Annotated in this window: 50 protein-coding genes and 2 tRNA genes (2 of these 52 cut by a window edge); 23 read left to right on the forward strand and 29 right to left on the reverse strand. The window is 67.5% G+C overall.

Annotated elements, in window-relative coordinates; all coding sequences use genetic code 11:
• From cydB to pgaD, 9 genes are all read left to right on the forward strand, one after another.
• A protein-coding gene (cydB, locus tag ACZK29_RS14710) for a cytochrome d ubiquinol oxidase subunit II (protein ID WP_478446193.1) crosses the window boundary here: on the forward strand, window positions 1-932 show its 3' portion. The gene continues 220 nt to the left of window position 1, outside the view; only the last 932 of its 1,152 coding nucleotides appear in the window; the start codon falls outside the window, past its left edge; its stop codon occupies window positions 930-932.
• Between the two features lie 54 nt (window positions 933-986).
• Window positions 987-1,103, forward strand: coding sequence for a cytochrome bd-I oxidase subunit CydX (gene cydX, locus ACZK29_RS14715; RefSeq protein WP_005410354.1), 117 nt, complete (start codon window positions 987-989; stop codon window positions 1,101-1,103).
• Window positions 1,104-1,158: 55 nt separating this feature from the next.
• A tRNA-Pro gene (locus ACZK29_RS14720) sits at window positions 1,159-1,235 on the forward strand.
• Between the two features lie 140 nt (window positions 1,236-1,375).
• Window positions 1,376-1,452, forward strand: a tRNA-Pro gene (locus tag ACZK29_RS14725).
• Between the two features lie 220 nt (window positions 1,453-1,672).
• On the forward strand, window positions 1,673-2,878 hold the full coding sequence (locus ACZK29_RS14730) for a CynX/NimT family MFS transporter (RefSeq protein WP_111202856.1): 1,206 nt from the start codon (window positions 1,673-1,675) through the stop codon (window positions 2,876-2,878).
• 344 nt (window positions 2,879-3,222) lie between these two features.
• Window positions 3,223-5,250: a poly-beta-1,6 N-acetyl-D-glucosamine export porin PgaA gene (gene pgaA, locus ACZK29_RS14735; RefSeq protein WP_478446194.1), complete on the forward strand. Its 2,028-nt coding sequence runs from the start codon at window positions 3,223-3,225 to the stop codon at window positions 5,248-5,250.
• A gap of 1 nt (window position 5,251) precedes the next feature.
• Complete coding sequence (gene pgaB, locus ACZK29_RS14740) at window positions 5,252-7,138, forward strand: poly-beta-1,6-N-acetyl-D-glucosamine N-deacetylase PgaB (RefSeq protein WP_478446195.1); 1,887 nt, start codon at window positions 5,252-5,254, stop codon at window positions 7,136-7,138.
• 1 nt (window position 7,139) lies between these two features.
• Window positions 7,140-8,396 carry a poly-beta-1,6-N-acetyl-D-glucosamine synthase gene (pgaC, locus tag ACZK29_RS14745; RefSeq protein ID WP_111202860.1) on the forward strand — a complete coding sequence of 419 codons (1,257 nt, stop codon included), beginning with the start codon at window positions 7,140-7,142 and terminating at the stop codon, window positions 8,394-8,396.
• Window positions 8,393-8,863: a poly-beta-1,6-N-acetyl-D-glucosamine biosynthesis protein PgaD gene (gene pgaD, locus ACZK29_RS14750; protein ID WP_106550061.1), complete on the forward strand. Its 471-nt coding sequence runs from the start codon at window positions 8,393-8,395 to the stop codon at window positions 8,861-8,863. Before pgaC ends, pgaD begins: the two co-directional genes overlap by 4 nt.
• Window positions 8,864-9,031: 168 nt before the next feature.
• Here the strand turns inward: pgaD and ACZK29_RS14755 are convergent, their stop codons facing one another.
• The 11 genes from ACZK29_RS14755 to ACZK29_RS14805 form a co-directional block, all read right to left on the reverse strand.
• Complete coding sequence (locus tag ACZK29_RS14755) at window positions 9,032-10,303, reverse strand: glutamate-5-semialdehyde dehydrogenase (RefSeq protein ID WP_111202862.1); 1,272 nt, start codon at window positions 10,301-10,303, stop codon at window positions 9,032-9,034.
• The gene (proB, locus tag ACZK29_RS14760) at window positions 10,300-11,457 is read right to left on the reverse strand and encodes a glutamate 5-kinase (protein WP_111202863.1); all 1,158 of its coding nucleotides are present in this window, start codon (window positions 11,455-11,457) and stop codon (window positions 10,300-10,302) included. Before proB ends, ACZK29_RS14755 begins: the two co-directional genes overlap by 4 nt.
• Before the next feature lie 11 nt (window positions 11,458-11,468).
• The gene (locus ACZK29_RS14765; RefSeq protein WP_111202865.1) at window positions 11,469-11,732 is read right to left on the reverse strand and encodes a YciI family protein; all 264 of its coding nucleotides are present in this window, start codon (window positions 11,730-11,732) and stop codon (window positions 11,469-11,471) included.
• Window positions 11,732-13,027 carry an argininosuccinate lyase gene (argH, locus tag ACZK29_RS14770; RefSeq protein ID WP_111202867.1) on the reverse strand — a complete coding sequence of 432 codons (1,296 nt, stop codon included), beginning with the start codon at window positions 13,025-13,027 and terminating at the stop codon, window positions 11,732-11,734. Before argH ends, ACZK29_RS14765 begins: the two co-directional genes overlap by 1 nt.
• A gap of 20 nt (window positions 13,028-13,047) precedes the next feature.
• A complete protein-coding gene (gene argC, locus ACZK29_RS14775; protein ID WP_014647783.1) occupies window positions 13,048-14,001 on the reverse strand; it encodes an N-acetyl-gamma-glutamyl-phosphate reductase in 954 nt (317 codons plus the stop codon).
• A complete protein-coding gene (locus ACZK29_RS14780) occupies window positions 13,998-14,600 on the reverse strand; it encodes a GNAT family N-acetyltransferase (protein WP_478446196.1) in 603 nt (200 codons plus the stop codon). Before ACZK29_RS14780 ends, argC begins: the two co-directional genes overlap by 4 nt.
• 3 nt (window positions 14,601-14,603) lie before the next feature.
• Window positions 14,604-15,932, reverse strand: coding sequence for an acetylglutamate kinase (locus tag ACZK29_RS14785; RefSeq protein ID WP_478446197.1), 1,329 nt, complete (start codon window positions 15,930-15,932; stop codon window positions 14,604-14,606).
• 25 nt (window positions 15,933-15,957) lie between these two features.
• Window positions 15,958-17,046, reverse strand: a complete 1,089-nt coding sequence (locus tag ACZK29_RS14790) for an acetylornithine deacetylase (RefSeq protein ID WP_049404648.1) — start codon at window positions 17,044-17,046, stop codon at window positions 15,958-15,960.
• A gap of 109 nt (window positions 17,047-17,155) precedes the next feature.
• Window positions 17,156-18,352 (reverse strand): argininosuccinate synthase, encoded by a 1,197-nt coding sequence (locus ACZK29_RS14795; protein WP_111202877.1) that lies wholly within the window; start codon window positions 18,350-18,352, stop codon window positions 17,156-17,158.
• A 63-nt stretch (window positions 18,353-18,415) separates the two neighbouring features.
• Entirely contained in the window at window positions 18,416-19,426 is a 1,011-nt protein-coding gene (locus tag ACZK29_RS14800; protein WP_111202879.1) for an N-acetylornithine carbamoyltransferase, read from the reverse strand.
• 319 nt (window positions 19,427-19,745) lie between these two features.
• Window positions 19,746-20,309 carry a glycine zipper 2TM domain-containing protein gene (locus ACZK29_RS14805; protein ID WP_181358215.1) on the reverse strand — a complete coding sequence of 188 codons (564 nt, stop codon included), beginning with the start codon at window positions 20,307-20,309 and terminating at the stop codon, window positions 19,746-19,748.
• A gap of 188 nt (window positions 20,310-20,497) precedes the next feature.
• Between ACZK29_RS14805 and cysS the strand changes: the two genes are divergently transcribed.
• Genes cysS through ACZK29_RS14820 form a run of 3 tightly spaced genes read left to right on the forward strand, consistent with a single transcriptional unit; the run spans window position 20,498 to window position 23,625 of the window.
• Window positions 20,498-21,874, forward strand: a complete 1,377-nt coding sequence (gene cysS / locus ACZK29_RS14810; protein WP_478446198.1) for a cysteine--tRNA ligase — start codon at window positions 20,498-20,500, stop codon at window positions 21,872-21,874.
• A 54-nt stretch (window positions 21,875-21,928) separates the two neighbouring features.
• Entirely contained in the window at window positions 21,929-22,381 is a 453-nt protein-coding gene (locus ACZK29_RS14815) for a SufE family protein (RefSeq protein ID WP_049435092.1), read from the forward strand.
• A complete protein-coding gene (locus ACZK29_RS14820; RefSeq protein ID WP_049429619.1) occupies window positions 22,378-23,625 on the forward strand; it encodes an MFS transporter in 1,248 nt (415 codons plus the stop codon). The genes ACZK29_RS14815 and ACZK29_RS14820 overlap by 4 nt, the downstream gene beginning before the upstream one ends.
• Before the next feature lie 641 nt (window positions 23,626-24,266).
• On the opposite strand, the gene dksA is transcribed toward ACZK29_RS14820, so the two are convergent.
• Window positions 24,267-25,472, reverse strand: a complete 1,206-nt coding sequence (gene dksA, locus ACZK29_RS14825) for an RNA polymerase-binding protein DksA (RefSeq protein WP_478446199.1) — start codon at window positions 25,470-25,472, stop codon at window positions 24,267-24,269.
• Window positions 25,473-25,743: 271 nt separating this feature from the next.
• On the opposite strand from dksA, the gene yidD reads away from it, so the two are divergent.
• From yidD to ACZK29_RS14840, 3 genes are read left to right on the forward strand one after another with little or no spacing between them, the layout of a single operon-like run.
• Complete coding sequence (gene yidD, locus ACZK29_RS14830; RefSeq protein WP_005417723.1) at window positions 25,744-25,998, forward strand: membrane protein insertion efficiency factor YidD; 255 nt, start codon at window positions 25,744-25,746, stop codon at window positions 25,996-25,998.
• Between the two features lies 1 nt (window position 25,999).
• Complete coding sequence (locus ACZK29_RS14835; RefSeq protein ID WP_111202884.1) at window positions 26,000-27,346, forward strand: dihydroorotase; 1,347 nt, start codon at window positions 26,000-26,002, stop codon at window positions 27,344-27,346.
• Window positions 27,346-28,191: a M23 family metallopeptidase gene (locus ACZK29_RS14840; RefSeq protein ID WP_164146672.1), complete on the forward strand. Its 846-nt coding sequence runs from the start codon at window positions 27,346-27,348 to the stop codon at window positions 28,189-28,191. Before ACZK29_RS14835 ends, ACZK29_RS14840 begins: the two co-directional genes overlap by 1 nt.
• Window positions 28,192-28,365: 174 nt before the next feature.
• On the opposite strand, the gene ACZK29_RS14845 is transcribed toward ACZK29_RS14840, so the two are convergent.
• The 5 genes from ACZK29_RS14845 to efp form a co-directional block, all read right to left on the reverse strand.
• Complete coding sequence (locus tag ACZK29_RS14845; RefSeq protein WP_478446200.1) at window positions 28,366-29,070, reverse strand: phytoene/squalene synthase family protein; 705 nt, start codon at window positions 29,068-29,070, stop codon at window positions 28,366-28,368.
• Window positions 29,071-29,081: 11 nt separating this feature from the next.
• Complete coding sequence (locus ACZK29_RS14850; RefSeq protein ID WP_478446201.1) at window positions 29,082-29,777, reverse strand: phosphoglycolate phosphatase; 696 nt, start codon at window positions 29,775-29,777, stop codon at window positions 29,082-29,084.
• Window positions 29,774-30,490 (reverse strand): bifunctional 2-polyprenyl-6-hydroxyphenol methylase/3-demethylubiquinol 3-O-methyltransferase UbiG, encoded by a 717-nt coding sequence (gene ubiG, locus ACZK29_RS14855; protein WP_049429626.1) that lies wholly within the window; start codon window positions 30,488-30,490, stop codon window positions 29,774-29,776. Before ubiG ends, ACZK29_RS14850 begins: the two co-directional genes overlap by 4 nt.
• Before the next feature lie 25 nt (window positions 30,491-30,515).
• On the reverse strand, window positions 30,516-31,859 hold the full coding sequence (locus ACZK29_RS14860) for a TRZ/ATZ family hydrolase (protein ID WP_111202889.1): 1,344 nt from the start codon (window positions 31,857-31,859) through the stop codon (window positions 30,516-30,518).
• 168 nt (window positions 31,860-32,027) lie between these two features.
• Window positions 32,028-32,594 carry an elongation factor P gene (efp, locus tag ACZK29_RS14865; RefSeq protein WP_005410381.1) on the reverse strand — a complete coding sequence of 189 codons (567 nt, stop codon included), beginning with the start codon at window positions 32,592-32,594 and terminating at the stop codon, window positions 32,028-32,030.
• A gap of 96 nt (window positions 32,595-32,690) precedes the next feature.
• Here efp and epmB point away from each other — a divergent pair, with 96 nt between their 5' ends.
• Entirely contained in the window at window positions 32,691-33,731 is a 1,041-nt protein-coding gene (epmB, locus tag ACZK29_RS14870; protein ID WP_478446202.1) for an EF-P beta-lysylation protein EpmB, read from the forward strand.
• A 13-nt stretch (window positions 33,732-33,744) separates the two neighbouring features.
• On the opposite strand, the gene ACZK29_RS14875 is transcribed toward epmB, so the two are convergent.
• From ACZK29_RS14875 to ACZK29_RS14885, 3 genes are read right to left on the reverse strand one after another with little or no spacing between them, the layout of a single operon-like run.
• Window positions 33,745-35,871 (reverse strand): putative bifunctional diguanylate cyclase/phosphodiesterase, encoded by a 2,127-nt coding sequence (locus tag ACZK29_RS14875; protein ID WP_459047108.1) that lies wholly within the window; start codon window positions 35,869-35,871, stop codon window positions 33,745-33,747.
• Complete coding sequence (locus tag ACZK29_RS14880; protein ID WP_111202894.1) at window positions 35,868-36,800, reverse strand: phosphate/phosphite/phosphonate ABC transporter substrate-binding protein; 933 nt, start codon at window positions 36,798-36,800, stop codon at window positions 35,868-35,870. Before ACZK29_RS14880 ends, ACZK29_RS14875 begins: the two co-directional genes overlap by 4 nt.
• Before the next feature lie 46 nt (window positions 36,801-36,846).
• The gene (locus ACZK29_RS14885; RefSeq protein WP_478446203.1) at window positions 36,847-37,617 is read right to left on the reverse strand and encodes an RNA methyltransferase; all 771 of its coding nucleotides are present in this window, start codon (window positions 37,615-37,617) and stop codon (window positions 36,847-36,849) included.
• A 120-nt stretch (window positions 37,618-37,737) separates the two neighbouring features.
• Between ACZK29_RS14885 and ACZK29_RS14890 the strand changes: the two genes are divergently transcribed.
• Window positions 37,738-38,565 (forward strand): inositol monophosphatase family protein, encoded by an 828-nt coding sequence (locus ACZK29_RS14890; RefSeq protein WP_005417749.1) that lies wholly within the window; start codon window positions 37,738-37,740, stop codon window positions 38,563-38,565.
• A gap of 692 nt (window positions 38,566-39,257) precedes the next feature.
• Here the strand turns inward: ACZK29_RS14890 and htpX are convergent.
• Window positions 39,258-40,124 (reverse strand): protease HtpX, encoded by an 867-nt coding sequence (htpX, locus tag ACZK29_RS14895; RefSeq protein ID WP_478446204.1) that lies wholly within the window; start codon window positions 40,122-40,124, stop codon window positions 39,258-39,260.
• Window positions 40,125-40,217: 93 nt separating this feature from the next.
• On the opposite strand from htpX, the gene gluQRS reads away from it, so the two are divergent.
• The 3 genes from gluQRS (at window position 40,218) to phaR (ending at window position 42,621) form a co-directional block, all read left to right on the forward strand.
• Window positions 40,218-41,138 (forward strand): tRNA glutamyl-Q(34) synthetase GluQRS, encoded by a 921-nt coding sequence (gene gluQRS / locus ACZK29_RS14900; RefSeq protein WP_478446205.1) that lies wholly within the window; start codon window positions 40,218-40,220, stop codon window positions 41,136-41,138.
• A gap of 17 nt (window positions 41,139-41,155) precedes the next feature.
• Window positions 41,156-41,896: an acetoacetyl-CoA reductase gene (phbB, locus tag ACZK29_RS14905; protein WP_111112357.1), complete on the forward strand. Its 741-nt coding sequence runs from the start codon at window positions 41,156-41,158 to the stop codon at window positions 41,894-41,896.
• A 185-nt stretch (window positions 41,897-42,081) separates the two neighbouring features.
• Complete coding sequence (gene phaR / locus ACZK29_RS14910) at window positions 42,082-42,621, forward strand: polyhydroxyalkanoate synthesis repressor PhaR (protein WP_049428593.1); 540 nt, start codon at window positions 42,082-42,084, stop codon at window positions 42,619-42,621.
• A 73-nt stretch (window positions 42,622-42,694) separates the two neighbouring features.
• Here the strand turns inward: phaR and ACZK29_RS14915 are convergent, their stop codons facing one another.
• The 6 genes from ACZK29_RS14915 to ACZK29_RS14940 all read right to left on the reverse strand — a co-directional run bounded on the left by ACZK29_RS14915 (window position 42,695) and on the right by ACZK29_RS14940 (window position 50,317).
• Complete coding sequence (locus tag ACZK29_RS14915; protein ID WP_106551378.1) at window positions 42,695-43,651, reverse strand: TraB/GumN family protein; 957 nt, start codon at window positions 43,649-43,651, stop codon at window positions 42,695-42,697.
• A gap of 1 nt (window position 43,652) precedes the next feature.
• Window positions 43,653-44,582, reverse strand: coding sequence for a DUF1684 domain-containing protein (locus tag ACZK29_RS14920; protein WP_459047109.1), 930 nt, complete (start codon window positions 44,580-44,582; stop codon window positions 43,653-43,655).
• 11 nt (window positions 44,583-44,593) lie between these two features.
• Entirely contained in the window at window positions 44,594-46,498 is a 1,905-nt protein-coding gene (mutL, locus tag ACZK29_RS14925) for a DNA mismatch repair endonuclease MutL (protein WP_478446206.1), read from the reverse strand.
• Window positions 46,499-46,714: 216 nt separating this feature from the next.
• Window positions 46,715-48,271: an N-acetylmuramoyl-L-alanine amidase gene (locus ACZK29_RS14930; RefSeq protein WP_164146664.1), complete on the reverse strand. Its 1,557-nt coding sequence runs from the start codon at window positions 48,269-48,271 to the stop codon at window positions 46,715-46,717.
• A gap of 82 nt (window positions 48,272-48,353) precedes the next feature.
• Window positions 48,354-48,836, reverse strand: a complete 483-nt coding sequence (gene tsaE / locus ACZK29_RS14935) for a tRNA (adenosine(37)-N6)-threonylcarbamoyltransferase complex ATPase subunit type 1 TsaE (protein ID WP_099497572.1) — start codon at window positions 48,834-48,836, stop codon at window positions 48,354-48,356.
• Window positions 48,833-50,317, reverse strand: coding sequence for an NAD(P)H-hydrate dehydratase (locus ACZK29_RS14940; protein ID WP_164146663.1), 1,485 nt, complete (start codon window positions 50,315-50,317; stop codon window positions 48,833-48,835). Before ACZK29_RS14940 ends, tsaE begins: the two co-directional genes overlap by 4 nt.
• A 23-nt stretch (window positions 50,318-50,340) precedes the next feature.
• Between ACZK29_RS14940 and queG the strand changes: the two genes are divergently transcribed.
• Window positions 50,341-51,411: a tRNA epoxyqueuosine(34) reductase QueG gene (gene queG / locus ACZK29_RS14945; protein WP_099497570.1), complete on the forward strand. Its 1,071-nt coding sequence runs from the start codon at window positions 50,341-50,343 to the stop codon at window positions 51,409-51,411.
• Between the two features lie 44 nt (window positions 51,412-51,455).
• Complete coding sequence (gene xseA, locus ACZK29_RS14950; RefSeq protein WP_478446207.1) at window positions 51,456-52,787, forward strand: exodeoxyribonuclease VII large subunit; 1,332 nt, start codon at window positions 51,456-51,458, stop codon at window positions 52,785-52,787.
• 551 nt (window positions 52,788-53,338) lie between these two features.
• On the opposite strand, the gene ACZK29_RS14955 is transcribed toward xseA, so the two are convergent.
• Together ACZK29_RS14955 and ACZK29_RS14960 are read right to left on the reverse strand one after the other, a co-directional pair.
• The gene (locus tag ACZK29_RS14955; protein ID WP_100443791.1) at window positions 53,339-54,235 is read right to left on the reverse strand and encodes a M48 family metallopeptidase; all 897 of its coding nucleotides are present in this window, start codon (window positions 54,233-54,235) and stop codon (window positions 53,339-53,341) included.
• A gap of 89 nt (window positions 54,236-54,324) precedes the next feature.
• The gene (locus ACZK29_RS14960; protein WP_164146819.1) at window positions 54,325-56,217 is read right to left on the reverse strand and encodes a formylglycine-generating enzyme family protein; all 1,893 of its coding nucleotides are present in this window, start codon (window positions 56,215-56,217) and stop codon (window positions 54,325-54,327) included.
• An 84-nt stretch (window positions 56,218-56,301) separates the two neighbouring features.
• Here ACZK29_RS14960 and rnd point away from each other — a divergent pair, with 84 nt between their 5' ends.
• Window positions 56,302-56,963, forward strand: partial view of a ribonuclease D gene (gene rnd / locus ACZK29_RS14965; protein ID WP_049429329.1) — the 5' portion only. It continues 418 nt past the right edge of the window; only the first 662 of its 1,080 coding nucleotides appear in the window; the start codon lies at window positions 56,302-56,304; its stop codon lies beyond the right edge, outside the window.

The following is a 56,963-nucleotide window of genomic DNA, read 5'->3' on the forward strand; positions in this document are numbered from 1 at the left end:
CGATCTTCGCCGCCTGGCCGCCGCTCTATGCGGTCAGTTTCTCCGGGTTCTACCTGGCGATGTTCGTGATCCTGTTCGCGCTGATCCTGCGTCCGGTCGGTTTCAAGTTCCGCAGCAAGATGCCCAGCGAACGCTGGCGCAACACCTGGGACTGGGCGCTGTTCATCGGTGGCTTCATCCCGGCGCTGATCATGGGCGTGGCGGTGGGCAACGTGCTGCTGGGCGTGCCGTTCCACTTCGATGACAGCATGCGCATCTTCTACACCGGCTCGTTCTTCGGCCTGCTGATGCCCTTCGCGCTGCTGGCCGGCCTGCTCAGCGTGTCGATGCTGGTCGCCCACGGTGCCGCCATGCTGGTACTGAAGACCGACGGCCCGGTGGCCGAACGTGCAGCCCGTTTCGGCAGCATCGCCGCGATCATCGCCTTCGTGCTGTTCGCCGTGGGCGGTGCCTGGGTGGCCTTTGGCCTGCCGGGTTACCAGATCACCTCGCAGGTGGTTACCGATGGCGCCACCAATCCGCTGCTGAAGACCGCCGAACTCGGCGCCGCCGGTGGCTGGATGCGCAACTACAGCGCGATGCCAGCCACGATCCTGGCACCGCTGCTGGGTCTGGCCGGCCTGCTGGCCAGTGCGGTGCTGCTGCGTGCCCGTCGCGGCGGGCTGGCCTTCATCGCTTCCGGTGCGGCCATCGCCGGCATCATCCTGACCGTCGGTTTCGCCATCTTCCCGTTCCTGCTGCCGTCCTCGAGCCAGCCCACCTCCAGCCTGACCGTGTGGGACGCCTCGTCCAGCCACCTGACCCTGTGGATCATGCTGCTGGCCACGGCGGTGTTCCTGCCGATCATCCTCGCCTACACCACCTGGGTGTACCGCGTGCTGAAGGGCAAGACCACCACCGAAGAGATGGGCAACAACCCGAACGCTTACTGATTGACGGTGTGCCGGCCCACGGCCGGCACATCCCTTGAACAAAGGAGATCGACCATGTGGTATTTCGCCTGGATTCTCGGTGCCGGCCTCGCCTCGACGGTGGCCATCCTCAACGGCATGTGGTTCGAAGCCCGCGAGCAGAACCGCATCGAGAAGGAAAATCGTCGCTGAGCTGTAAAAAAACCTTGCCGCCTTGGCCTTCACACGGTATCTTAGGCGGCTCCTTCGGGGTGTAGCTCAGTCTGGTAGAGCGCTACGTTCGGGACGTAGAGGTCGCAGGTTCGAATCCTGTCTCCCCGACCACTCAAGTGGTCGCATTGAAGCCTGGTGAAGTCGTCCAGGCTTTTTTGTTCCCTGAAGTGGCACTGCTTCGGCAGTGTGAAGAAAACAGCATTTACCCCTTGCCGCCATCGGGGTGAATCGCTAGAATAGGCGGCTCCCTTCGGGGTGTAGCTCAGTCTGGTAGAGCGCTACGTTCGGGACGTAGAGGTCGCAGGTTCGAATCCTGTCTCCCCGACCACTTCGGTGGTCACCAAGAAGCCTGGAAGACGACAGTCCTCCGGGTTTTTTTGTATCCAGCGCCCGGCGCGCCCGCATGACGGGACCTTGCCGGACCGCACACGTACAATGGCCGCGCTGCCGGCCCGCCTGCAGCCACTCCCCCACCTGCCGCTTCGGCGTAGACCGATGCCGGCGCTGCATGCCATTGCTCCGGCGTGCGACACCTGCAAGGACCACCGATGAGTTCCTCCACTTCCGATTCGCCGTCGCTGCTGCACGGTCGTGTCCTCGCTTTCGCCGCCATCCTGCTGGCGGCGATCAACCTGCGCACCGCCGTCACCTCGATCACCCCGCTGCTCGACGTCCTTGGCCAGCAGTTCGGCTTCGGCACCACCATGACCGGTGTGCTGGGCATGTTGCCGACCGCCTCGTTCGCGCTGTTCGGCGTGGCCACGCCGGCACTGGCACGGCGCCTCGGCCTGGAGCGCACCACCCTGCTGGCGATGGTGATGGCGATGGCCGGCCTGCTGCTGCGCTCCAGCGCCGGCAATGTCGGCACGCTGCTGCTGGGGTCGGTGCTGGCGCTGGCCGGCATGGGCATCGGCAACGTGGTGGTACCGCCGCTGGTGAAGCGCTACTTCGCCAACAAGGTCGGCACCATGAGCACGCTCTACATCAGCGTGCTGCAGCTGGGCACGATGCTGCCGGCGCTGCTGGCGGTGCCAGTGGCCAACGCCGCTGGCTGGCGCGTCTCGCTGGGCATGTGGGCGCTGCTCGCGCTGGCCGCGGCACTGCCGTGGCTGGTGCTGGCCAAGCGCGCACCGAAGCCGCAGGCGGACGCCACCGATCCGACCGCGCAGCCGCATGGGAAAGTCTGGCGCACGTCGCTGGGCTGGAGCATGACGCTGATGTTCGGCATGACCTCGCTGATGACCTATTCGATGTTCACCTGGCTGCCACGCATCGTGGTCGAGGCCGGTGGCACGCCGGCCTTCGGTGGCGTGATGGTGGCGGTGTTCTCGGCATTGGGGCTGCTGCCTTCACTGGTCATCCCATCGATGGCGGTTCGCATGCAGAACCCGTTCCCGCTGGTGCTGATCGGTTTCTTCTCGTTCGTGATCGCCTTCACCGGCCTGCTGCTGGCGCCGATGAAGGCCCCGCTGCTGTGGGCCTGCCTGCTCGGCGTCGGTCCGTCCACCTTTCCGCTGGCGCTGACCCTGATCAACCTGCGCACGCGCACTCCCACCGGCTCGGCGGCGCTGTCCGGCTTCATGCAGGGCGTGGGCTACAGCTTCAGCTGCCTGGGGCCGTTCCTGGTCGGCTGGCTGCATACGGTCAGCAACGGCTGGACGCTCCCGTTCAGCTTCCTGTTCGGCTGCGCCACCCTGATGCTGTGCGCCTCCTGGGTGGCCTGCAAGCCACGCAAGCTGGAAGACCTCTGGTAACCCGTTGAGGGGCCGCACGCCGGCCCCGCCTGCCGCTCGTCAGCCATTCCAGGAAAATTGACGCCGGACTGACAATTCCGGGCGGATAGTGCCCACGAATGCCCTTCCTTGCCGCGTGCCGGCATTGGGCATGGGGCCGGCCTGGCCGCCCAGGCCACCACTCGGTGTGCGGGGGATTCTCGCTTCAGACAAGACATTGCAGGTCGCTGTCCGGGTTGTACCCGTCCTTGCTGGGCGGGAGTGCACGAAGGGAGTGACGCAGGGCACGGCCACCCCAAAAGCTGGCATGTGATGTGCGTCACATTTTTCACGATTGTCTGGTCAGGAAGCCAAGGGGGTCCCCAATGGTTGTCCACCGCCGGCTGGCGCTTTGCGTCGGCCTCGCCTGCACTGCCCTGGCCTGGGCCAGCGGCGCTGCCCCGCCCGATCGCGAGGCGGCCCTGGCCGAGATCGGCCGCTACCGCGACCAGGCCCGATGGTTGGATGCGCTGGGCGCCATCGAGCGTGCCAGCCAGCAACAGCCCAACGACGATCTGCTGTTCAAGCTGCGCGTGCTGACCCTGGGCGACATCGGCAATGCATGGCGCGCATGGGAGCTGTACCAGCAGCGTCCACAACTGTTCGACACTGCCCAGAAGCAACGCCTGGAAGGCGACTACCTGGCCAAGCTGGTGGTGTGGAGCCTGGCCTACAGCAGCAGCGAGGACAGCCGCCTGGAAGAGGCCGAATCGACCCTGGCACGCATGCAGCGCTACCTCGGCAGCGAAGGCACGCCGTCCGCCCAGGCCCCGCTGCGGATCCGCATGGACCGGCTGATCCTGCTCAACCGCCTGGGCCGCCATGCGCAGGTGCGCGAGGAAGCGCGGGCCCTGCAGGCCGAAGGCCACACTCTGCCCGACTACGTGCTGCCCGCAGTAGGCGATTCGTTGATGGGCACCCTGCACCCGGAGGAAGCGATTCCGGTGCTGCAGGCAGCCGTCGCTGGCGATCCCTCGCGCGATGCCTCGCACTCGGAGCTGGCGTATGCCTATCTGGAAAGCGAACAGCAGGAAAAGGCCATCGACCTGCTGCAGGCATGGCGCGACAAGGAACCCGCGTGGCGCTGGAGCAACGGCAAGTCGCCGTATGCGAACTGGTCGCGCTACGAGGCCGACCTGAACCTGGCAATGGTGCGCGCCTACAGCGGCGACCTGCGCACCGCACAGCACGACCTGGAATCGATGGTCGACATCGCACCGGGCAACGGCGGCCTGCAGAGCGCACTGGGCAGCGTCTACATGATGCGCGGCTGGCCACGCACGGCCCTGCAGCGCCAGCAGATGGCGCATGCACTGGACCCACGCGACATCGAGCCCCGGCTCGGCATGGAAGAGGCGTACGTTGCCCTGCAACGCGATGATCTGGCGCGACCGCTGCACGACGATCTGGTGGCACGCTACCCCACCCAGCCCGCCGTCGAACGCATGGACCAGGCATGGCGCGCGCATCGCGGTTGGCAGCTGAAGGCATGGACCGACATTGGCCGCAGCTCCGGCGGTGGCGGCACATCGCCACTGGGCAACAACGACCGTCACTACGGCATGGAAGTGCAGACGCCGGTGCTCGACGACCGCTGGCGGTTGTTCGCCTTCGCCGACAGGCGCTCGGTCGATTTCCAGGACCAGCGCATCGACCCGCTGTGGCTGGGTGCAGGCGTGCGCTATCGCTTCGGCCGACTGGATGCCGAAGCCGCCGCGCTGCGTGCCAACGACCACGTCGGCGATACCGGCCTGCGTCTCGGTGTCGGCTGGCAGTTCAACGATTACTGGCATGCCGGGCTGGTGGCTGTACGCAACGATCCGGAAGCCTCGATGCAGGCGCGCGTGGCCGGCATCACCGCTGACAGCGTGAGCGCGCAGGTCGACTACCGGCGCAGCGAGCTGACCCACTGGGTGTTCGGCGCCAGCCGCTTCCGCTACGACGACGGCAACCACCGCGAACTGTTCAGCACCAGCGTTGAACAGCGCCTGCTGACTCGGCCGCGCTGGCTGATCGATGGCCTCGCCAGTGCCTACACCAGCCGCGGCAGCCGCGACGACGCGCCCTACTTCAACCCGAAGCGCGACCGCATGGTCGAGATCGGAATGCGCATCGACCAGCAGTTGTGGCGGCACTACGAGCGCCACTTCCGGCACCGGCTGACGGTCTCGCTGGGTGACTACTGGCAGGACGGCTTCGGCAGCGCGCTGGTCCCTTCGGTGTCCTACATGCACGAATGGCAGCTGGGCCAGGGCCGCGTGTTCGAGTACGGCGTGCGCTGGTCGCGGCCGGTCTACGACGGCCACCGCGAGCGTCATATCGGCTTCGAAGCCGCACTGCGCTGGGGAGAGTGACATGGCCCGCATCCTGCGACTGATCGTGCTCCTGCTGCTGTCCGCCGCACCGCCGGCGTTCGCGCAGCAGGCCCTGCATCTCGATGCCATTGACAACGGCCTGCTGATCCTCAGCTACCACGACATCCGCGACCAGGTCGCGGCCAAGGGCGACGCCGATACCTACGCGGTGAGCACGCAGAACTTCGCCGCGCACCTGGACTGGCTGGGTGCGCACGGCTATCACCCGGTGTCGTTGTCGCAGGTGATCGACGCCTCACAGGGGCGCGCCACGCTGCCGCCAAAGCCCGTGCTGCTGACCTTCGATGACGGCCTGCGCAGCGTCTACGACAAGGCGTTCCCGCTGCTGCAGGCCTACCGCTACCCGGCGCTGGTGGCAGTGATCACCGATTACGTGGACATGGCGCCCGGGCGCACGATCGACTATGGCTACCGGCCGTTCGGCCACGATGACTTCGTTACCTGGGCGCAGCTGAAGCAGATGCACGACAGCGGCCTGATCGAAGTGGCCAGCCATACCGACGACCTGCATCACGGTGTGCTTGCCAATCCGCAGGGCAATTCGACGCCAGCGGTGGTCACCCGCATCTACCGTCCAGCCACGCACAGCTACGAGAGCGAGGCGCAGTACGAGCAGCGCCTGCGCGCCGACCTCGGCCGTAGCGTGCAGCGCATCCAGCAGCACCTTGGCATACGCCCGCGCGCCATCGTCTGGCCCTATGCCGCCTACAACCAGTTGAGCAACGACATCGCCGAGCAGCTGGGCATGCCGGTATCCTTCGATCTGGAAGGCCGCAGCACGCCGGTGGCCAGCGACCTGCACGGGCTGGCGCGCTTCCTGGTCAGCGACAACCCGACCGTGGAGGGCCTGGCCTACGAGCTGCGCCGCGACGTTGCGCTCGACGGCATCCGCGCGTTGCAGGTCGACCTGGATGATGTATACGACCCGGACCCGGCGCAGCAGGCGCGCAACCTCGATGCGCTGATCGAGCGGGTCAAGCGCATCTCGCCCACCCACGTCTACCTGCAGGCTTTCGCCGACCCCGACGGGAACAATACCGCCGACGCGCTGTACTTCCCCAACCGGCACATGCCGATGCGCACGGACCTGTTCAGCCGGGTCGCCTGGCAGCTGAAGTCGCGCGCGGGGGTGAAGGTCTACGCCTGGCTGCCGGTGCTCGGGTTCGAGCTGCCCGACCCGGTGCAGCGGAAGGCATTGGCGATCCGCAACGGCGATGCCGACGGCATGTACCGGCTGGACTTCACCAACCCGAAGGCACGCCAGATCATGCTCGACATCTACGAGGATCTGGCCGTCAACTCGTACTTCGAAGGCCTGCTCTTCCATGATGATGGTTACCTGCGCGACACGGAACTGCCGGCGCTGGCGGCCGGTGACGATGGCAGCGCACGCACCCGGGCGCTGATCGACTTCACCCTGACCCTGCGCGACAGTGCGCAGCGTTGGCGACCGAAGCTGGCGACAGTGCGCAACCTGTATGCCGAGCCGGTGTTGCGCCCGCAGAGTGAGGCCTGGTTTGCACAGCGCCTGGACCTGTTCAACAAGGCTTACGATCAGACCGCGCTGATGGCGATGCCATGGATGGAAGGCAGCAGGCACCCGGAACGCTGGCTGGACCAGCTGCTGGCCGCGGTGCGCGCGCACGATCCCCAGCTGCAGCACACCCTGTTCGAACTGCAGACCGTGGATTGGCGCAGCGGCCAGCCGATTCCCGCCGCACGCCTGCGCGCGCAGATCCGCCAGCTGCAGGCGCAGGGCGTACACCATTTCGCCTGGTACCCGGATGACTTCATCGCCGGCCAGCCTTCCACCCATGATGCCCGCGCGGCGATGTCCGCCGGCAACTTCCCGTACCCGGAGAAGTGACATGGACATGCATCCGCTGCTGCAGGTCCTGTTCCAGTTTGCCTTCTACTACCCGATGGTGATGGCGTTCTTCTGGATGTCGGGCGGTCTGTACTACTACTTCCGGCGCGAACGCCATTCGCGCCCGCGCAATGATCCTCCGTTGATGGTGGATCCACCGTTCGCAAGCCTGCTGATTCCCTGCCACAACGAATCGGAGAACCTGGACGACACCCTGGGGGCCGCGCTGGCGCAGCGCTATCCGGCCGACTACGAGGTGATCGCCATCGATGATGGCAGCAGTGACGACACCGGCGCCCGGCTCGACGTGCTGGCGGCGAAACATCCACGGCTGCGCGTGCTGCACCTGGACCGCAACCTCGGCAAGGCCAATGCGCTGCGCATGGGGGCGCTGGCGGCACGCTCAGAGTACCTGGTGTGTATCGATGGCGATGCCATGCTGGAGGAACACGCCCTGCACTGGATGGTGTGGCACCTGGTCAGTGGCAACCGGGTCGGCGCGGTCACCGGCAACCCACGCATCCGCAACCGTTCAACCCTGCTCGGGCGCCTGCAGGTGGCCGAATTCTCTTCAATCATCGGCATGATCAAGCGCGCGCAACGTGTTTACGGGCGCATCTTCACGATCTCCGGGGTCATCGCCGGCTTCCGTCGTACCGCACTGCACGAGGTCGGCTGGTGGTCGGACGACATGGTGACCGAGGACATCGACATCAGCTGGCGCCTGCAGCGCGCGCATTGGGACATCCGCTACGAACCCAACGCGCTGTGCTTCATCCTGATGCCGGAAACGCTGAAGGGTCTGTGGCGGCAACGGCTGCGCTGGGCGCAGGGCGGCGTGGAAGTGATGCTGCGGCATGCGCGTTCACTGCTGAACTGGAAGGAGCGGCGCATGTGGGGCGTGCTGCTGGAGTATGTGCTGAGCGTGATCTGGGCCTACACCATGCTGTTCATCGTGGTGTTGTGGGTGCTGGGCAAGCTCATCGACATGCCGCCGCAGCTGTACATCGCCAGCCTGCTGCCGCAATGGCATGGCGTGATCCTGGCCCTGGTCTGCCTGCTGCAGTTCGCCAGCAGCCTGATCATCGACCGTCGTTACGAAACACAGATTGGACGCAACTACTTCTGGGTCATCTGGTACCCGATGGCGTACTGGCTGATCAGCCTTTCCACCACCCTGGTGGCGCTTCCCAAGACCCTGCTGCGCCGTCGCAGCAAGCGCGCTACCTGGACCAGCCCTGACCGGGGGATCCGATGAACGCACAACACCCGTCCAACCGCTTCGACTCGCGGATGATCCGCAAGCCACATCATCAACCGCGCTTCCAGCGCACCGCCTGGGGCTTCGTCACCCTGGCGTTCTGGGGATTCTACTTCTACCTGTGGGCACCGTTGGTGACCCTGCTCTCATGGCTGATCGGCGGGCAGATGGCCTGGCAGCAGCTGTACGAGCGCAAGAACCAGTTCGACCCCTATGTGCTGGTCGCGCTGCCGCTGATGCTGCTGTGTGCAAGCGTGCTGCTGATCGGTTGGGCCGAATACAACCGTGCGCGTTTCCGCGGCCACGAACGGCGCCTGCCACGGCCACTGGCCAGCCTCAATGAAGTAGCCGCCGATCTCGGCGCCAGCACCGGCCTGGCCGAGCGGTTGCTGGGCTGCAAGTCCGCTACGCTGCACATGGATGAGCATGCGCGGCCGGTGGGCATCCGCCGCGAGGTGGTGTGACGCCCCGGTAGTCGCCGACCCTGGTCGGCGTTTGCTTTGGTGGATGCCGGCCTTGGCCGGCGCTTGGGCCTGGTGGGTGCCGACCGTGGTCGGCACCGCGGCCTGGTGGGTGCCAACCTTGGTCGGCACCGCGGCCTGCCGCGCAGAGCATCCACGCATGGCGTGGATCTACTTGCGCGTCTGCCCTTCGCCACGCACCACGAAACGCTCGACGGTGAGCGCCTCCAATCCCATCGGGCCGTAGGCATGCAGCCGTGTGGTGGAAATGCCGATCTCGCTGCCCAGGCCCAACTGGCCACCGTCGGAGAAGCGTGACGAGGCATTGACCATCACCACCGCCGAGCGCAGCGCAGTGACGAAGCGCTCGGCATGGCCGGCGTCTTCGGTCGCGATCACTTCGGTATGGTCGGAGGTATAGCGGCGGATGTGCGCGATGGCCGCATCGAGGTCGTCGACCACCCGCACAGCCAGCACCAGGTCGAGGAATTCGGCAGCGTAATCCTCCTCGGTCACCGCCGTGCTGCCTGGCAGCAGCGGCTGCGCCTGCGCATCGGCACGCAGCTCCACGCCGCGCTCGCCGAGTGCCTGCGCCACGCGCGGCAGGAAGGCTTCGGCCACATCACGGTGCACCAGCAGGGTCTCCAGTGAGTTGCAGGCGGCCGGACGACTGCACTTGCCATCCACCAGAAGATCGATGGCCTTGCCAAGGTCGGCACTGGCATCCACGAACAGGTGGCAGACGCCCTTGTAGTGCTTGATCACCGGCACCCGTGCGTGTTCGGCGACGAAACGGATCAGGCCTTCGCCACCACGCGGAATCGCCAGGTCGATCAGCTCGTGCAGCTGCAGCAGTTCCAGCATCGCTTCGCGGCGCAGGTCGGTCAGCACCGTCACTGCTGCCGGTGGCACGCCGTTGGCCTTGAGCGCCCCCGCCAGCGCCTGTGCGATGGCGGTGTTGGAATGGATCGCTTCGGAGCCACCACGCAGGATCACGCCATTGCCAGCCTTCAGGCACAGCGCGGCCGCTTCGGCGGTCACGTTCGGGCGCGCCTCGTAGATCATCGCGATCACGCCCAGCGGCACGCGCACCTTCTGCACGCGGATCCCGTTCGGGCGCACGTCGTCGCGGGTCACCTGGCCGACCGGATCTGGCAATCCGGCCACTTCGCGCACGGCCTCGGCCATCGCGAACAGGCGCGGCGGGTCCAATGCCAGACGATCGAGCATGGCGCTGCCCACGCCTTTCTCGCGCGCAGCGGCAAGATCACGCGCGTTGCCGGCCAGGATCAGCCCGGCGTTCACTTCCAGTGCTTGTGCCATCGCCAGCAGCAGCGCGCGCCGGGCGTCACTGTCGAGACCGGCGACCACCTGGGCCGCGTCACGGCAGGCCCGCGCCTGCGCTTCGATGTCACTCATCGGAATATCCTTCAATGCGGTCATGGCAGCACCAGGTCGTCACGATGGACGACGCTGCCGCCGTAGTTGTAGCCGAGCACGGCCTGGATGTCGCGCGAATGGCGGCCAGCGATGCGGCGCACGTCGTCGGCCGCGTACTGGCTGACACCGCGGGCGATGCACACGCGCCCCTGCGACGCGTCCCAGCACACCTGCACCATGTCGCCACGGCGGAACGTCCCTTCCGCACCGGTGATGCCGCCAGGCAACAGCGAAGCGCCCTTCTCGCGCATCGCCTGTGCAGCACCGGCATCGATCAGGATCACGCCTTCGGCCAGCGGTGCGTGCCGCAGCCAGTGCTTGCGTGCGGCTTCGCGGCTGCGCGCGGCGTGGATGCGGGTGCCGAACAGGCGATCCTGTGCCAGCGCACGCACCACCTCGCCACTGCGTCCATTGAACAGGTAGGTCTCGATGCCGAGGCGGCCCGCCTTTGCCGCCGCTTCCAGCTTGGTGCGCATGCCACCGGTCCCGGCACGTGATCCCGCGCCCCCCGCCATCGCCAGCACTTCATCATTCAATTCCACAACGTCGTGCAGCGGCCGTGCGTCGGCATGCGAGCGCGGGTCGGCGCTGTACAGGCCGTCGATGTCGGTGGCGATGAACAGCGCATCGGCATCGACCAGCGCCGCCACCGTCGCCGCCAGATTATCGTTGTCGCCGAGCTTGAGTTCGTCCACCGACACGGTGTCGTTCTCGTTGACCACCGGCAGCGCGCCCAGCCGCAGCAGTTCGTTGAGGGTGGCGCGGGCGTTGAGGTAACGGCGGCGGTTGCGCAGGTCGTCATGGGTCAGCAGCACCTGCGCCACCGGGCGCTCGAAGAAGCGCTGCCAGAGGCCGATCAACTGGGCCTGGCCAAGCGCCGCCAAGGCCTGCCGCGCCGCCATCGCTGCGCCCGGCTCATCGGCGCGCGGCAGGATCGCGCGTCCGGCCGCCACTGCGCCGGATGACACAATCACCACCTCGCGCCCGGCCAGCACGTTGGCCGAGACGAATTGCGCCAGGCCCAGCGCATGCCGCGGCGACAGGCCACCACCGTCGGCCGCCAGCAGGCTGCTGCCGACTTTCAGCACCGCACGCCGCCACGGCGGCAGCGCCTGTTGTGGGAACGGCGAAGCGGCGTTGGCAGCGTGCAGGGTCATCGGTCAGGGTCTCAGCGGGTGTTCCATTCGTGCACGGTCAGGTCGGAGGCCTGCATCGTCACCAGCGGATCGGTGGCGACGATGGCCTGTGCCTGCGCCAGGCTGTCCACGTTGCACAGCACGTAGGCGCCACCACTGCCATCGGCGAAGCCGCCGGTCAGGTGCAGCTTGCCCTGGGCCTGCAACGCATCGAGGAAATCACGGTGCGGCTGCACAGCGGCGGCGTTGAAATCGGGCCGGCGCATGGCCAGCACCAGGTAGACCGTGCCCGCCATCAGGCCAGCGCCTGCCAGCGCGCACGCAGTTCATCCAGGCGCAGGTCGGCCGCCGAGCCCGGCGATACACGTGCGGCCAGGCTGCCTTCCGGCGTGCGCCCCTGCCCTGCACTGTCGGCACCGGCAGCGGCGGCCTTGTAGGCCTCGCGGAACGGCACGCCGGCCACGGCCGCTTCCACTGCAACGTCGGTGGCATACATGCCTGAATCAATCGCCGCCCGCAGCTTGTCGTCACGCCATTCCAGGTTGGCCAGTAGTGCCGGCAGCAGTTCCAGCGCAGCCAGGCCGCGGCCGAAGCCGTGGAAGATGGCGCCCTTGGACGACTGCAGGTCGCGATGGTAGCCCGACGGCAGCGACAGCAACTGCTCGATCTCGGTACGTGCGGCGGCCACGCTGGCATGGGTGGCACGCATCAGCTCGATCACGTCCGGGTTGCGCTTGTTGGGCATGATCGAGCTGCCGGTGGTGTACTGCGCCGGCAGCGCGACGAAGCCGAACTCGGCGCTGGTGAACAGCGACAGGTCCCAGGCGATGCGGCGCAGGTCCAGCGTGGCACCACCCAGTGCTTCCAGTGCAGCCAGCTCGAACTTGCCGCGCGACAGCTGCGCGTAGATCGGCGAGATCTGCATGCGCGCGAAGCCGAGCGCCGCCGTGGTGTGTTCGCGGTCGAGCGGCAGGTTCACGCCGTAGCCGGCAGCCGTGCCGAGCGGATTGGCGTCGACCAGCGCATGGGTGTCACGGGCGCGGATGGCATTGTCGATGAAGGCCTCGGCCCAGCCCGCCCACCACATGCCGGCCGAGGACACCACGGCGCGCTGGATGTGGGTGTAGCCGGGAATCGGCAGGTCCTTCTCGGCCTGCGCACGGTCCAGCGCGACCTTGGCCACTTCGGCGCTGAGCTGCGCCACGCGCTGCAGCTTCTCTTTCAGCCACAGGCGGGTGGCGACCAGGATCTGGTCGTTGCGGCTGCGGCCGGTGTGGATCTTGCGGCCGGCATCGCCGAGGCGTTCGGTCAGGCGCGCTTCGATCGCCGAGTGGCCATCTTCGTACTGCGTATCCAGCACGAAGCGGCCTTCGCGGAAGTCCTGCGCCAGCACGTCCAGTTCGCGCAGCAGGCCAGCCAGCTCATCGGCACTGAGGATGCCGATGTGCTGCAGGCCCTGTGCATGCGCGGCGCTGGCGGCGATGTCGTGCAGGAAGAACTCGCGATCGAGGATCACGTCGTCGCCGGCGAGGAAGGTCTGGATCTGGGCGTCGACGGCGACGCCGGGCTTCTGCCAAAGAAGGTCTGCCATGGAGGCTCCGGAATACGTGTTCAGTGCGGGATCGACGTCAGTTCGTCGATGCCCAGCGCAAGGTTGAGGTTCTGCATGGCCTGGGTAGCCGCGCCCTTCAGCAGGTTGTCCAGGGTCGCCACCACCACCACGCGCTTGCCGCCCGGGGCCAGGGTGAAGCCTCCGACCTGGGCACCGTGGCGACCGGCAATGCGGCTGACCCACGGCGCCTCATCCACCACCTCGATCAGCGGTTCACCGGCATAGGCCTGCTGGAAGCGCTCGACGATCTGCTCGCGGGTCTGCACCCGGTTCAACCACAGGTTGGCGGTAAGCGTGATGCCACGGAAATGCGGGGCGACGTGCGGCATGAACTCGACGGCCACACCCAGCTGCACCGACACTTCGCGCTCGTGCACGTGGTTGGTCAGCGCGTAGGGCATCAGGTTGTCGGCCAGCAGTTCAACGTTGTTCTTGTCCGACGGGGTGGTACCGGCACCGGAGTAGCCGGAGACACCGAAGCACTGCGGCGGGCCGGCCAGCAGGTCCAGCAGCGGATGCACCGCCAGCTGCATCGCGGTGGCATAGCAGCCCGGGTTGCTGATGTGCTTCTGGCCGTTGTAGCGGCCGCGGGTCAGTTCCGGCAGGCCGTAGTACCAGCTGTTATCGAAACGATAGTCGGCCGAGAGGTCGACGATGACGGTGTCCGGCTTCGCGGCTTCAAGCGCGGCCACGAACGGTGCGGCCAGGCCGTTCGGCAGGGCCAGGATCACCGCGTCCACGCCCTTGGCCGCCACTGCATCGGCGTCCAGGTTTTCGTACTGCAGCTCGCCCTGGAATTCCGGGTGATGGTCGGACAGGCGCTGCCCGGCCCGCTCGCGCGAAGACACAAAGGCCAGCTCCAGCCGCGGGTGGGCGGCCACCAGCTTGATCAGCTCGGCGCCGGTATGGCCGCGGGCACCGACGATGCCCAGAGTGAAAGTCGAATCGTTCATGCGTGACTGTCCAGGCGGTACTGCAGGTGGCGCTTCACGCCCTGCCATTCCGCGTCGATGATGGAGAAGATGACGGTGTCGCGCGGCGTGCCGTCGGCGTGCCGCTTGTGGTTGCGCAGCACGCCATCCTGCTTGGCGCCGAGGCGGGCAATGGCGGTGCGTGAAGTGGCGTTGAACCAGCTGGTTTCCAGCACCACGCTGATGCAACCCATCGTTTCAAAGGCGTGCTGCAGCAACAACAGCTTGGCATCGGTATTGGCACCGGTGCGCTGCACGCGCGGCGTGTACCAGGTGTAGCCAAGGCTGAGTTTCGGCACGCTCGCATCCATGTCGTAGAAGCGCGTGCTGCCGATGATCTCACCGGCGGCATCGCGGATCACGAACGGCAGCACCTTGCCTTCGGCCTGCGCCTGCAGCGCGGCCTGCACATAGGCCTCGGCCCGCTCCGGCGACGGCACCTGCGTGTACCAGAGCTGGTCCAGCCCGCTGCCGTCCAGCGCAGCGCGCAGGCCCGGCACATGTTCCATCTGCAGCGGCTGCAGCATCACGTGCTGGCCGCGCAGGGTGGGTACCGAATTCCAGGCGTCGGGGTTGCTCATCGCTCAGCCCTGCAGGCTTGGTGTGCGCTTGGCGCAGTGGTCGACATAGGTGCGGATGCGATCGATGCCATCGGCACCGAACCAGAACACTTTCCACTGATCCTGCTTGTAGCAGCCATCGGACTCGGCGTAATAGAAGTGATTGATCGGATTGCCATGGCGCGAGCGCCAGAACAGCTGCGGGGTTTCCTCCAGCATCACGTTCCAGACTGCACGGCCCAGGCCTTCACCCTGCGCATCGTCGAGCACGGCGAACTTGTCGAGGTACACGCCTTCGGCTTCGTCGGTGAGGATCACCGCGGTGCGGTAGTTCTCGCTGACATAGGCGCGCAGCAGTCTGGTCTTCTCGAAGTAGTCCGGCACCAGGGTGCGGCCGAAGCTGGATTCGATCAGGCCCTTCAGGCGCGGCAGGTCCAGTTCGTTCCAGGCGGTGGCGCGCAGCACCTTCTCGCCCTTGCGCACCAGCGTGCCCGAGCCCTTGTGGGTGAACAGTTCCTTGGCCAGGTCGGCCGGGCGGGTGATCGACACCGACGATTCCAGCGGCAGCCGGTCGAGCAGGTCCTTGATCTGTTCGATCTTCACCTTCATGCCGCCGTGGATCCACGGCTGTGCGATCAGGTGGTCGTACTCGGTGGACAGGTTGATCGAATCGATCACGTTGCCCGCCTCGTCCAGCAGGCCGCCGGTGCCGGTCAGGAAGATGATCTTGTACGGCTGCAGTTCCTGCACCAGCTCGTTGGCGGCGAAGTCGGCGTTGACGTTGAGGATCTGGCCACCGGCGGTTTCACCCAGGCTGGTGATGACCGGGATCGAGCCCGCACGCAGGCTGGCCTCGATCGGCGCCAGGTTGACCTTCCTCACCTCGCCGACCAGGCCGTAGGTATCCACGTCCAGGTACTCGGCCTCGAACACGCCACCGGTGATCGAGGTGGCGCGCGCGCCGTTCTGCTGCAGCGCCTCGACCAGCCGCAGGTTGGACTGCTGGAACACCCGGCGCACGATCGCCAGCGCTTCCGGCGAAGTCACGCGCAGACCATTGACGGTCTGCTTCTCGATGCCGGCGGCCGACAGTTCGGCATCCAGCTGCGGGCCGGCGCCGTGCAGCACGATCGGGGTCAGCCCGACTTCCTGCAGGAACGACAGCGAGGAGGTCAGTGCGTCGAGGTCATCGCGCAGCACTGCGCCGCCGACCTTGACCACGGCGAAGCGCTTGGCATCCAGCTGCGAAAAGCGCTTGAGGTACTGGCTGATCTCCTTCGCGCTGGCCATGCTGGAAAGCAGGCGCACGATGGTCTGGCGGGTCTGGCGGTGGGGCTGGAGGGCAGGAGACATTTCGGTTTCGTCGGAAAGGGAAGAATCAGGCGCCGGCGGCGATGATGCGATGCACGGCGTCGGTGTAGCGCTGCAGCTGGTCCAGCGTCACGAACTCGTCGGCGGTGTGGGCCTGGGCGATGTCACCCGGGCCGAACACCAGCGTGGTGTAGCCACCGGCCGAGAACAGCGAGGCTTCGGTCCAGAAGTCCACCGCGTTGCCGATCGGCAGGTCCAGGGCATCGGCCACGTCGCGCGCCAGCAGGCGGCGGTTCTCGGCTTCGGCGATGTCGCCGGCCGGCAGGCTGGGGCCACGGAAGGTTTCGGTGAATACCGCCGCTTCCGGCTCGGCGAAACCGGCGAAGGTGGCCAGCAACGCGTCGATGTTCATCGACGGCAGCGGCCGGAAACCGAAGCGCACTTCGGCGGCGGGCGCGATCATGTTGGCCTTGATGCCGCCTTCGACGCGGCCGATGTTGAAGCGCAGGCCGGTCAGTCCGCCAAAGCGCGCCGACGCCAACGATTCCACATGGTCCAGCGCACGGTTGCCCCAGCGCATGGCCTGGTGCAGCGCGCTGGCGGCGGCATCCTGCTTGCCCGAGGCATGCCCGGCGCGGCCGGCGAACTGCATCAGCACCGAGCTGATGCCGCGATGCGCCAGCACCGCTTCGCTCATGGTCGGCTCGGCCACAAGCACCGCTTCGTACGGAATGCCGCGGGCCAGGAACGCGGCGATGCAGCGCGGATCGTTGGCTTCCTCGTCGCTGGAGAACAGGAACGCGGCGTCACCATCGCTGGCATTGGCTGCGGCCACCAGCGCGGCCGCCGCGCCCTTGATGTCGCACACGCCCAGGCCGACCACGCGGTCGTCCAGGCGCCGCATCACGTGCGGGTCGGCACTCCAGTGCGGCGAGTCCGGCACGGTGTCCAGGTGCACGTTGAACAGGTACTTCGGCGTACCACGCACCGCGTACAGGCTGACCGCGCCCGCGCCGTGGTCGATCACCTCGACGTTGAAGCCCGGCAGGTTCGCGCGCAGGTAATCGAAGATGCCGCCGGTGGTGATCGCACGCGGCGGGTTGCGGGTGTCGAAGGACACCAGGGCCTGCAGGTGATCGAGCGTCTGTTCAAGCATGTGTCTGAATATCCGTAGGGTTCGAAATCGGTAGTGCCGGCCGCTGGCCGGCTCCGCAATGATCCAGCCGTGCCACGAGCCGGCCAGCGGCCGGCACTACCGTCACAGGTCAACCGCGGTTGACCTGCGCGTAAACGGTGGAGCTCATGCCGAACAGCTTGATGAAGCCCTCCGCCTCTTCCACGCCCCAGTCGGCCGACTGCGCGTAGGTGGCACCCTTGGTGTTGAGCAGGTGCGGCGACTTCACCGCCACGGCATCGACGCGGCCACCGCGGGTTTCCAGCACCACTTCACCGTTGACCTTGGCCTGCGAGGACTTCAGGAAGGCCTCGATGTCGGTCTTCAGCGGGTCGTGGTAGAAGCCTTCGTACACCAGCTCCACCCACTTGCGCGCCACGTCCGGCTTGAAGCGGTTCTGCTGCTTGGTCAGCACGGCATCTTCCAGCGCGCGGTGTGCGGCCAGCAGCGAGACCAGGCCCGGGGCCTCGAACACGATGCGGCCCTTCAGGCCGATCACGGTGTCGCCGGTGTACACGCCACGACCAACGCCATACGGGGCGAACAGCTTGTTGAGCTGGGCCAGGATCTGGTCGCCCGGCAGCGCCTTGCCGTTCAGTTCAACGGCTTCGCCTTCGACGAACTTCAGGGTGACGGTCAACGCCTGTTCCGGCCACTCGCTGCGCGGCGAGCACCAGCCCCGCGCACCCTCGCCCGGGGCTTCCCAACGGTCGATCTCGCCACCGGACATGGTCAGGCCCAGCAGGTTCTCGTTGATGGTGTAGGCCTGCTGCTTGGCACGCACGCCGAAGCCGCGCTCTTCCAGGTACTTCTGCTCGTAGGCGCGGGTCTGGGTGTGTTCCTTCTGGATCTCGCGGATCGGCGCGATGATCTGGTAGTCACCCAGCGCCTTCACGGCCAGGTCGAAACGGACCTGGTCGTTGCCCATGCCGGTGCAGCCGTGGGCGATGATGTTGGTGCCCAGTTCGGCGGCACGCTTCAGCGCGGCATCGACGATCAGGTAACGGTCGGACACCAGCAGCGGGTACTGGCCCTGGTAGCCCTCGCCAGCCCACACGAACGGCTTGACGAAGCCTTCCCAGATGGCCGGGCCACCGTTGACGGTGACATGGCTGGCCACGCCCAGTTCGGCAGCGCGCTTCTCGATGAAATCGCGCTCTTCATCATCCACGCCGCCGGTGTCGGCGAACACGGTGTGCACGTTGTAGCCACGCTCCTGCAGGTACGGCACGCAGAAGCTGGTATCCAGGCCGCCGGAGAAGGCGAGAACGACGTCTTTGTTGCTCATGGGGAGGGTATGTCCTGGTAGCGCCGGGCCGTGCCCGGCGGGAATGATTGAATCGGAAAAAAATCAGTGCCCGGCAACCGCGGCCATGATCGCCTTCTGCACGTGCAGGCGGTTCTCGGCTTCGTTGATGGCGATGCACTGCGGCGAATCCATCACGCCATCGGTGGCCTTCACGTTCCGGCGCAGCGGCAGGCAGTGGCTGAACACACCGTTGTTGGTCAGCGCCATCTTCCGCTCGTCGACGATGAAGTGCTTGAACTGGTCGCGGATCGGCTTTTCCGGTTCCCAGTTGCCGAAGAACGGCAACGCACCCCAGCTCTTGGCATAGACCACGTCGGCGCCGGCGTAGGCACTGTCGATGTCATGGCTGATCTTCAGCGAACCGCCGCTCTCGGCCACGTTCTGCTCGGCCCAGCCCATGTAGCGGTCGTCGAGGATGTAGTCGGCGGTCGGGCACAGCAGGGTCACGTCCATGCCCATGCGGGTGGCGATGGTCAGCGCCGAGTTGGCCACGGCGGTGTTCAGCGGCTTGGGGTGGTAGGTCCAGGTCAGCACGTACTTCTTGCCACGCAGGTCCTGGGTGCCGAAGTGCTCCTGCAGGGCCATCACGTGCGCCAGCTCCTGGCACGGGTGGGTGATGGTCTCCATGTTGATGACCGGCACCGGCGAATACCTGGCGAAGCTGTTGAGGACGATGTCCTGGCGGTCGTAGGCCCAGTCGATGAACTTGGGGAACGCACGCACGGCGATGATGTCGCAGTAACGGCCCAGCACCTTGGCCACTTCAGCGATGTGCTCTTCGGTGTCGCCGTCCATCACCGTACCGAGGTTGAACTCGATCGGCCACGCATCCTTGCCCGGCTGCAGCACCACCGCGTGGGCGCCGAGCTGGAACGCGCCCAGTTCGAAGCTGGTGCGGGTGCGCATGGACGGGTTGAAGAACACCAGCGCGATCGACTTGCCCTTGAGCTGGTCGCCGAGCTTGTTGCGCTTGAACAGCGCGGCCTGGGTCAGCAGCGCGTCAAGTTCGCTGCGGCTCCAGTCCTGGGTGTTCAGGAAGTGCTTGGGGGACATCATCTTTCCTTGCGTAGCGGCGCCGGATTCGACGCGGTGGAAGGGAAAAACAGGAACCAAAGGTGGATCGAAAAGGTTGCAGTTGAAGCTTTCAGAACGCGGAAACGAAAAAACCCAGCCGGCGGGCTGGGTTTTTTTCGGACGAACAGCAGAAAGCTCCGGTTACCCAGCGAGGATGTGGGGTTCCGGTCGACGCGCACGCGAGGTCATGCCCGACGCCTGTCGGGCTGCGCTGCTGTCGTGCTGGAAGTCGGTGAGCTTCATGGCCGCCAATCTTTGCATGCGGCCGGGGCCGGCGCAAGGGGCCGGGGTCCCAGAATCAGGGATTGCCGGCGGCGCCCTGCTCGGGGCCGACCCAGGGGGTGATCGAGACCCGGATCTTCAGCCGGTTGCCGGGGTCTTCCGGCAGGCGCGAGCGGTACTTGGTGCCCTTGTAGACGTAGTCCACGTCGTAGGCGATGGGGCGGCGGAATTCACGCCCGACCGGCACGATGCGGCAGTCGCGGGTCAGCATCGGGCCATTGTTGGCTGGCGCCGGGGCCGGCGTCTCGGTCGCGGCCTCCTCGGGGATCTCCTCGTCACTGCGCTTGAACATCGAGCGCACCGAATCCCAGAAGCGGCCGATCCGGCCCTTGTCCTCGACAGGCTCTTCCCCGGTCACGTTGACAGGGGCCAGGGTACGGGTCGAGATCGGCTCGCAGTGCTCCTCGGTACGGGTCGCGCGCAGGGTCTGGAACACCGGTTCGACGTTCAGCACCTGCGCATAGTCGAACTTCACGTTCTCGACGATCACCACACGGTTGCGCGGCTCGGCGTCCTGCGCCTGGGCCACGGCGGCCGTCGCCGACAGGCAGGCCAGGGTCAGCAACACGGTGGATTTCAGTGGCGACGGGAGCAAGGACACGGCAATAGTGTAGGCAGTGACGAGCGCAAGGGGCTGAACATTACCCGTCCACGCTGCTCCTGCCCACCCCACCTTGGGTGAAGCCGGCGTCCACCGGTGGCAACCGGTGCACCCAAAGGGGGCCGACACGTTCTAAAATCACAGGCTTGTCCCCCAGCCACACCCCCATGACCCTGCGCCTGCACAACAACCTGACTCGCCAGCTCGAACCGTTCACCCCGCTCGATCCGGCCTGTCCGACCCTGTATGTGTGCGGCCCCACGGTCTACAACTACGTGCACATCGGCAACGCCCGTGGCCCGGTGGTGTTCGGGGTGCTGGCCGATCTGCTGCGGCGGCGTTTCGGCGCACTGCGCTACGCCCGCAACATCACCGACGTGGACGACAAGATCAACACCGCCGCGCGCGAGCAGGGGGTGCCGATCAGCACCATCACCGACAAATTCGCCGCCGCCTACCGTGAAGACATGGCCGCGCTGGGCGTGGTGCCGCCGGACATCGAGCCGGAGGTGACCGCGCACATGCCGCAGATCATCACCATGATCGAGCAGCTGATCGCCAACGGCCATGCCTATGCCGCCGAGGGCCATGTGCTGTTTGCGGTGGCCAGTTTCGACGGCTACGGCAAGCTCTCGCGCCGTGATCCGGAGGAGATGCTGGCCGGCGCCCGTGTCGATGTCGCCCCCTACAAGCGCGATCCGGGCGATTTCGTGCTGTGGAAGCCATCCACCGACGACCTGCCCGGCTGGGAATCGCCCTGGGGCCGTGGCCGCCCGGGCTGGCACATCGAATGCTCGGCGATGGCCGCCGCCCATCTGGGCGAGACCATCGACATCCATGCCGGCGGTGTCGACCTGCAGTTCCCGCACCACGAGAACGAGATCGCACAGAGCGAATGCGCGCATGGCGGCAAGATCTTCGCCCGTTATTGGCTGCACAACGGCATGCTCAACTTCGGCGGCGCCAAGATGAGCAAGTCGCTGGGCAACATCGAGCGCGTGCATGACCTGGTGCGCCAGCATCCGCCGGAGGCCCTGCGCCTGGCGCTGCTGTCGGCCCATTACCGGCAGCCGCTGGACTGGTCCGATGGCCTGATCGAGCAGTCGGTGCGCACCCTGGACCGCCTGTACGGCACCCTGCGCGAGCTGGCGTCGATCAAAGCCAGCGCGGTGATCCCGGCCACCGTCGAGGCGACCCTGGATGACGACCTGAACACCCCGCAGGCGCTGGCCGAAGTGGCCCGCATCGCCGCCGACGCGCGTCGTGCCACCGATCCGGCCGAACAGGCGCGCCTGAAGGGCGAGCTGCTCGGTGCGGGCCTGGCACTGGGCCTGCTGCAGGCCGATCCGGCGCAGTGGTTCGGTACCGCCGCCGGCGATGATGGTGACGATGCGCGCATCCAGGGCCTGATCGACGAGCGCACTGCGGCCAAGAAGGCACGTGACTTCGCCCGTGCCGACGCCATCCGCGACCAGCTGGCCGCCGAAGGCATCGTGCTGGACGACACTCCGCAGGGCGTTCGCTGGTCGCGCAAGCGCGGCTGACCCGCCCTGCCCCGTGGCCGGTCCGCCGGCCACGCCCCCACTGTAGAGACTGTTGTGACCGACTCCCCGTTCCCGCTTGAACCCACCGCTGCCGAGGCCCAGGCCGCCATCGCCGAGGAATTCGGCTTCTTCGGCGACTGGTCCGAGCGCTACCAGTACCTGATCGACCTCGGCCGCAAGCTGCCGGCCTTCCCGGACGAATGGAAGACCGAAGAGCACCGCCTGCTCGGCTGCCAGTCGATGGTCTGGATCGTGCCGGAAGGCAACGCGCAGTCGCTGCGCTTCCATGCCATCAGTGATTCGGCCATCGTTTCCGGCCTGATCTTCCTGGCCCTGCGCGTGTACTCCGGGCGCTCGGCGCAGGAGATCCTGGATACCGAGCCCAGCTACATCCAGGACATCGGCCTGGCCCGACACCTCTCCCCCACCCGCAGCAACGGCGTGGCGGCGATGCTGGCCTTCATCCGCGAGACCGCGCAGGCCCAGCTGCAGCGCGACCCGTCGTGAGCGAGCCTGCCACAGCCGAAGACACCGCGCTGGGCCTGCTGTCCCGGCCCGGTTTCGCCAAGCTGCTGGCCTACCGCATCTTCGCGATGCTGTCCTACCAGGTGGTCGCGGTCACCGTCGGCTGGCACATCTACGAAGTCACCCGCAATCCGTTCTCACTGGGCCTGGTCGGCCTGGCCGAGGTGCTGCCGTTCTTCTGCGTGGCGCCGTTCGCCGGCTATCTGGTCGACCACCTGCCACGGCGCCGGCTTGGCATGGTGGCCTGTTCCGGGTTGATCGCCACGGCACTGGTGCTGACCGGCGTCGCCACGGGCTGGCTGCCGTTTGAAGGGGTATGGCCGATCTATGCGGCCATCGCCCTGACCGGCATGGTCCGTGCGTTCCTGTCGCCGATCTACAACGCACTGTTCGCCCGCGTGCTGGCCCGCGACCAGTTCGCGCGTGGCGCCGGACTCGGCGCGGTGGTGTTCCAGGCCGGCATGGTCGCCGGCCCGGCGCTGGGCGGCGTGCTGGTCGGCTTCGGCGGCAAGGGCCTGTCCTATGCCGTGGCGACTGCCTTCGCACTGGTGGCGATGGCCTGCCTGGCCACGCTGAAAGTGGAAGAACCAGTGCACACCGGTCCGGCCGCGCCGATCTTCAAGAGCATCGCCGAAGGCGCGCGCTTCGTGGTCGGCAACCGGATCATGGTCGGCGCGATGGCGCTGGACATGTTCTCGGTGCTGCTGGGCGGCGTGGTGGCGATGCTGCCGGCCTTCCTGCACGAAATCCTGCACCATGGCCCGGAAGGCCTGGGCATCCTGCGCGCGATGCCGGCGCTGGGCTCGGTCTGCGTGGGCCTGTGGCTGGCGCGCCACCCGCTGCACCGCAATGCCGGCCGCGTGCTGCTGTTCGCGGTGGCCGGCTTCGGCCTGTGCGTGATCGGCTTCGGGCTGTCGCAGCACTTCTGGCTGTCCGCGCTGATCCTGCTGTTCTACGGGGCCTTCGACGGCGTCTCGGTGGTGATCCGCTCGACCATCCTGCAGCTGGCCACGCCGGAAGAAATGCGCGGCCGGGTGTCGTCGATCAACGGCATCTTCATCAGTTCGTCCAACGAACTGGGCGCGTTCTATGCCGGCACGATGGCGAAGCTGCTCGGCCTGGTGCCGGCGGTGGTGCTGGGCGGGTTCGCGGTGCTGAGCGTGGCCGGGATCACCGCGTGGAAGAACCCGACGCTGCGGAAACTGAATCTTCGCGACCTGCAGTAGCGTCGGCTCGTCGTTTCCGCGACAGCCGCTTTACGTGCGCCGACGCATTGGTAGCGCCGGGCCATGCCCGGCGGCCCTTTTCCGCGACCGCGGCGGGGTGTCACTTTCTTTTCGCGAAAAGAAAGTATCCAAAGAAACGCTCCGCCATCCGCGAGCCGGTGCTTCGCACCGGTGCCCTGCGCTCCTCAGTGAATCAGGGGACGGCGCCGAACTCGCTGCGCTCAAACAGCGGCGCCTCTTCGCCCCTGATTCCCCTGCGGTGCTCGGCTCGCTACAAGGCGGACCCAACAGCCGCGAGCGCACGCATGACCGCTCCTGGTAGAGCCAAGCCATGCTTGGCTGTTCTTGCTCTTGCTCTTCCCTACCCTCCGGCTTCGGCCTGAGCCGAGCATGGGCTCGGCTCTACATCAGCCGCGCACGCAGGGAAGCGTCGAGAGCCTGCGGGTGGGTCCGGGCAGGACCGTCCGCGGCATGGATGCCGCGGCCGAGCTTACAGGGATGTACTTGCAGCGTGTCCTGCCCGGACCCACCCGCAGGCTCACCCCGATACCCGGAAGGCGCTGCTCTTCGCAGCCAACCCGAACCCAACAAAAAACCCGGCCGAAGCCGGGTTTTTCGCATGACCAGACAACGATCGGGAATCAGTCGCCCTGCTGCTTCTGCAGGTGCTCCCAACGCTCCTGGGCATCGATGGTGCGCTCGGCGGTCAGGCGCGCCTCCAGGCGCTCCAGGCCGATCTCTTCACCGGTGTCGACGCAGTAGCCGTAGTCGCCTGCTTCCAGGCGCTTGAGGGTGCTGTCGATCTTGCCGATCAGCTTGCGGTAGCGGTCGCGGGTACGCAGTTCCAGCGAGTTCTCGGTCTCGCGGGTCGCGCGCTCGGCTTCGTCGCCGATGTCACGCACTTCTTCGCGCAGGTTCTCGATGGTCTGCTTGGACTCTTCCACCAGGTCCGCACGCCAGTTCTGCAGGCGCTGGCGGAAGTATTCCTGCTGCAGCGGGCTCATGTATTCCTCTTCCGAGGACGGCTTGTAGCCAGCCGGCAGGATCGGGCGGCCAGTGGCCTCGTCGGTCTTGTATTCGACCACCTTGTACTTGCTGCGCGGGGCCGGTGCCGCCGAGCGGGCGGCGACGGCCACGGCAACCTTGCCGACAGGGCGCGACACGGTCTTCGGGGCGGAATCGGATTTCACGGCGGTTTTGGCAGGCGATTTCGAAACGGGCACGGGATTCTTGGATTGCGGGGCCTTCGAAGCGGCAGGAGCGGCGGCCGGGGCCGGCTTTGGGGCCGGTTGGGCTGCCGCCACTGCCACGGTCTTGGCCGGGACAGGCTTGGCCGGAGCCGGCTTGGCAGCAGGCTTCGGTGCGGACTTCACTACTGGGGCCGGGGCCGGCTTGGCGGCCGGAGCGGCAACATTCTTGGCAACCTTCTTTACAGCGGCAGGCGTGGCGACCGGTTTAGCCGCAGCGACCTTCTTTGCTACGGGCTTGGCGACCGGCTTGACCGCAGCCTTCGTCACCGCCGCCTTCTTCGCCACCGGCTTGGCGGCGGCCTTCTTGACCGGCGCGGCCTTGCTGGCGGCCTTCTTCACCACCGGCGCCTTCTTGCTGGCAGCGGCAGGCTTGGCCTTGGCAGGCGCAGCGGCCTTCTTCGCCACCGGCTTGGTTGCCTTGACCGGCGTTTTCTTTGCGGTGGCCTTCCTGGCCGCCGGTTGCGAGGACGCTGCCTTGGTCGCCGGCTTGCTCGCCGGTTTCTTGGCAACGGGCTTTGCCGCCAACTTCTTCACAACAGGCTTGGCGGTTTTCTTGGCGGCCGTTGCGGCCTTCTTTGCAGTTTTTTTAGCAGCCACGAAACGCTCTTCCTTGGATTCCCCGGGGCCCGGGAAAGCGGGCCTTTATAGCCTACCCGACCCGCAGCAGCAACCTCGGCACCCTGCTCCATTCAGTCCTGGAGTCAAGGTGCCCAAGGGGCAGTCCGACGAACACGGACCGCCTTGCGCGGTACGGAACCTGGCCAGCACCCGCGGGTGCTGGTACCGGTCGCAGGCCATCGGCGACATGCGACCAACGGCCCATCCTGCACAAATGCGGCCTTCATGCCAACTGGCATAAGATGACTGGGTGATCTCGCGCCTGCTCATTGCCCTGCTGCGCTTCTACAAGCGCTTCATCAGCCCCCTGCTGGGGCCGCGTTGCCGTTTCGTGCCGAGCTGTTCTGAATACGCGATGGACGCCATCTCCCGACACGGTCCGCTGCGCGGCAGCTGGCTGGCTGCGCGCCGGCTGGGCCGCTGCCATCCGTTCCATCCCGGCGGCTTCGACCCGGTGCCCGAATCCACCCACGCCCCCTCTTGCCGTTGCACAGGAAAACACTGACATGTCCTCCACCCTCATCACCAACGCCCGGATGGTCAACGAAGGCCGTACCTTCGACGGCGACCTGCGCATCGAGAACGGCCGCATCGCGCAGATCGGCAGCGGGTTGACGCCGCGCGACGGCGAACAGGTGGTGGACGCGGCCGGGCGCTGGCTGCTGCCCGGCATGATCGACGACCAGGTGCACTTCCGCGAACCGGGCCTGACCCACAAGGGTGACATCGCCAGCGAATCGGCGGCGGCCGTGGCCGGTGGCCTGACCAGCTTCATGGACATGCCCAACACCAACCCGCCGACCCTGGATTCGACCATCCTGGAAGCCAAGTACGATCTGGCGCGCGGCCGCGCCTGGGCCAACTACGGCTTCTACCACGGCGCCAGCAATGACAACCTGGAGGCGATCCGTGCGCTGGACCCGAAGAAGGCCCCGGGCGTAAAGGTGTTCATGGGCGCCTCCACCGGCAACATGCTGGTGGACAACCCGGAAACGCTGGACGCGATCTTCCGCGAATGCCCGACCCCGATCATCACGCACTGCGAAGACACGCCGATGATCGATGCCAACCTGAAGGCGTTCCAGGAAAAGTACGGCGACGCACTGACCCCGGACATGCATCCGGACATCCGTTCGCGCGAAGCCTGCATCAAGTCCACCCGCCTGGCGATGTCGCTGGCGCGCAAGCACGGCACCCGCCTGCACGTGCTGCACATCTCCACTGCCGATGAGCTGGCGCTGTTCGAGAAGGGCCCGCTGATCCGCGCCGACGGCAGCCGCAAGCAGATCACTGCCGAAACCTGCGTGCACTTCCTGCACTTCGCGCGCCCGGATTACGCGACCAAGGGCAACCTGATCAAGTGCAACCCGGCGATCAAGGAAGTGTCCGACCGCGAAGCGATCACCGCTGCGCTGGCCGACGACGTGCTGGACGTGCTGGCCACCGACCACGCGCCGCACACCTGGGAAGAAAAGCAGAAGCCGTACGCGCAGGCACCGTCGGGCCTGCCGCTGGTGCAGTACGCGCTGGTGGCCGCGCTGGAACGCGTGCACGAAGGCAAGCTGACCCGCGAGCAGGTGGTGCAGAAGTTCGCCCACGCCCCGGCACAGTTGTTCGACGTGGAAGAACGTGGCTTCCTGCGCGAAGGCTACTTCGCCGATCTGGTCCTGGTCGAAGACGTGCCGTTCACCGTCAAGCGCGAGGACGTGCTGTCCAAGTGCGGCTGGTCGCCGTTCGAAGGCACCACCTTCCGTTCGCGCGTGGCCTCCACCTGGGTCAACGGCCAGCTGGTGTGGGACGGCAGCAAGCTCGTTGGCGAGCCGGCCGGCCAGCGCATGACCTACGACCGCTGATGCGCTCCGCTCTTCTGATCGGGGCGCTGCTGGCGGCGCCCCTGTTCACCGCACCGTCGGCGCAGGCACAGGACGGCATCGGCAGCCTGATCGACAGCCGCGTGGTGTTCCCGGCCAGCGCGTCGCAGGGCGCACTGGTGATCGGCAAGGTACCCGCCGGCAGCCGCGTGCAGTACGCCGGCCGCCAACTGCGGGTGAGCGGCTATGGCAGCGTGGTGTTCGGCATCGGCCGCGACGAGAAGGGCCCGTTGCGCGTGCTGGTGCAACGCGCCGACGGTGGCAGCGAAACCGTGACCATCGCGGTGACCCCGCGCGACTGGCCCACCGAGCGGGTCAACGGCGTGCCGCCGAAGACGGTGAACCCGCCGCCGGCGATTGCCGAGCGGATCAAGCGCGAACAGGCGCAGGTAACTGCGGCACGTGCCCGCGATGACGACCGCACTGATTTCACCCAGACCTTCATCTGGCCGGTGCAGGGCCGTATCAGTGGCCGCTTCGGCAATGCGCGCGTCTACAACGGCCAGCCCGGCGCCGGTCATTCCGGCATGGACATCGCGGTGCCGACCGGCACGCCGGTGAAGGCACCCGCCGCCGGCATCGTCACCTTCGCCGGCCCGGACCTGTACCTGACCGGCGGCACGCTGCTGCTCGACCACGGCTTCGGCGTCAGTTCCAACTTCCTGCACCTGTCACGCATCGACGTGAAGGTCGGTGATCGCGTGGAACAGGGCCAGGTGATCGCTGCGGTCGGCGCCACCGGCCGTGCCACCGGCCCGCACCTGCACTGGGGCATGAACTGGTTCGATACCCGAATCGATCCGCTGCTGGTGCTGGAACGCAAATAACGCGCGCAATGCGCTTGGGTGGGTGCCGACCTTGGTCGGCACGACCGCGCGCGAAACCGGCATTCATCCACGCATGGCGTGGATCTACCGGGTACCGATCTTGGTCGGCACAATCCCTCAGAGCGTGCGGACCAAGGTCCGCACCCACCAGAAGCAGTCAGCAGGGCCGATCGATCAACCGCGCGCCGCCCACCACACCCGCAGCAGGGTGCGCACCGGGGTGGCTTCGATCGGCTTGCCTGCGGCCTGCGCCGCCACGCGGGCACGTGCCAGGCTGGACCACACGCGGCGCGGGCGCGGGCCCGGCACGCGGGTACCCCACCCCTTCAACAGATGCTGTGCCCAGCGCTGCGCGGCGGTGCTGGAATCCTCATCCAGCAGGCTGCGTGGTACACCGGCCACGCCGGCATCCTGCAGGCGCTGGGCCAGGGTCTGCAGCTGCACCGCACGGCCGGCACCGGTGCGCGGCTTGTCCGCGAACAACGCCGCCTCGACCGCAGCCACGGCTTCAGCGTAGTTGGCCAGCGCACGCTCGGCACTGGCGGCGTCCAGCGCGACGGTACGCGCTTCAACCAGATCCGGAAGTGCTTCGGCCAGTTGCCCCCACGGCGCACGCACCGGCTCCAGCAGACGGCCCAGTGGATGGCGCGAACGATGCCCGGCCCAGCTGCGCAGTTCCTCGCCCCACCATGCCAGCTTGGCATCGGCCGGCAGCGGATCGCCGCCGGTATTGAGCATGTCGTCGAACTCCTGCAGCAGCGCGAACCACGCCACGGCAAGCACGCGTTGCGATTCGGCCACGAACGGGGCGGCCACCGACCATTCCGGCCAACGGCTGCGCCACTTGTCGAGGAAACTGTCCAGCGCGGTACTGCTCACTACGTGATTCCTTACGGCTGGGCCGGGGCTGCCGGCCGGGTCGGCCAGAGACTGGCCAGTTGCAGAAGTTCGGCGTTCTCGACCAGCACGTCGGCCTGCCAGGTCAGCGGGTCGTCGCTGTGCAGGCGGTAGCCCCACAGCGCCGCCACCGACGGCATGGCGGCAGCGCGTGCGGCGATGATGTCGCGCTCGTCGTCACCCACGTACACGCAGTCTTCGGCGGCAATGCCAATGGCCTGCGCAGCGTGCAGCAGCGGCAGCGGGTGCGGCTTGCGTTCGGCCAGGCTGTCACCGCCGACCAGCACCGCGCAGCGCTGCTGCCAGCCATGCTGCGGCAGGATCAGGCGCGCCAGGTACTCGGGTTTGTTGGTGACGATGCCCCACACCGTACCGGCCTCATCCAGCGCGGCGAGCATGCCGGCCACGCCGTCGAACAGCACTGCGTGCTGGCCGATCAACGCTTCATAGCGCTGCAGGAATTCCGGGATCAGTGCATCGCGCGCAGCGGCATCCAGGTCCGGGAACGCGGCCGAGACCATCGCCCGCGAGCCCTTCGACACCACCGGGCGCAGTGCGGCCGGATCGATGGGTGCACGACCACGTTCGGCCAGCATCGCGTTGCAGGTGGCGACGAAGTCCGGCGCGCTGTCCAGCAACGTGCCATCCAGGTCGAACAGCACCGCACGCGGGAAGCGGGCGGAGGTCATGCCGGCTTGACCGCGTAGGCCAGGTAGTTGATGTCGGTGCGGCTGCTCAGGCGGGCGTGGTTGCGCCACGGCTCGTAGGCCATGCCGCTGACGTCCACCAGCTGCATGTCGGCCTCGCGCAGCCAGCGCGCCAGCTCGGCCGGCTTGATGAATTCCTGGTAGTGGTGCGTGCCCTTGGGCAGCAGGCGCGCCACGTACTCGGCGCCGACAATCGCCACCGCGAAGGCAGCAGCGGTGCGGTTGATGGTCGACAGGAACAGGTGACCGCCCGGCTTCAGCAGGCGCTTGCAGGCTTCGATGATCGCGCCCGGATCCGGCACGTGCTCGAGCATTTCCATGCAGGTGACCACATCGAAACTGCCCGGCTGCTCGGCAGCCAGGTCCTCGGCGGCCTGGACGCGATAATCAACCTTGGCACCGCTTTCCAGCGCGTGCAGGCGCGCGACCTTGACCAGTTCCGGGGCAAGATCAATCGCGGTGACGTCGGCACCGGACTGCGCCAGCGCCTCGCTCAGCAGGCCGCCACCGCAGCCGATGTCCAGCACGCGCGCACCGCGCAGCGGCACGCGGTCGGCCACGTACTTCAGCCGCACCGGGTTCAGCGCATGCAGCGGCTTCTGCGGGCCGTCAGCGTCCCACCAGCGGTTGGCCAGCGCGGCGAACTTGTCCAGCTCGGCCTGATCGAAATTGGAGGAAGCGTGGGGGGCAGTCATGGGGAAGTCCTTGCAGCGCCAGGGTTCAGGCGCGGATATGACGGATACGCTCGCGCCACTGGCGCGCGTTGGCGATGATGCCCGGCAGGTCCATGCCGACCAGCTCGCGCTGCACCAGCTTCGGCTTGCCGGCAATCCAGACATCGCTGACCTGCTGGCGGCCGGTGGCGTACACCAGCTGCGACAGCACGTTGTGCAGCGGCTGGGTTTCCAGCGCGGACAGGTCGACGCAGACCAGGTCGGCCTGCTTGCCGACCTCGATCGAGCCAATGCGCTCGCCGAAGCCCAGCGCGCGGGCGCCACCCAGCGTGGAGGCGCGCAACGTGGTCGCCGCGTCCAGCGCGGTGGCGTCGTCGGCCACGGCCTTGGCCAGGATCGCCGCGGTGCGGTTCTCGCTGAACATGTCCAGGTCGTTGTTGCTGGCGCAGCCGTCGGTGCCGATGGCCAGGTTCACGCCGGCGCGCTGCAGGGCGCAGGCCGGGCAGAAACCGGAGGCCAGTTTCAGGTTCGATTCCGGGCAATGCACCACGCTGACACCGCGCTCGGCGCACAGGTGGATCTCGGCCTCGGTCAGCTGGGTCATGTGCACCGCGATCAGGCGGTCGTTGACCAGGCCGAGGCGATCCAGCCGCGCCAGCGGACGCTGGCCGTGCAGCTTGATCGAATCGGTGATTTCCTGCGCGGTCTCGTGGGTGTGCAGGTGGACCTGCATGTCGAGCTGGTCGGACAGCATCCGCACCCGCTCGAAATTGGCATCGTTGACGGTGTACGGCGCGTGCGGCGCGAACGCGGTGCCGATCAGCGGATCCGTGCGCCACTGGTCATGCAGTTCACCGGCCTTGGCGAAGTACTCGTCGTCGGTCTTGGCCCAGGCGGTGGGGAAATCGATGATGACCGCGCCGACCAGCGCGCGGAAACCATGCTTCTTGTAGACCGCGGCCTGCACGTCGCCGAAGAAGTAGTTCTCGTTGGCGCAGGTGGTGCCGCCGCGCAGCATCTCGGCGATGGCCAGGGTGGTGCCGTCGGCGACGAATTCGGGGCCGATCACCGCCGCTTCCACCGGCCAGATGTGCTGCTGCAGCCACGTCATCAGCGGCAGGTCGTCGGCGACGCCGCGCAGCAGGGTCATCGGATTGTGCGTGTGCGCGTTGACCAGGCCCGGCATCAGCGCCGCCTCGGGGCGGCTGACCACCTGCGCGGCGCGGAAGCGCGCGCGCGCCTCGGCGCGCGGCAGGACGGCCACGATCTCGCTGCCACGCACGGCAACGGCATGGTCTTCCAGCACCACCGCATGCGGCTCGATCGGAACGACATAACCGGCTTCGATGAGCAGGTCGCAGGCTTCGGGGAGGTGCGGGCTATCGCTCATGCGGGCTCACTGGCTATTGGAGAAGGGCCTGGCGGGAGGCGGTAGCGCCGGGCCATGCCCGGCGGCTGTCCGCTGCGGCGCCATGGGCGCCAGCAACGGGTCCGGGCGGTGCCCGGAAAGCCGAGCACGGGCTCGGCTCTACAGTATGGTCGGCCTGCGGCCGGAACCTTACTTGACGCGTGCGGAGTACTCGCCCGAACGGGTGTCGACGCGGATCACTTCGTCCTGGTTGACGAACAGCGGCACGCGGACCACGGCGCCGGTTTCCAGGGTGGCCGGCTTGCCGCCGCCGCCCGAGGTGTCGCCACGGACGCCCGGATCGGTTTCGGTGATCTTCAGCTCGACGAAGTTCGGCGGCTGCACGAAGATCGGCTCACCGTTCCACAGGGTGACCACGCAGGACTCTTCGCCCTTCAGCCACTTCTCGGCGCCGCCCATGCCGGCCTTGGTGGCCTGGACCTGCTCGAAGGATTCCGGGTCCATGAAGTGCCAGTACTCGCCGTCGCTGTACATGAAGTTCATGTCGGTATCGACGACGTCGGCTGCATCCAGCGAGTCGGTCGACTTCATGGTCACTTCCTGGGTGCGACCGTCCTTGATCAGGCGGTACTTCACGCGGGTGAAGGCCTGGCCCTTGCCCGGCTTGACGTATTCGGTGTCGATGATGACGGCCGGTTGGTTGTTGACCAGGATCTTCATCCCGTTCTTGACGTCGTTCATGCCGTAGCTGGCCATGCGTAAACTCCTGAGTGGCAAAAACACCGCGGGTGCGGCGAGCCGTTAGAATGGAAAGCCCACCGGATGCCGGTGGGCGACTGTTTTTCTGCCCCCATGATAACCGCAGGCCCCCTCTCCATGCAGCTTTCCGCCTTCCCCCGGCCCCAGTCGCCAGGCGCGCCCGCGCGCTGGCAGCAGCTCTGGCGCCAGGCACTGCGCGACCCGCAGGCCCTGCTGGCCCGGCTGCAGCTGGACCCGGCCGCGCTGGGCGTCTCGGACGCGGCCATGGCCCAGTTCGCACTGCGCGTGCCGGAGGGGTTCGTGGCCCGCATGCGCAAGGGTGATCCGGCCGATCCGCTGCTGCGGCAGGTGCTGCCGATCGACGAGGAAATGCGTCCCGCCCCCGGGTTCAGCTTCGATGCGGTGGGCGATGGTGCGGCCAAGAAGGCCACCGGCGTCATCCAGAAATACCGTGGCCGCGCCCTGCTGGTCGCCACCGGCAGCTGCGCGATCAACTGCCGCTACTGCTTCCGCCGCCACTTCGACTATGGCGCGGAGAACGCCGCCAAGGGTGGCTGGCAGGAGGCCGTAGCCGCCATCGCCGCCGACCCGGACATCGACGAGGTGATCCTGTCCGGCGGCGATCCACTGTCTCTGGCCACGCACAAGCTGGTCGAGCTGACCGATGCCCTGCGCGCGATTCCGCACATCCGCCGCCTGCGCATCCACAGCCGCCTGCCGATCGTGCTGCCCGAGCGCGTGGACGAGGAGTTGCTGGCCTGGCTGGGTGGCCTGCCGTGGCCGCTGGCCATCGTGGTCCACGCCAACCACGCCAACGAATTCGACGCCAGCGTGGATGCCGCGATGGCGCGCCTGCGTGGCACCGGCGCCCAGCTGCTGAACCAGGCGGTGCTGCTGCGTGGGGTCAACGACAGCGTGCAGGCGCTGCAGGACCTGAGCGAGCGCAGTTTCGCCGCTGGCGTACTGCCCTACTACCTGCACCAGCTGGACCGGGTCGAAGGCGTGGCCCACTTCGAAGTGGATGACACCCAGGCCAAGGCATTGATTGCCGGGCTGACCGCGCGCCTGTCCGGTTATCTGATCCCGAAACTGGTGCGCGAACTGCCGGGCGACCCGAGCAAGCGCCTGGTGTAATCCGGTGTCGGGGTCAGAGGCCTGATTCGATCATCCGCACCACTTCGGTGGCGGTCACCGGATGGCTCAGCCAATAGCCCTGGCCCAGATCACAGCCACGCTGCGCAAGCAGCTCGTACTGCGCCTGCTGTTCGATGCCCTCGGCCACCACAGTGATGCCCAGCGCGTGGGCCATGGCAATGATCGCCGTGGTCAGCGCGAGGTCATCGGGGTCACGCTGCATGTCGGCCACGAAGCTCTTGTCGATCTTCACGCCGTCCACGGGTACCTGGCGCAGATGACTGAGCCCGGAGAAGCCGGTCCCGAAATCATCCAGCCAGACCTTCACGCCGGTGCGGTGCAGCTTGTCCAGCAGCTGCGCGGCGACCATCTCGTCGCCGATCACGGCGGTCTCGGTCAGCTCCAGATGCAGGCGCGACGCTGGCAGCCCGGATTCATGCAGGCATTGCGCGACCAGCGCCGGCAGTTCGCCGCCGCGCAGCTGCCGCGGTGACACGTTGACCGATACAAACAGGTCGTCGCCTGCCACGCCACGTGGCCATTGCGAGGCCTCCATGCAGGCCGCACGCAGTACCTTCGGGCCGATGATTTCGATCAGCCCGCTCTGCTCGGCCACTTCGATGAACACCGATGGCGGAATCGTGCCCAGCGTCGGATGCTGCCAGCGCAGCAGCACTTCGACGCCGACCATGCGACGGTCGCGCATACGGAAGATCGGCTGGTAGGCCAGGCGCAGTTCGCCGCGCTCCCAGGCCCCGCGCAGCTCCTGCTCCATGTGCACGCGACGCTCCACCGCATGGTCCATCGCCCGGCTGTAGTAGCGATAGCAGTTCTTGCCCGCCATCTTCGCCTGGTACATGGCGATGTCGCCGTTCTTCAGCAGCGTCGTCGCGTCGGCCGCATCATCGGGGAACAGGGTCACGCCGATCGAGGTACCGAGGAACAGCTCCCGGCCCTGCACCACCAGCGGCCTGCCCAGCTCACGCACCAGCACCTCGGCCAGCAGCCGCGCGTTGGCGGCCACGTCACCGTCGCCGACCAGAATCACGAATTCATCGCCACCGAAGCGGGCCAGCAGGGCCTCGTCACCGCCCGCTTCCGCGACCGCGCGACCGATGCGCTGTGCGAACTGCAGCAACGCCTCGTCACCGGCCTCATGGCCAAGCGTGTCGTTGACCCGCTTGAAATCATCGATGTCGGCGAACAGCAGGCCCAACCGGTGATTGGCGGCACGCGCCGCCATCAACCGATGGTCCAGCGCTTCGCGGAACGCCAGCCGGTTGGTCAGCCCGGTCAAGGCATCGGTGTAGGCCATGTGCCGCACTTCACGGTCATGGCGGGCGATGGCATCGCGCATGCGGGCGAAGCCACGCACCAGCTCACCCACTTCGTCGTCACGGGTGTTCTCGGCCAGCGGTGTCTGGTAGTCCCCCGCCTCGATGCGACGCGCGGCTGCTGCCAGGTCGCGGATCGGCGCGACCAGCGTGCGCTGCACGTACAGGATCACCACCACGCCAATCACCACCAGCAACCCCAGCATCAGCAGCAACCATCCGAGGTGGCGGCTGCCGACCAGTTGCAGGCGCTCGCCAAGGGTGGCATTGGCCGCCTGTTCGCGTTGCTGCACCTCGTCCAGCGCCATGCCGACGCGGACGCCGCCGATACGCTGGTTGCCGACCATGATCGGCATCGTGTTGTCCAGCACCTTCGGCGATTCCTGCACCAGCAATGCCTGCGCCGCCGCGGCCTTGGGCGCCAGGGGATCGGCCATCGGCTGGCCGAATCCCTGGACCTCGACCGAGCCGTCGTGCACCAGCCGGCCACGCTCGTCGAACACCAGTACATAACGCACCACCGGCTGTCGCGCGGTGCTGCGTACCAGTACGCCGACCTGGTCCAGGTCGCGGTAATACAGCGGGTTGGCCAGCGCATCGGACAACTCGCGCGCCATCGCCTCGCCGCGGCTGCGCACGCTGCGGTCGAACAATTCATGGATGACGCCACCGCTGAGGGTGCGCACCTCGCTCTGCATCGCCGTCTGGCGCCCCAGCAGCACCGCCAGGATCGCGACCACCACGACCATCGCTCCGCCCATCGCCAGCAGGAACCGGGCCTGCATCCCCGAGCCGAGCCACTTCATTCCACTTCCATCCGCACGCGCGTCAATCCTTGTTTCAATTCATCCAACCGCTGCTGCGCATGCGCATCGACACGGTGGAAACCAGAAGTGCCAAAAAAACGATGCAACGCGCCCTGCGCCTGCGGGTCGCTGGCTGCCTGGAGCAGGACCTCCTGCAGGCGATCACGCACCCGGGCATCGAGGTCGGCGCGGACCATCTCCACCGCACGCGGGTACGGCTCGGTGCGCAGCAGTTCGCGGAAATCGCGCCGGAATGCAGCCGGCACCCGCCGCTCGTCATTCCAGTCCACGCTGCTCACCGCCCCCACATCCGCCATCCCCTTGTGCACGTACGTCGCGATGTTCAACTCGCTGCGCGCGAACACATACCCCACGCTGTCACGCCCAGGCACGTCCCAGACCCCGGCCAGGATCTGCGGCGACAGGCCATGGTTCAGCAGGGTCATCACCGGCACCAGGTAGGCGCTGGTGGATGCCGTGTTCTGCAGGGCCAGGCGATGGCCGCGCAGGTCCTGCACCCGCTGGATGGGACTGTCGCTGCGCACGAAGAACACCGTCTGGTACTCGCGCACCCCGTTGCGTTCGGTCAGCAGCAAGGGGCGAGCGCCGCTGCGCTGGCCCAACGCCACTGCCGTACCGGAGGTTTCCGTGACCCAATCGACCCGTCCCCGCCGCAGATAGCTCGCCATCTGCTGCGGATCGCGGGCCATCAATATCCGCCCCTCCTGGATGCCCACGTCATGCATGCGAGCCACAACGTAGTCCAGCAAGGGCTGCAGCTGCTCGTAGTGGGCCTTTGGATCATCGCTGATCCGGCCCAGCACCAGCACCGGGTCCGGTGCTGCACGCACCGTCCCGGCCAGCAGGACCATGGCCAGGCTCAGCAGTCCCCCCTGCATTGCCTTTCGCAGACCCGACACAGGCTTCATCCCCCCTGGGTATCCAGACAGACTACCCGAAAAAATGAGAACGTCGTCAGCTGCCCTTGCCGCCTGCCTGGGCCAGTCGCGCCATGCGCTGGGTGTCGGCGAGGATGCCGCGCAGCAGGCGCACTTCCTGTTCGGTGGGCTCGCTGCGCAGGAACAGGCGGCGCAGCTTGCGCATCGCCGACTCGGGGGCGCGGCCCTTGTGGAAATCGATCTCGTCCAGCGTGTCACCCAGCTGGGCGAAGAAGCTCTCCATCTGCTCGTGGCTGGCCGCCTGTTCGCGGAAGCCGGGTTCGGTTTCTGCAACCGGCTGCGCCCCAAGCAGTTGCATGCGCGTTTCGTACGCCAGCACCTGCACGGCGGCGGCCAGGTTGAGCGAACTGAACTCCGGGTCTGACGGGATGTGCACTGCGGCGTGGCAGAGCTGCAGCTCCTCGTTGGTCAGGCCGGTGCGCTCACGGCCGAACACCAGTGCCACCTCGGCACCTTCGCCCGCCTTGGCCACCGCACGGGCGGCAGCATCGGCCGGCAGGTACTCCTCCAGCTGGACGCGGCGGGCACGGGCCGTGCAGCCCAGTACCAGGCGACAGTCAGCCACGGCCTCGGCCAGGGTAGCCACCACCGGGGCGTCCCCCAGCACGTCTTCGGCACCGGCCGAGCGGCGGAAGGCCTCTTCGTCGAGCGGCTTTTCGGGGGCGACCAGCACCAGGCGGGCCAGGCCCATGGTCTTCAGGGCGCGGGCGGCAGCCCCCATGTTGCCGGGGTGCTGGGTACCGACCAGGACGAATCGGAGGCGGGTTGCGGCAGGAAACTGGGACATGAACAGGGAAAAGGTCGAGCTGGACGATGACCAATGGTAAACTGTGCGGCCGGCCACTGCGCCGGACCCGCTCTTTTCCCCCGCCAGTCCATCTCTTCTGCCTTTCCGGGAGCCCACGCCATGCAGAAACCCGCCGTCACCGTCATGGTCAAGGCCGCCCGCCTCGCCGGCAACGTCCTGTTGCGCAACATCAACAAGCTCGAGGCACTGAACGTGGTGCAGAAGGGCCGGATGGACTACGCCAGCGAAGTGGATGCGGACGCGGAAAAGGTCATCGTCAAGGAACTCAAGCGCGCCTACCCGGACTACGGCATCTTCGGTGAAGAAGGTGGCGTGCAGGGCGAGCGCCGCCAGATGTGGGTCATCGACCCGCTGGATGGCACCAGCAACTACCTGCGCGGCGTGCCGCACTACTGCGTGTCGATCGCCCTGGTCGAGAACGGCGAGCCGACCGACGCGGTCATCTTCGACCCGCTGCGCAATGAGCTGTTCACCGCCAGCCGCGGTGCCGGTGCCGTGCTGAACGACCGCCGCATCCGCGTGGCCGACCGCAAGGACCTGGAAGGCACCATGATCCACACCGGCTTCGCCCCGCGCGAGCGCAGCCGCGCCAGTGCCCAGCTGAAGGCGGTCGACGCCCTGCTGGTGCACGGCGAGGACATCCGCCGCACCGGTTCGGCCGCGCTGGACCTGGCCTACGTGGCCTGCGGCCGTGCCGACGCCTACTTCGAGGCCGGTGTGAAGGCGTGGGACATCGCCGCCGGCCTGCTGCTGGTCCGCGAAGCGGGCGGCAAGGTCTGCGACTTCAAGGGCGCGACCCTGGGCCGCATGGACAACCGCGGCCCGGAGACCCACCAGATCGTGGCCGGCAACCTGAAGGTGGCCGAGTCGCTGCAGAAGGTGCTGGTCAACACCGGTTACGCGGCGGAGTTCGACGCGAAGTTCTGAGGTTCCGCGTAAGGCGGTTGATGGAGACGGCACCTGCGAGGGTGCCGTTTTCGTTTGTGCGCCGACGCATTGGCGCGCCAGGCGATGCCTGGGGATCATTTCCGCGACCACGGAGGGGTGTCACTTTCTTTGCTCGTGCAAAGAAAGTAACCAAAGAAACACGCCGCCAGGGCGCGAGCCGATGCTGCGCATCGGTACCCTGCGCTCCTCGGCCCGCCGAGGGACGGTGCGGGAACTCGCTACGCTCAGACACCCGCACCTCTTCGCCCTCGCCGGACCTGCGGTGCTCGGCTCGCTCAAGGCGGGTCCCAAGGTCAAATGCCACAGCTGCACCCAGTAGATCCACGCCACGCGTGGATGCTTTTGCCGTTGAACTTGACTTCCAGTCCGCCTTGAGCGAGCCGAGCATCGCAGGGGAATCAGGGGCGGAGAGGCGCCGGTGTCTGAGCGCAGCGAGTTCGGCGCCGTCCCCTGATTCACCGAGAAGCGCAGGGTACCGGCGCGTAGCGACGGCTCGCGGCCGGCGGAGCGTTTCTTTGGTTACTTTCTTTGCGCGCAAAGAAAGTGACACCCCTCCGCGGTCGCGGAAACGACTCTCGCCGGGTCGTACCCGGCGCCACCAATGCGTGCGCGCACATACAAAAACGCCCGGCGCGGGGCCAGGCGTTCCTGCACTAACAAGGAGCGAAGACTTACGCCACCGTCGACGCCCGCAGCGCGGCGATGCGCTCTTCCAGCGGCGGGTGGCTCATGAACAGCTTCTTCGCGGTCGAACCAGCAATACCGAATGCAGCGATCTGCGTCGGCAGCGTGCTCTGGCCGTGGTTGAGCTGCAGGCGCTCCAGCGCGGCGATCATCTTCTGGCGGCCAGCCAGCGAGGCACCACCCGCATCGGCGCGGAACTCGCGGTGGCGCGAGAACCACATCGAGATTATGGTGGCGAACAGGCCGAACACCATCTCCAGCACGAACACGATGATGTAGTAGGCGAAGCCGCGGCCGCCGCCTTCGCGGTTGCCCGACAGCGCGCTGTCGATGATGCCGCCGACCACGCGGGCCAGCACGATCACGAAGGTGTTCAGCACGCCCTGCAGCAGCGCCATGGTGATCATGTCACCGTTGGCGACGTGGGCGATCTCGTGGCCCAGCACCGCTTCGGCCTCGTCCTCGCTCATGTTGTGCAGCAGGCCGGTGGACACCGCGACCAGCGCGTTGTTGCGGTTGGCGCCGGTGGCGAAGGCATTGATCTCCGGGCCCTCGTACACAGCCACTTCGGGCATGCCGATGCCGGCCGCCTTGGCCTGGCGCTCGACCGTGGCCAGCAGCCAGCGTTCGGTCTGGTTGCGCGGCTCGGTGATCACCACCGCACCGGTGGAGCGCTTGGCCATCCACTTGGACAGCAGCAGCGAGATCAGGGAGCCACCAAAACCAAAGATCGCGGCCATGACCAGCAGGCCACTCATCTGGTTCGAACTGACCCCCAGCAACGACATCACGATGCTGGCGAGGATCAGGACCGCGAAGTTGGTCGCCAGGAACAGGGCAATGCGGGTAAACATGGGAAAATCCGGCTCGGAAGGGGTCGATACCGGTAAATTTGCGGTGTGGTCAGCTTGAATTCAAGCGCCAACCTGACCGACGATTCAGCCAGCATGACCTCCCCCATTCCCTGCGGCCGCTTCGCGCCCTCGCCGACCGGCCTGCTCCACCCCGGATCCCTGCTCGCCGCCTTCGGCAGCTGGCTGCTCGCGCGCCATCATGGCGGCCTGTGGCGGCTGCGCATCGAAGACGTCGACCCACCGCGCACCGTGCCCGGCGCCGCCGAGTCACAACTACAGGCGCTGGCTGCGTTCGGGCTTGCCCACGATGGTGCGATCGTCTGGCAGAGCGCGCGCGGGGAGGCCTACCAGGCTGCACTGGACGTGCTGCTGGCCAGCGACCAGGCCTTCGTCTGCCACTGCAGCCGCAGCGACCTGGCGGCCAGCGCTGGCATCCACCATCGTTGCGTCGCCCGGCAACCTCGGCCGGACCCCGCCGTCCGCTTCCGTGTCCCACGCGGCAGCATCGTGCGCTTCACCGATGGCCTGCGTGGACCGCAGCAGCAGGATGTGCACGCCGAGGTCGGCGACTTCGTGCTGCGCCGTGCGGATGGCTGCTGGGCCTACCAGCTGGCAGTTGCGATCGATGACGCCGCGCAGGGCGTGACCGAAGTGGTGCGCGGTGCCGACCTGCTCGACTCCACCGCGCGGCAGATCCTGCTGCAACAGGCATTGGGGCTGGCCGTGCCACACTACTGGCACCTGCCGCTGCTGCTGGATGCGCCGGGCCACAAGCTTTCCAAGTCGCTGGCCGCACTGCCGGTGGACAGTTCGCGCCCGCTGCCGGTGCTGCGCCAGCTTTGGCAGCTGCTGGGCCAGGCGCCTGCCGCACTGGAAAACAAGCACGATCTGGACACGCTGCTGGCGGCCGCCCGGCAGGCCTTCGACCCAGCGCGGCTGCCTCGTACCGACATCCTGCTGCCACCCGGCGCACTTTCCGCGCCGATGTTGCAGAATCACCCCTCCCCCACCTGATTTCCGGACAGCATTCCATGACATCTCGCGTCGCACTGGTCACCGGCGGAACCGGCGGCATCGGCACCGCCATCTGCCAGCGCCTAGCCGACCAGGGCCACCGGGTCGCCACCAATTACCGCGACGAGGCCAAAGCCCGCGCCTGGCAGCAGGCGATGGCCGAACGCGGTTACAGCGTGTCGATGTTCCCGGGTGATGTCTCCGATCCGGACAGTGCCGAAGCACTGGTGCGTGCAGTCGAGGCCGAACTGGGCCCGGTCGAGATCCTGGTCAACAATGCCGGCATCACCCGCGACACCACCTTCCATCGCATGCGCGCGGACCAGTGGCACGATGTGATCAACACCAACCTCAATTCGGTGTTCAACGTCACCCGCCCGGTCATCGAGGGCATGCGCCGGCGGGGCTGGGGCCGGGTCATCCAGATCAGCTCGATCAACGGCCTGAAGGGCCAGTACGGCCAGGCCAACTACGCGGCCGCCAAGGCCGGCATGCATGGTTTCACCATCTCGCTGGCCCGCGAGAACGCCGGCTTCGGCATTACCGTCAACACCATTTCGCCCGGCTACGTGGCCACCGACATGGTGATGGCGGTGCCGGAAGAAGTGCGCGCCAAGATCGTCGCCGACATTCCCACCGGGCGCCTCGGCAAGCCGGAGGAAATCGCCTACGGCGTGTCCTTCCTGGTGGCGGAGGAAGCCTCGTGGATCACCGGCAGCAACCTGGACATCAATGGCGGCCACCATATGGGCTGGTAAGCCACGCCGGCGGCCGCAGCGACGCACACCCACCGCCCCTGCCGATGGTCATGCTGCGCAGCACGCAAACCCTTGTTGCGCAACATGATCCCCTGTGAAAGCCAAGCCTGGCGGGGGCTGAGGCGGTTGCAACGACTGCTGCACTGCGCCATGCTGCGCATCTACTGTGACGAGTGACCGCTTCAATGGCTGCGACCCGCATCATCAAGAAGTATCCGAACCGCCGTCTCTACGACACCGAGATCTCCAGCTACATCACCATCGAGGACGTGCGCCAGCTGATCCTGGACGGTGAAGACTTCGAAGTCCGTGACGCCAAGAGCGGCGACGACCTCACCCGTTCGGTCCTGCTGCAGATCATCGCCGACCAGGAACAGGACGGCGAACCGATGCTGTCCACCCAGCTGCTGAGCCAGCTGATCCGCTTCTATGGCGACTCCCTGCAGGGCTTCATGGGCAACTACCTGGAGCGCAGCATGCAGGTCTTCCTCGACCAGCAGCAGCAGTTCCGTCAGCAGATGGGCAACCTGCTGGGCCAGACCCCGTGGGCGATGATGAACCAGCTGACCGAGCGCAACCTGGAGCTGTGGCAGGAATTCCAGCGCAGCATGGGCACCGGTTTCGGTGGTCCGCGGCCGGGTGGCACGGGTACCGGCACAGGTACCGGCAACAAGCCCAACGAACCCGGCACCGGTACTGGCACCGGCGGCAAGACCCGCCGCTGAGCCGCTGTACCGTCGGATACGAAAACGGCGCGCCCGATGGCGCGCCGTTTTGTTTTGTGCCCCCGGCGGAGCATCAACGTTTCGCTTTGCACCCCGTGCATACGCGTTCGACCTTGTAGCCCTTCGCCTTCAGCTTCTCGACCACGCCGTCACTGCCCAGCAGGTGCAGCGTGCCGACCACCACCAGCGTGCCACCCTGCCCGGCCTGCAGGTACGGCAGCAGCTTCGGTACCCACGCATCGTTGCGCCCGGTGTTGATGCGCTGGTAAAGCTGCGGGTACTGCTGGCGCATTTCCGCGGCCATCTTCGTCCACAACACGCGCTCATCGCCGCGCCGCCATGCGTCGTGCAGCTGGCGTGCCTGCTCATCGCCCTTGCCTGCCTGGTCCAGCGCCTCGGACAGCATCTGCCGCTGCTCCTGCACGGTCATGCCGTCGAGCATGCCGATCTGGGTATCGATGTCTTCCAACCCCGCGGTCTTGCGGCCGGTCTTCTGCGCGCGCTCCATAAAATGACGGTCCAGGCCCAGCGCCGGGTCCAGGCCCATCTTCTGCATCTGCCCGACCGAAATGCTCAGGCCGACGAACCAGGGCTTCATGCCCTGCATCTGTGCCAGCGGAAGCTTGTTCCCGGATGCAAACGCCTGCAGCTTCTGCCAGGTGGCCGCGTCAAGATCGCGCTTGAGCTCGCTGCCATCGGTGCGCACTGCAGCCTGCACCATGCGGCTGGCCAGCTGCGGCGACTGCATGTCCTCCGGCGATAGTTCGAACACGACCCGCTGCGAAGCCTCGAAGGCCTGCTCGACATCGGGCGACAGCGGGTAGTCCTGCGGCTTCAACAGGTGGAATGATCCAAGCAGGTATACGCGTGAATCACCCGGGCCGGTCACCTTCCACAGCAGTGGCACCGGCGGCTTGGCGGCCGCCGCGGCAGCGGCGTCGGCGGCCGGTGCATTGCGCGCCGGTGCCAGCGGTGCGATTGCAAACGCTGCCATCAGCAGCGTTGCACGGAACAGTCGCTTCAACGGCATCTCAGCCTTCTCCTTCAGACAGGTGGTAGGCCTTCTCGCCCGCTTCCATGCGCAGGTCCAGCCGGTTTTCCGGCGGCGCCAGCGGGCACGTGGCATAGGCGGTGAATGCGCACGGCGGGTTGTAGGCATGGTTGAAATCGATGCGTACCGTGCCGTCGGCAGCGGGCGCATCGGTATCCAGATAACGCCCGGCCGGATAACTGCCGCGGCCACTGGTGCGGTCGGCAAAGATCAGGAACAGCGGCTGCCCGGTGGCTCCGATCGCCTCCAGCCGCCATGTACGGCCGTCGCGTTCGAATTCGACCGCGCCCGCATTGGGCATCTCGGTGGTCAGGCCGGTGATGTCGACAATGGGCAGGGTCTTGCCCGCCGGATGCGGGATGAAACGTGCCTGCACCTGCCAGTCCGGGCCACCCGGCCAGTACTCCAGCCCGGCGAAATCACGGCGCGCCGGCGCATCGGCATGCTTGACCCGCAGCGCATCGCGCGGCCCGCGCCGGATGATGCTGAGCTGGCCCTTGCCACCGTCGAAGGCCAACAGGGTTGGCTGCGGATCCTTGTCGGTGTCGATGCGGATACGGCCGCGCACCGGCTGGCCATCATGGCTGACATCCACACCGGCTTCGGGCGTGAACCACCACTGGCTGCCCTCGCGACGCAGCAGGCCCAGCTTGTCCGGGCCGACCGTCAGGCGGATGCCATTGGTGGCACCACTGCCGACGAAGTGTGATTTGTTCTGCAGCCAGTGCAGGCCGACCAGGGCCGTCCAGCCATCGGGCCGGGTCAGGTCCTGGTAACGGGCCACCCGCCATTGCTGCTGCGCGGCCGCATAGGCCGGATCTTCAGCGACCTTCGGCGCCGGCGGTGTCGCCGGGCTGCACGCGGCCAACAGCAAGGCGGCCAGCAGGCCGCCCATTCCCCGATAACGCATCGATGCTCCCCTCAACGTCCGCGCAGGAACCAGCGGTCGATTTCCGCCAGCGAAAAACGGGCCCAGGTCGGCCGGCCGTGGTTGCACTGGCCGGACCGCTCGGTGATTTCCATGTCGCGCAGCAGCGCGTTCATTTCCGGCACGGTCAGGCGCCGGTTGGCACGCACCGCACCGTGGCAGGCCATGGTCGACAGCAGTTCGTCACGTGCGCTGGCCACGCGGCGGCTCTGGCCATGCTCGCGCAGGTCGGTCAGCACGTCGCGCAGCAGCCCCTCAGGCTCGGCATGCGCCAACAGCGCTGGAATGCTGCGCACGTGCAGCGATCCGGGACCGGCACGGGTCACCTCGAAACCGAGCGCCGCCAACGTTTCGGCTTCACTTTCGGCAGTGTCGGCCTCGCGCTCGCCCACTGCCAGCGTGATCGGCACCAGCAGCGGCTGCGACTGCAGGCCGATACCGTCGTGCGCGTTCTTCAGGCGCTCGTAGCCGATGCGCTCGTGCGCGGCATGCATGTCGACCACGATCAGGCCTTCTGCGTTCTCGGCCAGGATGTAGATGCCATGCAGCTGCGCGATCGCATAGCCCAGCGGCGGCACACCGGCATCGGCACTGGTGACCGGCAGTCCGTTCTCGGTGGGCATCGGCGGCAGCGCCGCCCCGCGTTCGGCACCGGCCGGCGTGGCATACAGCGCGGCGTAGGCCGCCGGCGCATCAGCCACCTGCAGCCCAAGGGGCTGCTGCGGGCGCCAGCCGGAAAAACCACCACCACCGCCGCCTGATCCGGCACCCGGCGCAGGCCCACGCACCAGCCCGAAACCCGACGCGCCCGCGCTCGATGCCATCGATGCAGCAGCGGTGTCCACCGGATGCACCGGACCCGCACCGATCTCCTGCACCGACATGCCGGCACGGGTATCAGCCAGCGCGTCCTTCAGTGTGCGGTAGACGAAGTCGTGCACCAGCCGCGAATCACGGAAGCGCACTTCATGCTTGGCCGGGTGCACGTTGACATCGACGCGGGTCGGGTCCAGCTCCAGAAAAAGCACATAGGCCGGCTGCCGGCCGTGGTACAGCACATCGCCGTACGCCATCTTCACCGCATGGGCGACACTTCGATCGCGCACCGAACGGCCGTTGACGTACAGGTACTGCTGATCAGCGCTGGCCCGCGAGTAATGCGGCTGCGCGATCCAGCCATGCAGGCGCAGGCCCGCGCCGCTGTGGTCCACGCGCACGGCCTGGTTGGCGAAGTCCTCGCCCAGCGTTTCGGCCAGCCGCGCATCGGAATACAGGTCGCCTGGCTTGTAGCGGCGCGAGGCCTTGCCGTTGTGCGACACGCGCAGCTCGACATCCGGTCGCGCCAGCGCCAGCGAACGCAACCATTCTTCGATATGGCCCAGTTCGGTACGCTCGGCGCGCAGGAACTTGCGTCGCGCAGGTACGTTGTAGAACAGCTCGCGCACTTCCACCGTGGTACCCGGTGCATGCGCACGTGGCGTGACGTCGCCGATCTTGCCGCCTTCGATCTGCAGCGCCGAACCGTGCTCGTCATGTGCGCGACGCGAGGACAGGGTGAAGCGGCTGACCGAGGCGATCGAGGGCAGTGCTTCGCCACGGAAACCGAGCGTGGCCACCGATTCGAGGTCGTCGAGGTCGGCGATCTTGCTGGTGGCATGCCGCGATACCGCCAGTGGCAGCTGTTCCGGTGCGATGCCACTACCGTTGTCGCGGATGCGGATCAGGCGGACACCGCCCACTTCCAGGTCGATGTCGACACGGCTGGCGCCGGCATCGATCGCGTTCTCGACCAGTTCCTTGACCACTGATGCAGGACGTTCGACCACTTCGCCGGCGGCGATCTGGTTGATCAGGATTTCCGGCAACGGCCGGATCGGACGCGGGCCGGGCGCACTCATGGGAGAGGATGGGCAGCAGACTTCATGGGTCGATGATAGCGGAGCCGCCCCGTGTAGAGTCGACTGTCAGTCGACTGCCCTTCGCCGGGCACCGCCCCCCCGCGCTGCGCGGTAGAGTCGACTGTCAGTCGACTGCTCCTCACCGGGCACCGAAAACACCGCGCTGCGCGCGTAATCGACTAACAGTCGACTCTACCGCGCCCTGCGGGAAGCGGGTTATTTGCTGCCGCCGGCCATGGTGCCGGCAGCGTCGATCTCGGCCTGGGCGCGGGCCGCGTACAGCGTGCCCGGCGGTGGCTGGCGGCTGAAGAAGGTGTGCACACCATCGAGCACGGCACCGGCGATCTTGCGCTGGTAGGCCGGGTCGATCAGGCGGCGCTCTTCGTCCGGGTTGGAGATGAACGCGGTTTCCACCAGCATCGCCGGCATGTCCGAGGTGCGCAGCACGGCGAAGTTGGCGCGTTCGATGTTCGGCTTGTGGTTGTTGCCGATCCGCTTCAGGCCGCCCAGCACGTGGCCGGCGGCATCTTCAGACGCCTTCATGTAACCGCTCTGGGCCAGGTCCAGCAGCACGTTGGCGAGCGTGCCCTCGGTCTGCTGCAGGCGTACGCCACCCACCAGATCGGCCGCGTTTTCCTTGTCTGCCAGCCAACGGGCGCGCTGCGAAGAAGCACCCTTGGTCGACAGTACATAGACCGACGAGCCGGTGGCCGAACGGTTTTCAGCGGCATCGGCGTGGATCGAAATGAAGATGTCGGCCTTGTTCGCACGCGCCTTCTGCGCGCGCATCGGCAGCGGGATGAACACGTCGCTGTCGCGGGTCAGGTACGCCTTCAGGCCCGGCGTGGCGTTGACCTGGCGGGCAAGCTCACGGGCCACCGCGAGGGTGACATCCTTTTCGCGCTTGCCGGTCGGGCCGATCGCGCCCGGATCCTGGCCACCGTGGCCGGGATCGATGGCGACCACCAGATGACGCATGCCGGCCTGCATGCGGATGCGCGAGGCATCACTGGGCATGGCCGGACGCGGCGGTTCCACCGGCGTCGGTGCCGGTACGGTCGCCGGCGGCGTGGTCACCACGGCGGCGGTGCGCTGGCCGGCGAGGATCGCGGCCGGCGAGGAAGAAGGCGAGCTGCTGGCCACGGTACCGGCAGCCGCAACCTGGGCCGGTGCGGTGGACGGCGCCGGGGTCGGCGTGGCCGGTGCGGCGGCGGTGGCACTGGCCTGCTGCCGCACCTGCGCGGTCAGCAGCGCGGTCGCACGCGCGGCATCGGTACGCGACTGCGCGCTTTCGGCCGGGGTCGGCGCGGGCGTGGCCACCGGTGCCTGCGGCTGCACCGCCGGCGTCACTGCAGGACGGCTGGCGGCCACGGCCGGGCCATCGCCCGGCCATTCGATCACCAGCTTGGATTCATTGCCCTCGCGCTGCATCTGCGGGCGGAACGGCGCCACCGATTCAGCGAGGTCGAAAACGACACGGAAGGTCCCCGGCACCGGCTGTCCAGTACGCACAGCCGTAACCACGCCCTGCGCGGCCGGCATCTTCAGGTTGCGTATGGCGCTGGAGTCCGGGAAATCGACCACCAGGCGGTTCGGCCCAGCCAGCGACAAGGTCTTGTAACCACCACTGCCGACCAGCGAGATCTCGGCACGGGTGCCGGTGGCGCCCGTATTCAGCAGGACCTGTCGGACTTCACCGGCCCACGCACTGACGCTCGCCAGACCCAGTCCGACGGCGGCACAGATGGCGATGAGACGGTTCCCCGGGCGCATGGCTCAGGATTCAATCACCGCGCTGAACGGAATGCAACACCTTTTTCCTTAATAATCCGTAACCTGCCGGTGTTTGTTCTCGTCAGCCGACAGAAATGGCCTGCAAGTCGCCCCCTTGAGGGAGCCGTTTCAGCCATTCATTCCCTACGTCGCTGGCCCCAGTGAGACGCACGCGGCGTCCCTGACCCTCGATTTCCAGCGCTACCACCAGGTCGGTCGGTGGCAACGCGCCGGCGCCCCGCTCGGGCCATTCAACCAGCCACAACACCGCGCTGCCCTCATCCAGGCCAAGGAAATCCAGCTCGCCGGCCTGGCCGATGCGATACAGGTCCAGGTGCCAGGCCTCGCCGCCACTGGCCAGCGGATAGCGCTCGACCAGGGTATAGGTCGGGCTGCGGATGGCACCCTGCACACCCAGCGCGCGCAGCAGTGCACGGGCCGTGGTTGACTTGCCGGCACCAAGATCGCCGCGCAGTTCGATCAGCGCCTGCGGCGGCCGGGTCGCCGCCAGCCACTGCCCGAGCAGTTCGGTTGCGTCGCTGTCGGCAAGGAAGAAATCAGTCATGAAGAGCGTTCCGGGTTGGCCAGTCGCCGCAGCGGCACCAGCAGATCAGTGGGAAGCAGGCCGCGTGCGCCGTCGGCGGCCGCAGCGTCGCCAGCGAGCGCATGCAGCAGTGCACCAGCGGCGGCAGCGTCGAAGGCGGCCAGCCCCTGCGCGCGCAGGCTGGCAATGATGCCGGTGAGCAGGTCGCCCATGCCTCCCACGGCCATGCCGGGATTGCCTGCAGCGATCAGCCGTGGCGCCTGCCCGGGCGCCGTCACGATGCTGCCCGCGCCCTTCAGCACCACCACGGCGTGGAAGCGTTCGGCCAACGCCTGCGCAGAGCGGTAGCGATCGGCCTGGATGTCAGCGGTACTGCAGCCGAGCAGGCGCGCGGCCTCGCCCGGGTGTGGCGTAAGGATGGCGTCCGGTAGCGCGCGCGGATCCTGCGCCAGCAGATTCAGTGCATCGGCATCAACCACCAGCGGTTTGTCGCCGGCCAGCACCCGCGCAAACAGTGCGTGCGCCCATTCGTCCTGGCCCAGGCCGGGGCCGATCGCCACCACCCTGGCCTTGTCCAGCAGCGCCGGCAGCACATCGCCATCTTCAAGCGCATGGGTCATGGCCTCGGGCAGCCGAGCCAGCAACGGGCCGACGTGATCGCGCCGGGTGCCCAGGCTCAACAACCCCGCACCGGCACGCAGTGCCGCTTCGGCTGCCATTGCGATGGCCCCGCCGCTGCCATGGTTGCCGCCGACGCACAGCACGTGCCCGGATTCGCCCTTGTGGGTATTGGCGCGGCGTGGTGGCAGCAGCGCCGGCAAACGCGCCTGTGTCCAGTGCTCCGCGGCGGGCGATGCGCCCTGCCATGCAGCCGCTGGCAGCTGCAGCGGTGCCAGCGCCTTCTGCCCGCAATGATCCAGCGCATCCCCGGTATACAGGCCGCGATGCGCCACGATGAACTGCAGGGTCAGTGCGGCGTTCACCGCCACACCCGGCACCGCGCCGCGGTCGGCATCCACGCCACTGGGGACGTCCAGCGCCAGCACCGGTGCTGCCTGCGCATTGACGGCGGCGATCAGCGCCTGCGCCGCGCCTTCGGGCGCGCGGTCGAAGCCCAGCCCGAACAGGGCATCGACCCAGATATCCGCCTCGGGCAGGGCCCCATCGAATTCCATGACAATGCCACCGTCGGACTTGAAATCCGATGCTGCACGCTGTGCCAGCACGGTTGAAGGTGGCTTGCCCGGCAAGGCGATCACCGTCACCGCGCGCCCCGCCTGCCGTGCATGGCGGGCCAGCACCAGGCCGTCGCCGCCGTTGTTGCCCGCTCCGACCACCACGCCGATCCGCCGCGCCTGCGGCCAGTGCTGCAGCAGGCACTGCCAGGCGGCCTGGCCGGCCTGCGCCATCAGGCCCCAGCCGCCATCGGCAGCCAGTGCCGAGGCCTGCGCATCAAGCGCACGCGCAGCGACGGAATCGAACAGATCGGCAAGGTTGGCCATGCAGGGATTTTATACTGGTGCACATGTCCCCCGCCCCCACCCCTGTCGATCCGGCCCAGGCCGTGCAGCGCATCCGCGAACTGGCGCGTGCGCATGGCTTCCAGCGCTGCGGTATCGCCGGCATCGAGCTGGGCGAGGATGAGGCGCACCTGGCCGACTGGCTGGGCCAGGGCCTGTACGGCACGATGGACTGGATGGCGCGCCACGGCACCCTGCGCGCGCGTCCCGCCGAGCTGCTGCCCGGCACGGTGCGGGTGATCTCGGTAGGCATGGACTACAGCCACAAGGACGACACCGAAGCCTGGGCCACCCTGGCCGATCCCGGCCGCGCCTACGTGGCGCGCTACGCGCTGGGCCGCGACTACCACAAGCTGATGCGCAACCGGCTGCAGAAGCTGGCCACGCAGATCAACGACGAAGTGGCGCCCCTGGGTTACCGCGTGTTCGTCGATTCAGCCCCCGTGCTGGAACGCGCACTGGCGCGCAACGCCGGGCTGGGCTGGATCGGCAAGCACACCTGCCTGATCGATCGCCACGGCGGTTCGTGGTTCTTCATCGGCGAGATCTACATCGATATCCCGCTGCCGATCGATACGCCAGCCACGGCACACTGCGGCACCTGCACGCGCTGCATCGATGTCTGCCCGACCCAGGCCATCACCGGCCCGCAGCGTCTGGATGCGCGGCGCTGCATTTCCTACCTGACCATCGAGCACGACGGCGCCATCCCCGAAGACATGCGGCCATTGATGGGCAACCGCATCTACGGCTGCGACGACTGCCAGCTGGTCTGCCCCTGGAACAAGTTCGCCAAGCGCACCGACGAAGCCGACTTCCGCGCACGCAACAACCTCGACACTGCCCGCCTGGACCAGCTGTTCGCCTGGGACGAAGCCGAGTTCCTGCGCCGCACCGAAGGCAGCCCGATCCGCCGCAGCGGCCATGAGCGCTGGCTGCGCAACATCGCCGTAGCACTGGGCAATGCGCCGACCACGGCCGAAACGCTGGCCGCACTGCACACTCGTGCCGACGATCCCTCCCCCCTGGTGCGCGAACACGTGCAGTGGGCGCTGGGCCAGCACGCACCGCGCTGACGTGCGATCCTGAGCACCCGTTCCACCTGCCGCACGCCGTTCCCATGCAGCCACGCAACGACGACATCCTCACCCCCAGCCAGCTCAACACCCTGGCCCGTGACCTGCTGGAAGGCAGCTTCCCGGCGATCTGGGTCGAGGCCGAGCTGGGCAGCGTGGCGCGCCCCGCCTCCGGGCACCTCTATTTCACCCTGAAGGATGCCCGCGCCCAGCTGCGGGCGGCGATGTTCCGGATGAAGGCGCAGTACCTGAAGTTCGTGCCGCGCGAAGGCATGCGCGTGCTGGTGCGGGGCAAGGTGACCCTGTACGACGCTCGTGGCGAGTACCAGATGGTGCTGGACCACATGGAGGAAGCCGGCGAAGGCGCACTGCGCCGCGCGTTCGAGGAGCTGAAGGCACGGCTGGAGGCCGAGGGCCTGTTCGACCCGGCACGCAAACGGCCGATGCCGGCCCACGTGCAGCGCCTGGCGGTGATCACCTCGCCCACCGGCGCCGCCGTGCGCGATGTGCTGAGCGTGCTGGCCCGCCGCTTCCCGCTGCTGGAAGTGGACCTGCTGCCGACCCTGGTACAGGGCAGCACGGCCGCCGCGCAGATCACCCGCCTGCTGCAGGCCGCCGATGCCAGTGGCCGCTACGACGTGATCCTGCTGACCCGCGGTGGCGGTTCGCTGGAAGACCTGTGGGCGTTCAACGATGAAGCGCTGGCCCGCGCGATTGCGGCCAGCCACACGCCGGTCGTCTCGGCCGTTGGCCATGAAACCGACTTCAGCCTGAGCGACTTCGCCGCCGACCTGCGCGCGCCGACACCGTCGGTGGCCGCCGAACTTCTGGTGCCGGACCAGCGCGAACTGGCACTGCGCCTGCGCCGTACGGCGGCACGCATGGTGCAGCTGCAACGGCACGCGATGCAGCAGGCGATGCAGCGTGCCGACCGTGCACTGCTGCGCCTGAACGCGCAGAGCCCACAGGCGCGACTGGATCTGCTGCGCCGCCGCCAGCTGGACCTGGGCCGGCGCCTGCATGCGGCCTTCAACCAGCAGCAGGAACGCCGTGCCGCGCGCCTGCGTCATGCAGCGGCGGTGTTGCGCGGGCACCATCCGCAGCGCCAGCTCGACACGATGCAGCGCCGCCTCGCCGCCCTGCGCGGGCGTCCGCAGGCTGCAATGCAACGCCTGCTGGAACGCGATGCACTGCGCCTGCGCGGGCTGGCGCGTTCGCTGGAGGCGGTCAGCCCGCTGGCCACCGTGGCCCGTGGCTACAGCATCCTCACCCGCAGCGACGATGGCACCCTGGTGAGGAAGGTCGACCAGGTGCAGCCAGGCGATGCGCTGCAGGCACGCGTCGGCGACGGCGTGATCGACGTGCAGGTCAAGTAGAGGGTTGTTCGGCAGGGCTGCGCCCTGCACCTGCAGAGGCAACTGCAACAGCCGAAGCAACAGCGAAAGCGGCTCTGGATTGCTGATGGCTTGGCGGGGTGGTGTGGCTGTGCAGGACACGCCGTAAACCCATCCCTGGGGGCTCGATGGCGCCATCCATGGCGCCAACGGTCCTGCACAGCCACACCGCCCCACCCTCGACAATGTCCCGATGACGGTCGGTAGATCCACGCCATGCGTGGATGAATCTCTTCCAGATATCCAATCAATTCGGGGTCAGATCCGTTTTCCTGCGGAAAACGGATCTGACCCCAAGCGCCATTCCGGCAGATCGCGGACATCTGTCGAAGGCGGGGTGGATCCGGTTGCGGGAGTGTCCGCGGCATGGATGCCGCGGCCAAGCCCCCATGGACGGGTTTACGGCGTCTCCCGCAACCGGACCCACCCCGCCATCCCACGGATAGCCAGCTTTTGCTTCGGCTGTTGCTGTTGCTGTTGCTGTTGCTCTGGCTTCGGCAGGTGCAGGGCTGCAAGCCCTGCCGACCAACCCCCTACTTTGCCTGCTCGCAGAACTTCTGCCGGTACTCGAGCGCCTTCGGCATCAGCGCCTGCAGGTTCTGGATGCGGGTTCCCGGGTTCGGGTGGGTGGAGGCGAACTCCGGCGGCGCCTGGCCGCCACTGGCCTGGCCCATGCGCTGCCACAGCGGCACCGCCTCGCGGGGATCGAAGCAGGCCGCTGCGGCCAGCATCAGCCCCACTTCGTCCGCCTGCGTCTCGTGGCTGCGCGCATAGGGCAGCAGATACCCATAGCCCATCGCCGACATCATCATCTGTTGCTGCTGCGCATCCATGCCACTGGCGGCGCCGGCCACCTGCCCGATCTGGGTCAGCTTCTGCTGGGCCATGCGCTGTGCACCATGGCGCAGCAGCGCGTGGGCGATCTCATGGCCCATCACCACCGCCATCGCATCGCGGGTGCGCGCTACCGGCACCAGCCCGGTGTAGACCGCCATCTTGCCGCCCGGCAGGCAGAACGCATTGGCCTGCTCGGACGGGATCACGTTCACTTCCCACTGGAAATCCCGCGCGAAATGTGCCGGCTGCACACCATGCTCCTGCGCCAGCGCCGTCTCCACCACGTCCACCTTGGCGATCAACCGCTGGGCGATGTCGCGCACATCGCGCGCGATCGGTGCATTGGGGTCCATCGGCCGTTCCTGCGACAGGATCTGCTGGTAGGCCTGCAGCCCCAGCGCGGTTTCCTGGCGCGCGTCCAGGCTGCTGTCGATCATCACCTTCTCGCCGGTATACGGATCGACCGTGCGGTTGGAGAACCAGTAGAACAGCGCATAGCCGGCGGCCAGCAGCAGCACCCACCAGCGGATGTTGCCGAACAGGCCACGCCGCTGCGGGCCTTGCGACGAGCGGGAGAAGGGATCGTTGCGCATCGGGGGGACTTCCTGCTGGCCCCGCCGGCCGGCGGGCACGGCGCAATCTTAGTGCGCCACTGCCCGCAGCGGGTGAAGCCGGGTGCCGCTCAGATGCCGCGCACCAGGCGGAAGCCGATGCGGGCGTTGGTGGTATCCGAATCCTGGGACTGCCGCCAGGCCGCACGGGTCTGCTCGGGGGCATTGGCCCAGTTGCCACCGCGGATCACCCGCGACCGACAGCCCGGGTTGAACCAGGCGACGCCGTCGGACGGTGCGCGGCGATAGCTGGCATGCCAGCAGTCGGCCACCCATTCACTGAGGTTGCCGCCCATGTCGTGCAGCCCGAAGGCATTGGCCTGGAAGCTGGCCACCGGCGCCGGCCCCCACCAGCCATCGCCGTACCCGATAAACGCGTTGTGCCAGTGCCGGCCCGAAGGCGAAACGTCCTTGCTGCCGGTGAAGTTGCCGCTGCCCGGCGGCGGCACGCCGGCATCGCCCCACGGATAGCGGCCACTGCTGCCAGCGCGCAGCGCGTACTCGAACTCGGCTTCGCTGGGCAGCCGGTAGCTGCGGCCGGTCTGCTCGGACAGCCACGCCGCATAGTTCTCGGCATCACGCACACTGACGTGCATCACCGGCGAGTTGCCCAGCGCGCGGCCACCGTCGTAGTCCGAGCGCCAGTCCACGCCACTGCGGCGGATGAAATTGCCGCTGCGTTCGTCGTAGACCACCGAATGGCCGCGCCGGGTCGCGCGTGGACGCGCATTGGACGCTTTCACGTAGCGCTCGAAATCGCTGACGGTGATCTCGGTGATCGCCATGGCAAAGCCGCGATCAAAGCGCACGTAGTGCGACGGACGCTCGGCATCACTCGAGCCCGGCTCGGCATCGCCCGCGCCCATCTGGAAACCACCGTGGGGCACCACCACCATCTGTGGCCCGCGCCCGCCATCGCGCATGGCGTCGCTGAACACCTGTCCCGGGCGGAAGCTGCCGTAATGGGTGGCCAGGTCGATGCGCTCGCGCAACTGCCCCACCACGGCGTCACCCGGCAGGGCGATGCGCAGCGCTTCGGCCAGTTTCTCGCGCGCCGGTTTCAGGCCCTGTGGCGTAGCGAGGTCGCGCAGGCCGTCATCACGCAGCTGCAGCAGCGTGGCGGCGCGGATCTGCTCGATGCGCTCGAACGCGTCGGCAATCGTCGGCGACGAATCGCGCACTTTGCTGGCTTCGGCCAGCCAGGTACCTGCGCTGGCGAAATCGCGCGCCCGCGCGGCATCCTCGGCCCGGCGGATCAACCCGCTCTCGGCTGCAGCCAGGCCCTGCCGTGCGCGGCTGTTGTCTTCATCCAGCGCCAGCGCCTCACGGAAATTGCCGATGGCACCGTCGCCATCCTCACCGATCCGGTCCGAGCGCAGGTCCTCCTCGCCGGCGCGGTTGTAGGCCACCACGCGCTGCGCCAGCTCCACCCGCGCCTGCAGCGCACGCACCTTCTCATCCTTCGGCGCCAGGGTCAGCAACACCAGTGCCTGGCGGCTGGCCTCGGCCAGTGCCTCGCGCTGCTTCAGCGGCCGCACCAGCAGGGCATCGGCCAGCTGCTGCAGTCGCTGCCGGGCACGCTGCAGGCCCAGCCGGGCCTGGCGGTCATCCGGGTCTTCTTCCTGCACCGCCAGCCACAGCGGAATGGCAGCGTCCGCATCTTCATAGAGCCGCCCTTCGGCGAACGCCTGCTCGGCGGCGCGGCGCAACTGGGCCAGGCTGCGGCCCTGGCGGTCCACCCGTGGCGGCGTCCACTGCTGTACGTCCTCGGCGGCATCTTCACCGGCGATGGTCACGCTGCCCTGCCCGGCCTGCGGACTGGCATCGGTGCCGGTGTCGGCCCCCTCGGCCGCGGGCGCCTCTCCGCTGGCGGCCCTGTCCGCCGGCACGGACGGCGACGGCGTGCAGCCGGCCAGGGCCACGGCCAGGGCGGTGCACAGCACGGGCGACAACGGAAAACGCAAGCAGAGCCTCCTTCGGCACGGACGCGGACCGACGTTAGGCTATTCTCCCCTGCCTGAGCAAACCCGAGTAGTAGGCCCTGACCCGTGGCAACCTGGATCACCACCCCCGCCGAGCTGGATGCGTACTTCCAGCAGCGCCCGACCCGCATCGGCCTGGACACCGAATTCATCCGTGAACGCACGTTCTGGCCGCAGCTGGCACTGGTGCAGATGGCCGTTGGGCAGGACATCCTGCTGATCGACCCGCTGATTCCCGGCATGACCGAGGCGCTGGCGCCGTGGCTGGCCGATGAATCCATCACCAAGGTGATGCACAGCGCCAGCGAAGACCTGGTTGCCTTCAAGTGGGCCTGCGGCGTCCTGCCGCGACCGCTGTTCGACACCCAGATCGGGGCATCGCTGGCCGGCATCGGCGGCGGCATGGGCTACCAGAAGCTGGTGGCGGAGATCACTGGCGTGGCGCTGGCCAAGGGCGAGACCCGCTCGGACTGGATGCGCCGCCCGCTGTCCGAGTCGCAGCTGCAGTACGCCGCCGATGACGTCGAGCATCTGTTCGCACTGCACGACGCCATCAATGCCAGGCTGCAGGCGCTCGGCCGCCAGCAGTGGCTGCACGACGATGGCGAGCGGCTGCTGGCCAGCGTCGCCAACGATGAAGACCGCTGGCCGCACCTGGCGATGCGCTCGGCACAGTTCCTTGATGCCGCCGCCCAGCACCGCCTGCTGCGCCTGCTGCGCTGGCGCGA

It is taken from the genome of Stenotrophomonas sp. 89682_Sma (assembly GCF_056481405.1).

Coding starts and splice junctions, on each gene's coding strand:
- cydX (WP_005410354.1), top strand. CDS start 987: ATGTGGTATTTCGCCTGGATTCTCGGTGCCGGCCTCGCCTCGACGGTG.
- ACZK29_RS14730 (WP_111202856.1), top strand. CDS start 1,673: ATGAGTTCCTCCACTTCCGATTCGCCGTCGCTGCTGCACGGTCGTGTC.
- pgaA (WP_478446194.1), top strand. CDS start 3,223: ATGGTTGTCCACCGCCGGCTGGCGCTTTGCGTCGGCCTCGCCTGCACT.
- pgaB (WP_478446195.1), top strand. CDS start 5,252: ATGGCCCGCATCCTGCGACTGATCGTGCTCCTGCTGCTGTCCGCCGCA.
- pgaC (WP_111202860.1), top strand. CDS start 7,140: ATGGACATGCATCCGCTGCTGCAGGTCCTGTTCCAGTTTGCCTTCTAC.
- pgaD (WP_106550061.1), top strand. CDS start 8,393: ATGAACGCACAACACCCGTCCAACCGCTTCGACTCGCGGATGATCCGC.
- ACZK29_RS14755 (WP_111202862.1), bottom strand. CDS start 10,303: ATGACCGCATTGAAGGATATTCCGATGAGTGACATCGAAGCGCAGGCG.
- proB (WP_111202863.1), bottom strand. CDS start 11,457: ATGACCCTGCACGCTGCCAACGCCGCTTCGCCGTTCCCACAACAGGCG.
- ACZK29_RS14765 (WP_111202865.1), bottom strand. CDS start 11,732: ATGGCGGGCACGGTCTACCTGGTGCTGGCCATGCGCCGGCCCGATTTC.
- argH (WP_111202867.1), bottom strand. CDS start 13,027: ATGGCAGACCTTCTTTGGCAGAAGCCCGGCGTCGCCGTCGACGCCCAG.
- argC (WP_014647783.1), bottom strand. CDS start 14,001: ATGAACGATTCGACTTTCACTCTGGGCATCGTCGGTGCCCGCGGCCAT.
- ACZK29_RS14780 (WP_478446196.1), bottom strand. CDS start 14,600: ATGAGCAACCCCGACGCCTGGAATTCGGTACCCACCCTGCGCGGCCAG.
- ACZK29_RS14785 (WP_478446197.1), bottom strand. CDS start 15,932: ATGTCTCCTGCCCTCCAGCCCCACCGCCAGACCCGCCAGACCATCGTG.
- ACZK29_RS14790 (WP_049404648.1), bottom strand. CDS start 17,046: ATGCTTGAACAGACGCTCGATCACCTGCAGGCCCTGGTGTCCTTCGAC.
- ACZK29_RS14795 (WP_111202877.1), bottom strand. CDS start 18,352: ATGAGCAACAAAGACGTCGTTCTCGCCTTCTCCGGCGGCCTGGATACC.
- ACZK29_RS14800 (WP_111202879.1), bottom strand. CDS start 19,426: ATGTCCCCCAAGCACTTCCTGAACACCCAGGACTGGAGCCGCAGCGAA.
- cysS (WP_478446198.1), top strand. CDS start 20,498: ATGACCCTGCGCCTGCACAACAACCTGACTCGCCAGCTCGAACCGTTC.
- ACZK29_RS14835 (WP_111202884.1), top strand. CDS start 26,000: ATGTCCTCCACCCTCATCACCAACGCCCGGATGGTCAACGAAGGCCGT.
- ACZK29_RS14840 (WP_164146672.1), top strand. CDS start 27,346: ATGCGCTCCGCTCTTCTGATCGGGGCGCTGCTGGCGGCGCCCCTGTTC.
- ACZK29_RS14850 (WP_478446201.1), bottom strand. CDS start 29,777: ATGACCTCCGCCCGCTTCCCGCGTGCGGTGCTGTTCGACCTGGATGGC.
- ubiG (WP_049429626.1), bottom strand. CDS start 30,490: ATGACTGCCCCCCACGCTTCCTCCAATTTCGATCAGGCCGAGCTGGAC.
- ACZK29_RS14860 (WP_111202889.1), bottom strand. CDS start 31,859: ATGAGCGATAGCCCGCACCTCCCCGAAGCCTGCGACCTGCTCATCGAA.
- efp (WP_005410381.1), bottom strand. CDS start 32,594: ATGGCCAGCTACGGCATGAACGACGTCAAGAACGGGATGAAGATCCTG.
- epmB (WP_478446202.1), top strand. CDS start 32,691: ATGATAACCGCAGGCCCCCTCTCCATGCAGCTTTCCGCCTTCCCCCGG.
- ACZK29_RS14875 (WP_459047108.1), bottom strand. CDS start 35,871: ATGAAGTGGCTCGGCTCGGGGATGCAGGCCCGGTTCCTGCTGGCGATG.
- ACZK29_RS14880 (WP_111202894.1), bottom strand. CDS start 36,800: ATGAAGCCTGTGTCGGGTCTGCGAAAGGCAATGCAGGGGGGACTGCTG.
- ACZK29_RS14885 (WP_478446203.1), bottom strand. CDS start 37,617: ATGTCCCAGTTTCCTGCCGCAACCCGCCTCCGATTCGTCCTGGTCGGT.
- ACZK29_RS14890 (WP_005417749.1), top strand. CDS start 37,738: ATGCAGAAACCCGCCGTCACCGTCATGGTCAAGGCCGCCCGCCTCGCC.
- htpX (WP_478446204.1), bottom strand. CDS start 40,124: ATGTTTACCCGCATTGCCCTGTTCCTGGCGACCAACTTCGCGGTCCTG.
- gluQRS (WP_478446205.1), top strand. CDS start 40,218: ATGACCTCCCCCATTCCCTGCGGCCGCTTCGCGCCCTCGCCGACCGGC.
- phbB (WP_111112357.1), top strand. CDS start 41,156: ATGACATCTCGCGTCGCACTGGTCACCGGCGGAACCGGCGGCATCGGC.
- phaR (WP_049428593.1), top strand. CDS start 42,082: ATGGCTGCGACCCGCATCATCAAGAAGTATCCGAACCGCCGTCTCTAC.
- ACZK29_RS14915 (WP_106551378.1), bottom strand. CDS start 43,651: ATGCCGTTGAAGCGACTGTTCCGTGCAACGCTGCTGATGGCAGCGTTT.
- ACZK29_RS14920 (WP_459047109.1), bottom strand. CDS start 44,582: ATGCGTTATCGGGGAATGGGCGGCCTGCTGGCCGCCTTGCTGTTGGCC.
- mutL (WP_478446206.1), bottom strand. CDS start 46,498: ATGAGTGCGCCCGGCCCGCGTCCGATCCGGCCGTTGCCGGAAATCCTG.
- ACZK29_RS14930 (WP_164146664.1), bottom strand. CDS start 48,271: ATGCGCCCGGGGAACCGTCTCATCGCCATCTGTGCCGCCGTCGGACTG.
- tsaE (WP_099497572.1), bottom strand. CDS start 48,836: ATGACTGATTTCTTCCTTGCCGACAGCGACGCAACCGAACTGCTCGGG.
- ACZK29_RS14940 (WP_164146663.1), bottom strand. CDS start 50,317: ATGGCCAACCTTGCCGATCTGTTCGATTCCGTCGCTGCGCGTGCGCTT.
- queG (WP_099497570.1), top strand. CDS start 50,341: ATGTCCCCCGCCCCCACCCCTGTCGATCCGGCCCAGGCCGTGCAGCGC.
- xseA (WP_478446207.1), top strand. CDS start 51,456: ATGCAGCCACGCAACGACGACATCCTCACCCCCAGCCAGCTCAACACC.
- ACZK29_RS14955 (WP_100443791.1), bottom strand. CDS start 54,235: ATGCGCAACGATCCCTTCTCCCGCTCGTCGCAAGGCCCGCAGCGGCGT.